This is a genomic window from Nonomuraea sp. NPDC050680 (genome assembly GCF_040654555.1).
In the GTDB taxonomy this organism is placed as follows: domain Bacteria; phylum Actinomycetota; class Actinomycetes; order Streptosporangiales; family Streptosporangiaceae; genus Nonomuraea.
The window spans coordinates 685,984-743,055 of record NZ_JBFAIF010000001.1 but is presented as its reverse complement, the minus strand read 5'-3'; the positions used below and the strand labels follow the sequence as shown (position 1 = coordinate 743,055).

Genomic DNA, 57,072 nt, shown 5'->3' with positions numbered 1-57,072 from the left:
GGCGGATCCGCCTTGGGCGGGCCGTTCGTCCCCTTGCCGGGTGAGGCGCCGGGCCCGTCGTCGCCGGGCGTGCCGCCGGTCTTGCCCTTGCCGGGCGAGCCGCCGCCGTCCGGGTACTGGATGTACGGCCCGCTGCCGTCCGGCCAGCCCTTCCACCAGTTGTTCTGCCACCACTTCCCGGCCAGGTACCCGGCGCCGGCGCCGATGGCGACCGCCGCGAGACAGCCGAGCCAGGCCGGACCGCAGAACCGTGAGCCGCGCCCGAGCGCGCCGACCTCCCCGCCACCGGTGAGGATGTAGTCGGCCGCGTTCCAGGCCGGCTTGGCGATGTCCCGCTCGACGACCTTGATCACCTGCTTGGCGGTGCCGCACACGAAGGCGGGGCAGCCGAAGTGACCGGTCGGGTCCACCTGGTTGAGCGGGTCGCCGTCCGCGTAGGTGAAGCGGTTGCCCTTCACCGACGGCATGGGATTCACCTCGAACGTATCCCTGCTGGGGAACGCCCCGGTTCCGGGGTCGTACCAGCGGGCGGCCATGTTGACCTTGCCGGTGGCCGGGTCGGTCCAGCCGCCCTGGTAGCCGACGTCCCGCTTGGTGCCCGAGCCGGCGACGACCTTCCCGTACGGGTCGTAGGCCGCCGAATCGGTCAGCACACCCGCGCCGGTGAAGGTGGCGGTGAGGTCGCCGTGCCGGTCGGTGTAGGCGTACAGGCCCGCGACGGAGACGATGTCGCCCGCCGGGTCCCTGCCGTAGAGCTCGGCACCCGCCGCGGCCGGGGTGTTGCCCAGGCCGGAGTAGCTGAAGGTGCGGCCCGCGGCGGACGCGAGCCGGTCCAGCCCGTCATAGGCGTAGCTCGCCGCGCCGTCGGTGATCATCCGGTCGAACGCGTCGTAGCTCGTCGCGCTCGCGCTCCCGCCGCTCGGCGTCCTGGACTTCAGGGTGCCGCGCGCCGAGTAGGCGTAGCCGGCCGATCCGTCGGAGACCAGCTGGTTGCGCGCGTCGTAGACGGAGGCGGCCGTTCCGGCCTTGGTCCGGTTGCCCGCGTCGTCGTAGTCGTAGGCGAGCGAGTTCCACGACGTCAGCCGGCCCGCCAGGTCGTAGCCGTAGGTGTTGGCGGCGGCGCCCGCCGTACCGGTCGTGGTCTTGGTGGTGAGCCGGTCGGCGTCGTCGTAGCCGTAGGCGATGGCGGCCAGTGCCGCGCCCGCGGTGGTCTTGAGCGTGTCGGAGGTGGGCCGGTGCAGCGCGTCGTAGTCGAAGGAGCGCTTGGCGCCGCCGTAGTCGACGCCCTTGAGCTGGTCCATCGTGTCGTAGGAGTAGATCGAGGTCCCGCCGGTGAGCGGGTCGCGGACCGTGGTGAGGCGGCTGCCCGCGTCGTAGTCGTAGGCGGCCGTGCCCGCCTTGTCGGTACGGGTCTTCATGCGGCCGTCGGCGTCGTAGGTGAAGGACGCGGTGCCGGACGGCCCCGCCGTGCTGACGAGATGATCACGATCGTCGTAGCCGAAGGTGTTGCCCCCGGCCGAGGTCAGCCGGCCCACGGTGTCGTAGCCGAAGCTGTGGGCGGCCGTGGCGGTCTCGGCGCCCGCGCCGGTCTCCGCGGTGAGCCGGTTCAGCGTGTCGAAGGTGCGGGCGATGGTGACCCCGCCCGGCTTGGTGACCTGGACGGGGCGAGCGGCCGCGTCGTAGTCGGTGATCGTCTGGCGCTCGGCGGGCGTGGTGTAGGTCGTGGTCGGCGGGACGAACATCGCCACCTGGAGGTTCAAGGGGTTGAAGGCGTAGGAGGTCGCGTTGCCGTTGCCGTCGGTGAAGCGGGTGCGGTTGCCGGCCGCGTCGTAACCGAAGGTCGTGGTGATGGTGTGCGTCGGCGTGGTCTTCTCGTGCTGGCCGGTCAGCCGGTTCAGCGCGTCGTAGTCGTAGGTGGTGACCCCGCCGCCCGGTCTGTTGACGGTGACCGGGTTGCTCCCGTCGTCGTAGCCGATCGTCATGGACCGCAGCTGCTTGCCGGCCGCGTCGAGATCTGCCGTCGCGGTCGCCCGGCCGGCGCCGTCGAAGGTGAGCGTGCTGCTGGTGCCGTCCGGATTGGAGACCTTGGTCGCCCGGCCGGCGTGGTCGCGGGTGTACCAGTGGCCCTGGGTCAGCGGGTCGACGTCGACCACGACCTCGCCCGCCGCGTTGTAGCCGTACTGGCTGCGCGCGCCCGACGGTGTGGTGACGTAGGTCAGGTTCCCCGCGTCGTCGTACTCGTAGGCGGTGGTGTACCCGGCCGAGGCCGGTGTGCGGTCGACGGCGGTGCTGGAGATCCGGCGGCCGAGGTCGTCGTAGGTCGCCCCGGTCACCCGGCCCGCCTGGTCCCGTGTCCACAGCCATTCCCCGGCCACGTCGAAGCCCGACCGCGACTGGTTGCCCGCCGCGTCGGTGGTGGCGACCAGATTGCCCAGCTGGTCGTAGGTGTGGGTGTCGCCGTGGCCGAGCGCGTCCTCGACGCGCGTCACGCGGCCCAGCGCGTCGTACGTCGTGGTGGAACTCGCGGTCACCGTGGCACCGGCGCCGAGCTGCCGGTAGGAGGGCAGAGTGAGGACCTGCGGCCGGCTCATGCCGTCGTAGGTGACCGAGGTCCGGTAGCCCTCGGCGTCCTCGCTCGTCACGACGTCGCCGAAGCTGTTGTACCCGGCCCGTGTCGTCGGTCTGACGTTGTACGGCGTGCCGCCCGCGTGCTCGATGGCCACCGTCGGCGCCTTGGTCGTGGTGAGCCGGCCCGCCTCGTCGTAGGTGTAGTCGGTCACCGCGCCACGGGGGTCGGTCATCGTCTTCGGCAGGCCCCGCTGGTCCCTGGCCCAGGACGTCGTGAGCCATTCGTCGCCGTCCCAGACCTTCTGGGACAGGGGCCGGCCCAGCGCGTCGAGGTCGAACGCGGTCCACGTGTAGCCGCTGTCCTGCGCCTGGACCAGGGAGACCACGCCGCCGTCGGCGTCGTAGCCGTAGGTGGTCTTGCGCTTGATGCCGGCGGGGTCCAGCAGCGCCTCGGTGACCCGGTTGGCGGCGTCCACGGTGTAGGCGGTCGTGCTCTTGCCGTTGCCGGTGATCCGCTGGACGAGGTTGCCCGCACTGTCGTAGGTGTTCTGCTGGAGCGGGATGTCCCGGGTGGTTCCGTCGGCGTTGTGGAAGCCCTCAGCCCAGACCGATTCGAGCAGGTTGTCGTCGTAGTAGCGGTAGCGGGTGGTCCGACCCATGGCGTCGGTGACCGTGGCCAGGCGACCGGCCGGGTCGTAGGCGCGGGATTCGAGGACCAGTTCCTTGGGGGCGTCGTTGTCCAGCGGGTCGCCCACCCAGTTGGCGAGGCTCGTGGTCAGCGGCAGGCCGGTCGGTCCGTAGGTGTGCCGGAAGTCGGCGCCGGTGGCGTCCACGGTGCTGGTGAGGTTGCCATAGAGGTCATAGCCGTAGGTGGTGGTGTTGCCCGCGGGGTCCTTGACGGACGAGACGCGGGCGGCGGCGTCGTAGGTGTAGTCCGTGGTGCGGGTGACGTCCTTGCCGGTGGGGTCCGTCCGCTCGGCCTTGGTGACGTTGCCGTCGACGTCGTAGGTGTAGAGGACCCACGGCAGGTGCTTGACGCCGTTGATCACGTCCGTGGTCGCGGGGCCGACGGTGGCGGTGAGATGGTTCAGGGCGTCGTAGCCCATGGAGGTGCTGACGCCGTTCGGGAAGGTGTCGGAGATCTTCGTCTCGGAGATGGGCCGACCGGCGCTGTCGTAGTCGTACTTCGTGGTGAGCCCCGCGGCGTCCACCACCTGGGCGAGGTCGCCGTTCTGGCGGTAGCCGTAGCGGGTGGTCCTGCCGCCGGGGGTGGTCGTGGCGGCGAGCAGCCCGTCCGGGACGGTGCCGCCGTCGGTGGCGGCCTCGGTGCCGTCGGTGTAGACGTACTTGGTGATGCCGCCGTTGGCGGATCCGGCCACGGGAGGTGTGGTGACGCTGAGCAGGTCGCCCGAGATGTCATAGGTGTAGCTGGTGCGGTGCGCAGCGTCGTTCCCGGCGCTGGCCCGGGCGTCGAACGCGCCGGTGAGTTTGTCGTTGCGGGGGTTCAGCGGGTCGTCGGGGTCCAGGTAGTAGGTGAAGTAGGAGGTCTGGCAGGAGCGCGGTCCGCGGCAGGTCACCTTCATGACCGAGTTGCCGCGGTCGTCGTTGTACAGCTGAGTGGTGTGCCCGTCCGGGTCGCTCACCGTGGCCAGGTTGCCGTTGAGGTCGTAGCCGTAGCGCGTGGTGCCGCCCGAGGCGTCGTACAGCGAGGTCGGCCGGCCGCCGTGCTGGGGGTCGTAGCCGTAGACCATCGCCTTGCCGCGCGGGTCGGCGGCGAGCACGGTGGTGGCGGGGATGCCGAACGTCGCGACGTCCTTGTAGTGCGCCTGGATCGCGTCGGTGTGCAGACTGTTCCAGTAGATCGCCACCTCGTCGATGGTGCCGTTGAAGTGGCCCAGGGTGTCCGAGGGCTTGGCGGGCCAGTTGCCCGCGATGAAACCGGCGCCGACGTAGACATGGTTCTGCGCGATCGTGGACACCGGGCCCTTGGACCTGGTCCCGACCACGGCACCGTCCAGCCAGAGCCACTGGGTGCCGCCGGAGGCCGTCAGGACGGCGTGGTGCCAGCTCGCGTCGGTCACGCTCGCGCTCGTGGTGATCGGCGCGACCGCGGCGCCGTCCCAGAACTGGCCGCGCAGCTTGCCGTCCGTCCCGACGTACAGCGCGGGCGTGTAGTTCGCCTGCGGCCCGGCCGGGTCGGTGAGGGCCTGGGCCTGGTAGGCGAGCAGGACGCCGGGCTTGGCGGTCTTGAACCACAGCTCCGCCGACAGGTCGCCGCCGCCCTTGATCTCGCCGTCGGGCAGCTCCAGGTAGGAGCTGGAGCCGTTGAACCCGGCGGCCGTGTCGCCGCCGGTGGCCAGGACGATGGGTGCGCTCTGGTTCAGGGTGACGTTGTGGTAGGTCGCGTCGGTGTCGCGCCCGTCGCCGTAGGCCGCGCTGGCCGCCTGGGTGCCGGAGAACTCGGCGAGGCGGTAGTACTCGCGCGGCCGGGCGCTCAGGACCGCGTTCGGGTAGTACTCCGTGCCGCCCTGTGTCTGGGCGGGGTAGACCCGCCACTGCCCGCCGCCCGCGTCGGTCATCGAGGCGACGCGGTCGCTCTGGGTGTCGTAGGCGAGTGTGGCCTGCAGCTTGCCCGACGGCAGCTTGACCGTCTCCAGCGCGCCCGTGTACTGCCCGGCCGCGTACTGGGCGGCGACGGACGTGGGGCCGAGCGGGTGGGTGTAGAAGGCGGGGTCGTCGATCTGGCCGGTGAAGTGGCCGCGCGTGTCCGCGGGCGCGGCGGGGCACCAGCCCGAGGTGTTCACGTAGCCCGCCCCGATGCTGGCGTACGGCAGATGGGTCGCCTTGACCTGGTTGAAGCGGCTGCCCACGATCGACCCGTCCAGGTACATGCCCTGCCACGTTCCGCTCGCGGTCAGCACCACATGGTGCCAGGTCCCGTCGCTCACCGACGCGGTCGACTTCATCGATCCGCAGCTGCCGTCGTCGGCCATCTGGCCGTGCAGCTTCCCGTCGGTCCCGACGTAGAGCATCGGCAGGAAGCCCCACGGGAGCGGGCCCCGGGAGTCCTCCAGCGTGTTCATCTGCGCGCCGTACAGCACGCCGGCCTTGGTGGTCTTGAACCACATCCCGACCGCCGCGTAGGTGGTGTCGTCGGTGATGTTGTACGGCATGCGCACGTAGGAGCTCGTGCCGTTGAACGTCGCCGAGCCGTCCGTGGTCCCGGCCGGGGCGCCCGCCGCGCCGTAGGTCAGGTTGACCGCCTGCGCGTCGTCCTGGCCGACGAACAGCTGGGTCTCGTTGGTCGTGCTCTGGTGGAGCCGGTAGTACATCGCGGGGGCGGCGTCCACGACGGCCGTGCGGTGGTGGGACACCATTTTGTAGGTGTACTTCGTACAGGCCGTCGTCGTGCCCGGCGGGCAGACCTGGGCGAGCAGGCCGTAGCCGTAGCCGTACGTCCACGCGGGCGCTCCCTGGGCGGGATCGGTGGCGACCGAGGTCACCAGCCCGCTGTTCCAGGTGAAGTAGAGGCCGCGGCCGCTGACCTTGTTCACGACCTTGGCGAGGGTGCCGTCGCCGTTGTAGGTGAGGAACTCGCCGTGCTGGTCGTCGTCGTAGATCCCGGTCAACCGGCCGTTCGAGTCGAACACGTACGCGCCGCCGGACTTGTCACGCAGGAACCACGCCGTATCGGCCTTCACCAGGCTCACCGACCGGCCCTCGGGCGGCGCGTACGTGCCGTCGGAGTTGCGGCCGAAGCGCGCCTGCCGCCCGTCCGGGTAGGTGACCACGACGTTGCCCGTCAGGTCGCTGTCGGTGACGATCTTCATGTCGTAGGCGGTGGTCCAGCCCACGCCGAACAGCCCCGAGCGGGAGTTCAGGCTGCTGTACGAGCGGGTGATCGCCAGCGCGGGACCGGCGGTGGTGAGGCTCGCGTCCGTGGTGGTGGCCGCGTACTGGCCGGTCAGCGGGTCGATGCCCTTGACGGCGGCCGTGCCCGCGCTGTCGGAGACGTGTGAGGAGACCAGGGGCTGCGGCACGACCGTGCGGAAGGTGCTCCATCCGGTGGCCGGGCTGGAGGTCTTGCCGTCGGTGACCAGGGCCTGCCACATGTACTGCTGGCCCCACTTGAGCTTGCCCTGCGGGACCGTCCAGTTGGCGGTCTGCTCACCGGTGTTGGAGTCGCCCGTGATCAGGCCGGTCGCCGGGCACGTGCTGGGGGCCGAGACCAGGCAGATGTTGAAGATGAAGTTCAGCTCCCCGCCGGGCCACTCGTCCTGGTCATGGCCGGTGACCGTGAACTCCGGCATCAGCGTGGACTCCACGTACCCACTGCCCGGCCACATCGAGTCGATCTGGGGCGGCAGGTTGACCACGGTCAGGCTCACACACCAGACGGGTACGCCCCAGTCGGAGAAGAACTGCCCGTTCGTCACCATGTCCCAGCAGACCTGGTACGAGCCCGGGTTGAGCGGGTCGATCGTGGCGCTCACCTTCGCCGAGCCGTTGTTGCCGATCGTGGCGGGCAGCGTGGCGGCCGCGGTGGAGCTGCCCACGAAGCTGCCGCCGAGGGTGTACACCTTGTAGCCCAGCTTGACCGTGCCGGGGGACCAGGAGTTCATCCCGTTGTTGATCACCGTCACGGGGAGCCTGCCGAAGCCGTTGGCCGTCACCGGCGGGTCGATCGTGGCACCGGAGTCGATCGCGTACAGCGCCCGCCAAGGGCTGTAGTCCACCTGCAAGTACGGCGGGTTGGCCGAGTTGGCGCTGGCGAACTCCTTGAAGCTGTCGGCGGTCAGCGCCAGGCCGTTGTTGCCCGCGCCGTTGGACCAGTCCGACAGGGCCGACAGGCCCGCGCTGTTGATCCCGATCCACGCCCAGCCGGCGCCGCCGCAGGTGACGCCGCCGCTGAAGCTGGCCGACCCCCAGGTGCCGCCGAGGCTCACGCCGGGATAGGAGGAGATCGTGCCGACGTTCCAGCTGCTGGTGATCTCCTTCACCGTGACGGGGTTGGCCGCGCAGGAGTTCGACAGGGTGTTGTAGAGGAAGAGCGCGGCGCCGGTCACGTAGGCGTGGGGGATCTGCGAGGCGAGGTTGAAGTTGATGTAGGCGTTGTTGCGCTTGGTGCCGTCTTGGGAGCCGACCAGGAGCTGGTCGCTGCCGGAGTGATTGGCGCCGGAGTGGTTGTCGACGTAGGTGTCGGAGGAGGCGCCGCTGGTGGTGCGTACGTAGGAGGAGGGGTCGATGACCACCGGGAACGCGCGGTCCTTGGCGCGCAGCCACTTCTGGTCGGCGCTGACTCGCAGGACGTCGCCGACGAGGGTGTAGCGGACCGCGTCGGATCGGGCGCCCTCGGCGTCGCTCATGAATCCGGCGGGAACGGTGACGCGGACGGCGCCCTGCTCGTCGACGAACTCCACACCCTGCGGCGCGCTCCGCGGCGTCAGGCCCTTGGCCTGGAAGGGGAAGTCCCAGGGGCCCGTCGCGGCCTGGCGCGAGGTCAGGACGAGCGACTCCTTGATGCCGTTCCAGGCGGCCTCGACCTCGAGGTCCGTCCCCGGCAGCACCTCACCGTACTTCGCGATATTTCCAGAAATATTGGCTTTGGTGCTTTTTGCCCCTTGGAGGGCGAAGGACAGGCTGTGCTCGTTGTCCAGGGTGAGCGACTGGAGCCTGGGGTCGGCGGCGTCGTCGGCCACCTCGGCTCCGACGTCACCCGCCGCCGGTCGCCAGCGCCCGTTCGCGCCGGTCAGGTTGAGGTCGATGTCGGCCCATTGCCCGGTGGCCGTCCGGTACCTCACTGGCCTGGAGTACGTACGCACGGTGTAGGTCTGATCGGGGTTCTGGAAGACCTTCGACGTCGCGTCGCCCAGCTTGGGGACCACCCGGCTCTGCTTGGCGTCGAACCCGTGCACTTCCCCGTTGCCCGGCTTGCCGGTCGCCTCACCCACCAGCTGCGGCTTGTTCGACAGGCGGGAGACCAGCTTGGGCGGCTTCTGGGCCTCCCGGGGCACGACCCCCTTGGGCAGCTTGGCGGCCTTCTTCTCGGGCAGCTCGGTCCGCGCCCGGGTCGCCTCCGCCGCCACCTGGTGCGCGCGGTTCGCCGCCGAGCCCAGGCGCTGCTCGGGGAGCGTCGGCTCCTTGGCAGCCGCGTGGGCTCCCTGACCTGCCATGCTGATGACAAGGGTGGTCACTGTCAGTGCCGAGCAAAGACGAGTGGCCCAACGATTCCTCATGCCGACCTCCGGCGGTGACCGTAGTCGCCGCCTATCCGTCCCACATCTGTACGGATGACCTGGATCGAGGGTGTCGGAATGTTCCCGGTTAGGTATGAGATCAACTCCGAGTCCGGTACTCTCGCCTGGTGCTGCACGGGCGCATCGCGGAGCAGAGCGGAATCACGCGACTTCTCGCTGGTGAGAGCGGCGCCCTGATGGTGCGCGGGGAAGCCGGGGCGGGCAAGAGCGCGTTGCTCGCCTTCGCGGCCGAGCTCGCGAGTGATCAAATCGTGCTGCGGGCCTCCGGCACACCGGAGGAGTCCCGCCTCCCGTACGGCGGCCTGCACATGCTGCTGGCGACCACCCGCCCGCGCTGGAAACACCTGCCCGCCCAGCAGCGCGACGTCCTCGACCGCCTGGGCGACATCAGCGCGGGCGGCGAATCCGCTTCGCCGTACCTGCCTGTCTGGGACCTCCTGCGCCACCTGGCGGGCAGGCGGCCCGTGCTCTGCCTGATCGACGACGCGCACTGGCTGGACCGGGAGAGTCTGGCGGTCCTGTCCTTCTGTGTCCGCCGCCTCGCGGCCGCGCGGGTGGTCATCCTGGTGGCCGCCGAGGGCGAGGTGCCCGCGCTCCAGGGGATCGACGAGCTGGACCTGCCCGGTGTCGACCGGCAGGCGGCGCTGGACATCGTCGCCGAATGCCGGCCGGGCATCGTCCCGCAGGTGCGTGAGCGGATCGTCGAGGACGCTCGCGGCAATCCGCTGGCCCTGCGCGAGCTGGCCGCGGGGATCAGCCCCGCGCAGGTCGAGGGCAGGCTGTCGCCGCTGGGCCTGCACACCGGCTGGCCCGGGCGTTCGCGGCGGGCCGATCAGCTGTACGGCGCGTGCCTACGGGCCCTGCCTGAGCGGACTCGCTTCCTCCTCCTGCTGGCCGCCGCCGACCCCGCGGCCTCGCTGCCCGAGTTGCTCGCCGCTGCCGCGGCTTCCCCGCTTTTCACCGCTACCGTGGCCGCTCCGCCCGGCCTTCTTGCCGCAGCCGGGGCGACACCGGCTGATCTGGAGCCCGCCGAGACCGCCGGGCTGGTGGAGGTGCGGCCGGACAAGCTCACCCCTCGCCACCTGCTGATCCTGGTCGCCGCCTACCAGTCCGCGCCGGTCGCGGCCCGGATCGCCGCGCACCGGGCCCTGGCCGAGGCGGCCGAGGCGTCGCCCGAGCACCGAGCTCTGGCGGAGGCGTCGCCCGAGCGGTGGGTCTGGCATCTCGCCGCCGCCGCGCTGGGGCCGGACGAGGAGATCGCGCGCGAGCTGGCAGCCATCGGCACGTCGTCGGCGCTGGAGCGGGCGGCCGAGCTGACCAGCGCCCTCGAGCCACGCGCCCGGCGCTACGCCGCCGCCGCGCTCGCCGCGTGCGACGCCGGCCAGCTGCGCCGCGCGGCGGACCTGGCGACGTGCGCGACCACGCTGAGTGCCGAACCCTCAACGCTGGCCTCGGCCGCCCGCGTGCTGGCCACCGTGGAGTCCGAGATCGGCTCGCCGACCAAGGCCGCGCGGATGCTGCTGGATTCGGCGGCCAGGATCGGCGACGACGACCACGCCATGGCCATCGTCATGATCGCCGACGCGATCCGCCTGTTCGGCTACAGCGGCGACGAGGGGCTCGCGGCCGAGATAGCCGCCGCCGTCTGGTCGGCGCCGGCGGCTTCACGCGCTCCTTCGCCGGCTTTCTCGCCAGTCTCTTCACAGGCTTCCTCGCCGGCTTCTTCGCAGGTCGTGCGATCAGGAGCCCAGCCCACCTGGTCCACTCCGCTGGCCCGTTCGCTGCCCACGCTGGCGAAGATCATGGCCGGTGACCCGTTCAGCGGCTTCGCCGCCATCGGCGAGCTGATCGAGCACACGCCCGCGCTGGCTACCCAGCAAGCCATGACCGCCACCTCTTTGAGCCTGATGGCCGCCGACGCCGGCTCGGCGCTGCGCCTGACCTCAACGCTGGTGACCGACTGCCGCCACCAGGACCTGATGGGACTCCTGCCGTACGCCCTGCAACTCCAGGCCCAGGCCCTCCTGCTGAGCGGCCGCAGCGCCGAAGCGCTCAGGCTGGCCACCGAGGGGCTGAAGCTCGCCGGTGACCTGGGCCAGACCCACCGAGTCGGGCACCTGAGCGGCCTGGTCGCGCTGATCGCCGCGTTGAACGGCGATGAGAAGCGCTGCCGGGCCTACGCCGAATCGAGCCTGGACTACTGCGCCGACCACGACGCGCCGGCCAGCGCGGCGCTGGCCACCTGGGCGCTCGGCCTGCTGGAGCTGGGGCTGGGCCGGGCGCGCGCCTCCACGGCGCACCTCGAACGCGTGGTCGCGGGCCCCGCGCACCACCCGGTGATCGCGGTCTACTGCGCGGCCGACCTGGTGGACGCGGCCGTCCAGGCCGACCTGCCCGGAGCCACCGTCGAGCCGCTCGCCCTGCTGGAGCGGTGGGCGGGGGACACGCGCCAGCGCTGGGTGGGCGCGGTGGCGCTGCGGTGCCGGGCGCTGGCCGCGCCGGACGGCGAGGCGGAGCCGCTCTTCCTCGGCGCGCTCGACCTGCACGGCCCGTCTCTGACCACCTTCCAGCGGGCCAGGACGGAGCTCGCCTACGGGCAGTGGCTCCGCCGTATCCGGCGCAGGTCCGAAGCCCGCTCTCACCTGCGGGCCGCGCGTGCCGCGTTCGAGCAGCTGGGCGCGACCCCCTGGGCGGAGCGCGCCGCGGCTGAGCTGAGCGCGTCGGGGGAGTCGAGCCCCGCGGAGCCGCTGCCGGAAGCACTGCGCGGGCTGACGCCGCAGGAGCGGCACGTGGTGTTCCTCGCCGCGCAGGGGTCCTCCAACCGGGAGATCGCCGCCCAGCTCTTCCTCAGCCCGCGGACCGTCGGCTTCCACCTCTACCGCGCCTTTCCCAAGCTGGGCATCACCTCCCGAACCGAACTGGCGGATCTGGTACGGCAAGCCGTCGCCGGCATCGGGACGATCACCCCGGCCGCCGAGTGACACTCCAGAGCGGACAGGCTCGTACCGAACCCTTGACTGCGCTGGTCAGATCGATTAGACCTCAGGAAGCCCGGCGATCATCACACAGCGGAGGTCAGGATGTCCGGCAGAGCGTTGGTACGACTCGCGGCCCGCGCCGCGTTATCCGCGGTCACGACAGGCTCGCTGATCGCGATCGGCACGCTGCCGGCCTCGGCGGCGGCCTTGGACAAGCCGCCGCGAACGACCAAGGGGCCGTGCCAGTACACCGAGACTCCCGATGACCCGGCCGTACGGGACGTACCGCTTCCGCCGGACCCGCGCCGCACGCCCACGCGACCGGTCTCCGCGGTGCTCCGGACCAACCACGGCGACATCGGGCTCGCCCTCGATCCGGCCAAGGCGCCCTGCACGGTGCAGAGCTTCGTGCACCTGATCCAGCACCGGTTCTACGACGCCACGTCGTGCCACCGGCTCACCGCGTACGACCGGCTGAAGGTGTTGCAGTGCGGCGACCCCAGTTTCACCGGCGAGGGCGGGCCGGGTTACCGGTACAAGGACGAGCTGCCCACGGATCTGCCGCCGTGGCCCGGCGATTCGACCGGGGTGCGCAAGACGTACGCGCGCGGGGTGCTGGCCATGGCCAACGCCGGTCCGAACACCAACGGCAGCCAGTTCTTCCTGGTCTACGGTGATTCCGGACTGGCGCCCAACTACACGATCTTCGGCACGGTGGACGCCGCCGGGCTCGCCGTCCTCGACCGCATCGCCGCCGGCGGCATCCAGCCGGAGCCGGACGGTCCCACGCCTCCGGTGGACGGCAAGCCCGTACTCCCGGCCGACATCCGAGACGCCCGGGTGTGCCGCCGGTAGACCGTCGTGAAGACCGGCCACTTGGCCCGTCTTGATCACATATCTGCAGATTCCCCGTAAGATGCCGTCATAGATGATGAAGGGTGTAGCGTGACCGAGCCTGAACGGCCTACGGGGAAGCTGGATCCGACTGTCCCGACCGTCGCCCGAATGTATGACTATTACCTCGGCGGGAAGGACAACTTCCCGGCTGACCGTGAGGCGGCCGAGCGGGTCCTCGAACTGAGCCGCCAGGGCGGCGCGGATGTACGGGAGATGGCCAGGGCGAACCGTGACTTCCTGATCCGCGCCGTGGAGACGGTCGCCAGGGCCGGTGTCCGGCAGTTCCTCGACATCGGCACCGGCCTGCCCACTCAGGACAACGTGCATCAGGTCGCGCACCGGATCATCCCCGACGCCAAGGTCGTCTACTCGGACAACGACCCGATCGTGCTGGTCCACGCCCGCGCGCTGCTGGCCGACAACTCCGACACGGTGATCATCGACGGCGACGCGCACGACCCCAAGGGGCTCCTGGCCGCCGCCGCCCAGCACCTCGACTTCAGCCGGCCCGTGGCGGTGCTGGCCGTCGCGCTGTTCCACTTCTTCAGTGGCGACGACGAGGTGGCCGGCATCGTCCAGGCGCTGCGCGAGCCACTGGTGCCGGGGAGCCACCTGATCATCTCCCACGCGTACGTGGAGCGGGGCCAGAGCACCCCCGGCCGGAGGGTCGAAACCGAGAACGTCTACCGGCGGACGACCTCCGGCGGGCTGCACTGGCGGGACCGCGACATGGTGCGCACCTACTTCGACGGGCTGGAGCTGCTCGAACCCGGCGTCGTGCCGGTGCAGGACTGGCGCAACGACGACCCGTTCATCGTCCCCGGGCTGGAGAAGGGCGGCATCCTGGGCGGCGTCGGCCGGGTCCCCTAACCGTAACCGGTACCTAGCGGCGGGCCTTCAGCACCGCGGCGACGTGCTTGGCCGCCTGGTCGGCGGTCCGGTAGCCGGGCCGGGGGCCCAGGTAGTTGACGTACGCCAGCACGTTGGCCAGGCAGAACGACACCTGCGTGTTGTGGAAGCCCGCGGCCACATCGGGGTCGCGGCGGGTGTAGGCGGACGTCCTGTCGCCGACGACCCGCGCCGAGCGCAGCTTGGTGTCGGGATGGCGCGCGCGCTCGTCCTTCCCCAGGGTGACCATGCCATCGAGGTTTTCTACAATCTTGCCTCTTGTGCCACAGGCGACCACCCGCGACCCGCCGGTCGCGCGGGTCCCGGCCCGTCCGTACGACCCGGTCAGCCGAGAGCCTTTTCCAGCTGTGCCTTGCTCATCTTCGAGCGGCCCTTGATGTTGCGGCTCTTGGCTTCGGCGTACAGCTGATCCCGGGTACGGCCGCCCGCGCCGGAATGGGAGCGCAGTCCGCCCCGCCGGCTCGACGAGATGTCCTTGGTGGATGTACGGCTCGCGGTCCGGGACTCACCGGCCCTGGCCCGCTCCTTGTTCACCGTACGGGCGGCGATTTCGGTCGCGCGCTTGTCGCTTTCTCCCCGCTGCTTGGCGCTGTCCTTGATGTGCTCGTATTGGCGTTCCCGCTTCGGGCTCGATCCGCGAGGCATTTCTCCTCCTCATTAAGAACCGTCAGACCTTACGCCCCCTACCCAGCCGGGAACGTCCGAAGACCAGGTGGAATTGCCCATGCGCAGGGTCGTGTGCGAACGGCACTCCATGACCACGGGCGAGAGCGCCGCCCCGGGCGGGCGGACATGACGGCTGGTTTCGCGTTCGATTCCCGCGAAGTCGAATGTTCCTGCGCCACTACGGCGTGAGGACCACCTTGCCGCGTACGTGTCCTGACTCGACCCCGGGACGGGCGGTTCGGTGTCCACGAGTTCCAGGACGTCGGTGCCGCCGTAGGTGTTGAAGGCGATGGCGACGACCGCCGAGATGGGGCGTCGTGTCATGGGGCAAGGGATCACTCATTTAGATGAATTTTGTCAACTGAATGACTGAATCGCTAGGATGGCGGCCATGACAACGCGGCGACGTGCGGTGACCGAGGACGAGCGAGGGACCGCCGCGGAGCGGACTCGGGAGCGGATCCTGCGGGCGGCGCTGGAGGAGTTCGGGGCCAAGGGCTACTCCGGAGCCCGTACGGCGGCCATCGCCGCCAGGGCCGGGGTCAACCAGCAGCTCATCAGCTACCACTTCGGCGGCAAGCAGGGCCTGCTGGCGGAGTTGCGCAGGCGGTGGAACGAGACCCAGGCCGCGCTGCCGCCGCCGGAGTCCTCCTTCGCCGACTCCTTCGCCGCCGTCCTCGACGCCACGCTCGAACGGCCCCAATGGGCGCGCATGGTGCTCTGGCAGGCGCTCGGCGACGATCCCGGCGACGGCGGCGGCATGTCCAGCGCCCAGCGCGAGCAGTTGCGCGGCGGCATCGAGCGGCTGCGCCGGCGCCAGCGCGACGGGGAGATCAGCGACGTGCCGTCACCGGAGTTCGTGATGCTGCTCGCGTACGCGCTGACCTTCGCGCCTCTCGCGCTGCCCGATCACGTCGCGGCGATCCTCGGCGTGGATCCGCTGTCCGAGGACTACCGCCGCATCGCGCACGAGCAGCTCATGGCCCTGCTCCGCGGCCCCGCGCCCGCGTCGGACGGCGCCTGCCGGCCTCAGGGGGCGTAGCCGCGTCAGTTGTCACGCGGAGGCTCTGTGCCGGAGGTGCGGACGGGCCTCGGCCCAGATCGTGGCGGGCTCGAAGCCGGCGGCGTTCCAGGTGGTGGACGTCAGCCGCCCCCGCCCGCGGTAGCGCCGCACGATCGTGACGTGCTCCGGCCACCGCACAAACCCTCGAAGGGCCTGCTCGTCCCGCCAGATCGACACCGAGCCGCACCTGAGCTCCAGTGGTCGCGTCCACAGCCACATCCCGACCGCGCCCTCCAGGTGGGGCCAGGCTCGTCGCAGCGCGATCCCGGACCGGTAGATGCCGGGCAGGTCGCGCGCCTTGTCGGCCTGGTAGGCGGTCACCGCGACCAGCACGGATCCGGTGATGTCCGCGGCGGGCCCTGGGGTCCAACGGCTTCTCAGCATGACGGCGTCCACGCTCCCGAACCTCCTTTTTCAGCACGAACGTTCGTGCTTGGATGGGACGGTACCACGGTGCGGCATAATTGACCGAACGTTCGTGCGCGAAAGGAGCGGCAATGGCGGGCCGGCCACGAGATGAGCGGGCGCGGAAGGCGATCCTGCGCCGCGCGGCGGACATCGCCTCCAAGGACGGGCTGGAGGGCCTGTCGATCGGACGGCTGGCCGCCGACCTCGGCGTGAGCAAGAGCGGGCTCTTCGGCTACTTCGGCTCCAAGGAAGAGCTCCAGCTCGCCACGATCCGGGCCGCGACGGCTGTCTACCTCGGCGAAGTCGTCCAGCCCGCCCTCGCGGTGCCGCCGGGCTTGGGACGGCTGTGGCAGTTGTGCGACAGCTGGCTGAGCTACTCGGAGCGGCGGGTCTTCCCCGGCGGGTGCTTCTTCTTCACGGTCACCGCCGAGTTCGACGCCCGCCCGGGTCGCGTACGGGACACCGTCGCCGCCGCCGGCCTGGAGTGGAACCGCCTGGTCGCGAGCGCCGTCGGCGACGCGCGCCGGCTCGGCGAGCTCACCGAGGACACCGAACCCGATCAGCTCGCCTTCGAGCTGATCGCGTTCATGGAGACCGCCAACGCCGTCTCACTGTTGCACGACGATCCCGTCGCCTACCAGCGGGCCAGGAACGCGATCCAGAGATGCCTGCGCGCGTCCGCCACCGATACGGGGTCGCCGGTGCTCAGGCGTCTTCGACCGGTACGGGAATCCGGGCCTCGACCTTGAACGACGCCCGGTCCGCGCGACACACGTCGCGGGCGAACTCGATGCACCGCCCTGCCGCCCCGGGCCGGGTCTTCCGCGTACCCTTCACCCTCGTGGCGGGCGCCGACCCGGCGGGCGGCCCCGTACGACTCGTACTGGAATGACCATCACGGTGTCGCTGTCAGGGCAGTGCGAGCCGCGGTGAGGATCTCCTCGGAGAGGGGGGAGTCCTTCGTGGCGCGGGCCAGGACGAGTGCGCCGAGCATGGTGCACAGTCGGGTGATGCCGTCCTGGTCGTGGGTGGCGAGCCGGTCGGCGAAGTCGCTGACTCCCTGGGTGTAGACGCGGTGGGCTTCGTGGTTGCCCGGTTCGCGCGCCATGTCGCCGGCCAGCGCGGCGACGGGGCAGCCGTCGGAGGGGTTGTCGCGGTGCTCGACGGAGAGGTAGGCGTCGATCAGCGCCTGCTGGGCGGCGTCGGGTTGTCCGGTGCGCTGGTCGAGCGCGGTGTAGCGCTGGGTGAGTTCGGCGAACGCGTGGCTGGTGGCTTCGTCGATGAGCGCCTCTTTGGAGGCGAACTGCTTGTAGAAGCCGCCGTGGGTCAGGCCGGCCGCCTGCATGAGATCGGCGACGCTGACGTGTGTGCCCTGCTCGCGGAACAGCCGGGAGGCGGTTTCCACGATCCGCCTGCGGTTCTCCTGCGCTTGCGCCTGCGATACGCGGCCCATCGGCCACCCCCTCATTTGGATGTCGGCTGTCATCTATCCTATGCTCCAGCTTAGATTGCAAACGTAATCTAAATGGGCCCGCAACGCTGGGAGCAGACATGGAACTGAAGAACGCGGTCGCCGTGGTCACGGGCGCCAACCGAGGACTGGGCCGCCATCTGGCCGTCCAGCTTCTGGAGCGCGGCGCGAAGGTGTACGCGGCGGCGCGCCGCCCGGAGAGCGTGGACGTGGCCGGAGCCATCCCGCTGCGCCTGGACGTGACCGACGAGGAGTCCATCCAGGCCGCGGCCCGCCTCGCGTCGGACGCGACGCTGCTGGTCAACAACGCCGGGATCTCCACCGGCACCCCGCTGATCGCCGCCGACCTGGCGGCGGTGCGGCTGGAGATGGAGACGAACTTCTTCGGCCCGCTCGCCGTGACGCGGACCTTCGCCCCGGTCATCGAGGGCAACGGCGGCGGCGCCGTGGTCAACGTCCTGTCCGTGCTGTCCTGGTGGCACCCGGCCGTTACCGGGGCCTACGCGGCGGCCAAGGCCGCCGCCTGGGCGCAGACCAACGCGGTTCGCGAGGAACTGGCCCCGCGCGGCATCGCCGTCTCGGCGCTGCACGTCGGATACATGGACACCGACATGGCCGCCGACGTTCCCGCCGACCAGAAGGCCGACCCCGTCGACGTCGCGGCCCAGGTCCTGCACGGCATCGAGAACGGCCTGCCCGAAATCCTCGCCGACGAGGTCACCCGGAACATCAAGCAGAGCCTGTCCACCACGCTGAACCCCGCCTGAACCGCGTTAATGCTGCCATCCAGGACGAACACCATGCCTGGCCGCCCACGGGCGAGAAAGGGAGACGATGATGAGGGCCTTCATGGTCGAGCGCTACGGCGGCGAGGCCGGTGTGCGGGCTGGTGAGATGGCGGACCCGCAGGTCGGCGCGGGCGACGTGCTGATCCGGATCCACGCGGCGAGCATCAACCCGCTCGACCTCAAGATCCGGGACGGGGAGTTCAAGGCGATCCTGCCCTACCGGGTCCCGTTCGTCCTGGGCAACGACCTGGCCGGGGTGGTGGTCGGCGTGGGTGCGGACGTCAGCAGGTTCGCGGTGGGCGATGAGGTGTACGCGCGGCCCGGCAAGGACCGGATCGGCACGTTCGCCGAACTGATCGCCGTGCATCAGGACGACGTCGCGATCAAACCGGCCACGCTGACCATGGAGGAGGCCGCGTCCCTTCCCCTGGTCGCCCTGACTTCATGGCAGGCGCTGGTCGAGCGGGCACACGTCCGGCCGGGCCAGAAGGTCCTCATCCACGCGGGCTCCGGCGGCGTCGGCACCATCGCCATCCAGCTGGCCAAACACCTGGGCGCGACCGTGGCCACGACCACCAGCACCGCCAACGTCGACCTGGTGAAGAGCCTGGGCGCGGACGTCGTCGTCGACTACAAGAAACAGGCGTTCGAGACGGTCCTGCACGACTACGACGTCGTGCTGGACCCTCTCGGCGGTGAGAACATCACCAAGTCCCTACGGGTCCTCAAGCCCGGCGGGAAGGTCATCAGTATCGCCGGGCCGCCCGACGCCGCTTTTGCCCGGGAACTCGGGGCGAATCCGATCATCCGGCTCACGATGACCGCGCTGAGCTTCCAGACTCGCCGCCGCGCCCGACGCCACCGCGTCACGTACGCGTTCCTGTTCATGAAGGCCAACGGCGGCCAACTCCGCGAGCTCACCCCGCTCATCGACGCGGGCGCGATCCGGCCCGTCGTCGACCGCGTCTTCCCGTTCGAGGAAACCCGAGAAGCACTGGCCTACGTGGAGGCGGGACGCACGAAGGCCGGCAAGGTCGTCGTCACGATGATGTCCGCGGCCTGATCCCCACTGAGCTCGGGCGAGAATGGGCCGACCGTGCCGTCCCGCAGGTCGCGGGCCATCACTCGACGACGGAGGAGGATGCCTCCGGCCGTCAAGAGGAGAACGGCGGCGACCGCGCCCGATGACCTACGGGATGACGTCCGCCACGATCTTGGCGGCGGCCTTCTGGCACGAGGAGATCCGCCCGCTGATGCTCGCCTGAGCGGCCGAGTTGCTGGCGCAACGCCATCCACCGACGGCCGCGACCCCAGCGCTGCCCTGCTTGGGGGTATCCGGCCGGTAGTAGGTCCGGAAGACCTTCAGCGCCGTACGGCAATCGGCCCGCCCCGCGGACACCGCGACCGCGGCCATGGGCCCGCCGCCGGGCGGCTGAAGCTCACCGCACACGGTCCCGGGTCCGGCGAGCTTCCGCGAGGGCCGAGCCGTCGGCGTCCCCGTCTCCGGTGCTTTCGTCTTGGCCGGTTCCGGCGCCGATGTGGCGGGGGTCGCCAGGGTGGCGGACGGTGCCGCCTCCGGCTCGGTCTTCTCCCCGCAGGCGCTCAGGAAGAGCAACAGCACCGGAACACAGGCGATGACTCGTGACCGCACGAAACAGAACTCCGCAACTCGACGTCAAGGTCGGCGTAGTCTCTCACGCCCCAGCACATTGCTCCGCCACACCGACGTCCGTCGTCATCGCTGAAACTTTCACCGCCGCACAGCATGAGGATGAGGCCCTCTCCATGCTTTTCACCGCCCGTGACCTCGGCTGACGTGCTGTCTCCGGGTTGGGGTCGCCGGGTCCTCCGCGTACGGGAGACCTTTCCAGGCTCGGCGGTGCGTGCTTCACTTCGCTCATCCATCGGAAAGCGCTTACCAAGCTCACGGAGACGAAGGATGCGCCTGAAAGCCGTCATCGCATGCGCCGGCCTGCTGGCCGGCGTGCTCGTCGCACTGTCACCATCCATCGCGAATGCCGCGACCACCCGGTACGAGGCCGAAACCTCGCCGGCGGTCTGCACCGGGACGATCGACTCCAACTGGGCCGGCTACTCCGGCAGCGGCTTCTGCAACGGCACCAACGCCGCGGGCGCCTACGTCCAGTACACGGTGAACGCCTCGGCGGCGGGTACGGCGACGCTCGGGGTGCGGTTCGCCAACGGCACCACCAGCAGCCGTCCCACCAACCTGATGGTCAACGGTACGACCGTGCAGTCGGTGTCGTTCGAAGGCACGGGCACGTGGGACGCCTGGACCACCAAGACGTTGACCGTCAACCTGACCTCGGGCAGCAACACCATCCGGCTCGACCCCACAGGCAGCACCGGCCTGGCGAACATCGACTACCTCGACGTCACGTCGGGTAGCACACCCCCACCGACCGGCACGCTGTACGCGTCGCCGAACGGCAGCGCGAGCGCGCCCGGAACGGAGTCGGCCCCGACGACGCTCGCCTCGGCGATCACCCGCGTCACCGCGGGCGGCGTGATCTACGCGCGCGGCGGGACCTACAACCTCTCGCAGACGCTCACCATCGCGCCGGGCAACAACGGCACCTCAAGCGCCCGCAAGAAACTGTCCGCCTACCCGGGGGAAACCCCGGTACTGAACTTCTCGGCCCAGAGCGAGGACCCGGCCAACCGCGGGCTGGCCCTGAACGGGTCGTACTGGCACCTCTACGGCATCGTCGTCGAGCGGGCCGGTGACAACGGGATCTTCGTCGGCGGCAGCAACAACATCATCGAGCGTACGGTGACGCGCTTCAACCGTGACTCGGGGCTGCAGATCTCCCGGATCGCCTCTGACACCCCTCATGATCAGTGGCCGTCCAACAACCTCGTCCTGAGCGCGGAGTCGCACGACAACGCCGACTCCGACGGAGAGGACGCCGACGGATTCGCCGCGAAGCTCACCGCCGGCCCCGGCAACGTCTTCCGCTACGCGGTGTCTCACAACAACATCGACGACGGCTGGGACCTCTACACCAAGACGGACACCGGAGCCATCGGCCCGGTCACCATCGAGGACTCCCTGTCCTACAACAACGGCACCCTCAGCGACGGCAGCCAGGCCGGCAACGGTGACCGCAACGGCTACAAGCTCGGTGGCGAGGACATCGCGGTCAATCACGTGATCCGGCGCAGCATCGCCTACCACAACGGCAAGCACGGGTTCACCTACAACCGCAACCCGGGCTCGATGTCGATCTCGGACAACGTCAGCATCGACAACACCGAGCGCAACTACTCCTTCGACGCCGGTACCTCGGTGTTCCGCAACAACGTCTCATGCCGCAGCGGCAGCGGGACCAACGACAGGATCGTGGGTAACTCCGACAGCTCCAACCAGTTCTGGTCGGGCTCGAACGGGTCCCGGTGCTCCTCCTACTCGGGTGCCCTGCACTGGTCCTTCGCCGCGGACGGCCGCCTCGTGGTCACCTTCGGCGGCTAGCCGGCGACGCCATTCCCGATCGCAGCCCTCAGACGTCCAGAGCGCCGCCGCCGATCCGCCGGAGCGCGACCCCCACCACGTCCTCCACGAGAAGCAGCCCGAAGTGTCGGGAATCCAGGCTGTGCTGGGCATTGTCGCCCAGCACAGCGACCCTGCCCGCCGGTACGACCCCGCCGCCGAGTGCCGCGGGCAGTTCCTCGCCCGCGCTCGCGACCAGCCGCTTGACCAGCAGCGGCGGGTCGCCCTTGGGATTGCGGATCACCACGATGTCGCGGGTCACCGCGGCGCCGCGCCTGGCCAGCAGTCGCTCGCCCGCGCGCAGCGTGGGCTCCATGCTGAGACCTACGACCGTGACCACCATGCGCCGCCTCCGCAGCCACAGCAGCACGCCGCCGACGACCAGCGCCGCCACCCCGATACCGACCGCCGCGACTCTCATTCCGCGCTCTCCGTGACGTAGCCCGTGGACTGCAGGGTGAAAAGTCTGGCATAGGCGCTCTGCCGCCCCATCAGCTCGTCGTGCCGCCCCTGCTCGACGATCCTGCCCTCCTCCAGGACCACGATGAGGTCGGCGTCCCTGACCGTGTTGAGGCGGTGTGAGATCAGCAGGCTCGTACGGCCCGCCCTGCTCGCCCGCATCCTGGCGTGGATGTCGTACTCGGCCTCCGGGTCCAGCCCCGAGCTCGGCTCGTCGAGGATCATCAGCTCCGGCTGGTCACGCAGCATCGCCCTGGCGATCGCCACCCGCTGCCACTGCCCACCCGACAGCACCACGCCCGCGGCCTGCGCGTCGTCGTCCTCCTCGGAGACGCCGAAGAACACGCGAGTCAGCAGCGTCTCGTAACCCTGCGGTAGCGATGCCAGCAGGTCGTGGACGCCCGCCTGCCGCGCCGCCCTCTCGACGGCCGACCGGTCTTCGATGCGCCGCAGGTCGCCGAGGCCGACGTTCTCGGCCGCCGACAGGTCGTAGGACATGTGATCCTGGAACACGGCGCTCACCCTGGCGCGCAGCTCGGCGGGGTCGACATCGCGGATGTCCACTCCGTCCCAGAGGATCGCGCCCTTGGTCGGGTCGTAGAAGCGGCAGAGCAGTTTGACCAGCGTGCTCTTGCCCGCCCCGTTGAGTCCGACGAGCGCGACGGCTTCGCCGTACGGGATGAAAAGCGTGAGGCCCCGCAGGATCCAGGGATGGTCGTCGCTGTAGCGGAACCAGAGGTCGCGCAGCTCGATGCCGCGCCTCAGCGCGGGCAGCGGCGCGGCCTTGAGGGGCACGGGCAGGTCGGAGGCGGTCTCGGTGACGTCGAGGTAGTGGCCGAACAGCTGCAGGTTCTGCGCGATCTGCGCGATCGTCTGCACCAGCGTGTTCAGTCCCAGCTGCGCGCCGGCGACCGCGCCCGCGAACAGCACCACGTCACCGACGCTGAGCGCGCCGTCGCGCGCGGCCAGGCCGGCCCACACCAGGCCGCCGCCCGCGATGAGCGCGGTGAGGAGCTCCAGCGCGCCGTTCATGGTGAGCTGCCGCAGGTCCATGCGGCGCTGCGCGGTGTTGACCAGGCCGCGCTCGCGCACCATGCGCTCGCGCAGGAACGCGCCGACGCCAAAGAGCCTGATCTCCTTGGCGGCCTCCTCGCCGGTCAGCAGCTGGCTGTAGAAGAACTCGCGGCGCTGCGCGGGGCTGGTCTGCCACATCATCGCCGTTCGCTGCCTGGCCAGCCGCAGTTGTACGGCGAGCGTCGGCACGAGCGTGGCCAGCACGATCGCCGTCATCCAAGGGTTGATCACGATCAGCGCGCCCACGAAACCGGCAAGCGTCAGCGTCGACCGCGCGCTCTCGAACGCCGAGCCGAGCAGCCCGTGACAGGTGACCGTGGCCTGCTGCCCGAGGCGCAGCCGGTCGAGGAAGTCGGGGTCCTCGAAGTACCGCAGCCCGACGAACCTCTCCGTCGCCGCGAACAGCCGGTCGGTCGCGCGCAGCCCGACCGCCCTGCCCAGCGCCGAGTTGGCGTACGTGGAGATACCCGGCAGCAGCCCGGCGGCCAGCCCGCACGCGGCCAGCCCGAGCACGGCGCCGAGCACCGACCCTTGTCGCGTTGTCAGCGCGTCGAGCAGCGCCTTGGTGAGCAAGGTGGTGGCCACGGGAAGGACCGCCTGAGCGAGGGTGGCGGCCGCGTAGACCACCACCATCGCCGGCGCGCTGCGCCAGGCCAGCCCCGCGACCGCGGCGAGTGAGCGCGGCCAGGAGCGGTCAGCCACGAGCGGGGGTGAGGACACCGTCCAGCGCGTCGAGCGTGTGACCGGCGGCGAGCACCGTGCGGGTCTCATCGACCAGGAACACGCGGGGGAAGGCCTCCACCTTGAACGCCTTGGCGAGCGGCCCGCCGTCCGGATCGCCACTGACGATCTTGGCGACCGGGGAGAGCAGCTCCTGCATGTCGCCCATCTCCTCGGGGAACCCCGCGATCACGGCGATCACCCCGTCACGCCCGGCGGCCAGCTCGGCGAACTTGGGCGCGAGCTCCTTGCACGGCGCGCACGAGGGAGAGAAGAAGCCGATGAGAGTCCGCTCACCCAGAGCGGCGGCCGACAGCGTCTCGCCCTCGCTGGTCGTGGCCTCGAACTCGCCCGCCACCTCGCCGGCCTCAAGCCCGGGCCCCGGGTTGCCGGTCCGCTCGTAAAGGCTGTCGAGCCGCTGTGTGTGATCGCGCAGCCTGCGGATGACGCCGACCACCAGCACCAGATTGAGCAGGGACACCAGGCTGAAGACGAACACTGCCGCCCACAGAGCGAAAACCATCACGAGCTCCTCATCACGAACAGGGGCTGAGTTGCGTACACGAAGAGGGCGAACTGCAGTCCATCGCGCACCTTGGAGAACGCGGACGCCACGAAAACCGCCGCCAGGAGCGTGCCCGCGGCGATGGCGAGATAGATCACGAGCATCCCCCCGGGAAGTTGAGCAGACCGGGCCCACTGAGGTGAGGCCCGGACTGCGGAGTCGGCTAACGACTAGCACTTACTCCAGGCGCCGCAGTTGAGGGTGCAGGCGCCGTTGTAGCAGCAGGTACGCACGTAGCAGGTACCCGAGCCCTTCCACTGCTGGAAGCAGTCCGGCGGGCAGCCGGCGGCGGCCTTGACATTCGGGACGAGCATGGCGACCATGCGGTCACTGAGGTCCTTGAAAATACGCATGAATCCCTCACTTCTGAGAATGCAGAACGGTGAATATCGCATTTTCCTATAATGCGACCAGGGAATGCCTGAAATACGCTTGTGGCGATATGTAGGCATGGATTCAGAGCGTTATATGCGCAGGTAGTTACGCCGCACTCCGCCTTGTCCCGGGGCAGAGCCTGGCCACCAAGCCGGCCCCGAGAATAGAAGTGAGCGCACCATTACCCCCTTTCCGGACACTGCAGGGCTTGATCACAACGGAGTCAAGCAGCCGTGCAAGTGTCCGTCAAGGCCTCTAAAACGTGAATTATTGTGCCTCCGGAATATGCCCAGGTCGTTTCGTTGGCGAAGCTGGTCACTGTCCACTTTCGCCCGCCGACCAGATGCCCGCCGATGCAGAAGTGGGCTCGGCATCGGTCTCCGGGACCCCAGCGGGGACCTTGTCCGGCGTCATCCGCTCAGGGCAGAGCTTCCCAGCCCCCGAACGGACTGTCGGCTCCTGGAGCCGATTGCCTGCGGGCATGGACAACGCCGTCGGTCCCCACGGCGAACATCACGGCGGCCCCGTTCGCATCGAGCGTGACCGCCGGGTAATCGACGATGGTCCCGCCGAGGTCGGCCCACGTGCCGTAACCGCTGCCGTTCGCGATCGACTGCTTGGTCATGCTGACCCCGGTCGCGGCGTTGCGCTCGAACATCAGGATCCGCGAGTCCAGACCAGCCGGTGTGGTGACGAGTGCGGGCTCACCAACCCCCGCATGTCCCCCGATCACGGCAGGCGTGGTGCTCCAGACGAGGCCGGCCACGAGTTGGTAGCTGACGACCATCGCGGCGGTGCCGGCGCGGCGGTAGGCCACGTGGAGGCGCCCGTCCTGGGACAGAGCGAGCGAGGGCGGGCTGGCCGGGGTCATCGACGGGACGGTGGTGTCGCGGGTGAAACTGCCGTTGGGGGTGGACTGATACCAGCGCAGCAGCCGAGTCCTGGAGCTGGCGAACAACTCGATGCGGCCCAACGGCGTGGTGATGGCGCTGAGGCCGTCCTGCACGTCGGTGCCGCCCTGGTTCTGCCACGCGCCCCAGCCGCCGTTGGCCGCGGTCTGGACGCGGCTGCTGACCCCGCCATTGCCGTTCTTGACGAACATCTGCATGCGGCCGTTGGCGTTGGAGGCGACAACGGGCAGACCGATCTGTTCCTGGACTTCCCAGTCCGTGTGGGGGTTGCCCAGGTCGCTCCAGCTCCCTGTCCAGGCGCCATTGGCCGCGGTCTGGGACATGGTGACGATGTGATGATCGGTCATTCGCCTGGCGAAGATCGCCAGGCGGCCGTCGGCCTGTTTGCCCACGCTGATCGCGGCCCCCAAAGCGCCGCCCGCGCCGGCCAGCACGTGCGGGCCGTCCCACGCCCCGGCCGGGGTCTGCCCGTAGGTGGTCACCACACCGTTTCGCACCACGAAGATCTGGGGTCTGCCGTCAGCGTTCCGGCCCGCCCAATGGGTTCCCCTGGCCCAGCGGTAGTACATCCGCGTCGGCCACACGTTCGGGTCGAACGCGTGGTCGTACTGGATGTAGTGATCGATGATCGCGCTCTTACGGGCGCTGATCGCGGTTGTCAGGTTCATGGGCGCGTCGGCGATGTTGTAGTCGCGGTAGTTCACCAGCAGAACCGGCAAGCCTGACGCCTCGGCGGCCTCCCCGGCCAACCGTCCCGCGGCCACGTGGTCGCCGTGGCCCGGGTCGTAGCGGTTGTCGACGATGGGGTCTTGGGCGCGCAGCACGTTGGGCTGGTAATGGTTCATCAACCCCACCAGTACGGTGATCACGTCAGCGTGATCGTAGGTGTACGACTCGCTCACCAGGCCGTTCTCAGGGATGATCGTGTGATCGACGAAGTCGTCCACGACGTTGAACCAGCCGATTTCGTTGTCCCGCATATTCATGAACACCAGCTGGATCTGCGGATGGCTCGTGAGCGTGTATCGCTCGACCTGCCGATCCGCGATCGTCCAGGCCACCCCGATCCACTCCTCCTGGGCGGCCGGATCCACATCCGGCGCTCCCGCCATCCGGGCGTAGGCGTCGAGCATGCCGCGCTGCCGATTACGGGCCCGCTGCTCGTCGGTGTCACCGTCGCCGGTGACCTGCCCCGCGGTCATGAAGACCGTCACGTTCGCCGCCCCCGACTGGATCGAGTCGTCGATGTCGGGGTTCATGAACAGGATGTCGTCGTCCTCATGCGCCACGATCTGCATGAACGCGCCGGGTGCGATGGCGGGCGTGGCGACGGCCACTCCGCCCATCGGCACCAACACGACGAGCGTCGCGAGCACGGCTAACAGCCGCGACCAGAATGATGTAGTCCTGCCTCCGCGCATGTGCTTCCCCCCACGCAGGCCGTACTGGACCAAAAGGGTTTTAAGGGTCCAGGGTCGAATAGTGAATAGTTCTCAACCGGAGAGCAAGGGGAAGCTCGATAACAACTGTGTAACACGCTTTGCGTGGAGGTCGTTCTCTCTGGGGAAATGGCTCTGACCTGGTAAGACGCCTTGGAGTGGTCGCTCCGGCCGCCTTCGATGTGCGCGAATGGATGCGCCTGGCGTTTGGCGACCGGTCGCTTCTGGGGTTGACTGGGCGGCGAGTATAAATTGACTATAAAATTCGAGAGGAAAGGAATTTCGCGCGGGATTCGAATCCCTTTCCGCCCGGCTCCCAGGCCTTCGGTTTCGCCGACACCACGGGCGAACGCCGGATGACGCTGTCAGTCAGCGTGCAGCGCGACGATCCGGTGGTCGCGCCGCGATTACTCCAGGCCCGCGAGTTCGCTCTCGAAGCGCTCGCGCAGCGCGGTCTTCTCCGGCTCCGGCAGCCAGCACGCCTCCACCCCGGCCAGCGCCATCGCACGCAACCGCTCATCCGGTACGGCGAGCTGATCGGAGAGGATCCGATACTCCTGCGCCAGCGACGTCGGGAACATCCCAGGGTCGTCGGAAGCCGGAATGACGTTGAGCCCGGCCTCGAGCATCGCCGCGATCGAGGCCCGCCGCCACGGCCGCCACGAGCGCCGCGAGGTGGTCGAGATGACCGTGAACGGGATCTGCTCGTCCCTGACCCTGGCGACGACCTCGTCGTCCTCCAGGACGAAATAGCCGTGGTCGATCCGGTCGCACCCGAGCACGTCGAGGCAGGTGACCGTGTTGACGGCGACGGGTGCGTGCTCGGAGGAGTGAGCGGTACGGCGGAGCCCGGCCTGACCGGCGAGCCGGAAGGCGGCCTCGAACCGCTCGGGCGGCCCGGCGGTCTCCAGGTTGTCCAGCCCGATCCCGGCCACGTAGTCGTGCGGGTTGTCCACCACCGTACGAATCCAGGAGAGCGCCTCCTCGCCCGAGGTGCTCCGGTCGACGGCCGCGATGAGCCTGCCCGACATGCCGAAGTCGCGTTCCGCCATCCTGATGCCCTCGGCGTACGCCTCGACCACCGTGGCGTAGCCGAGCTTCTCCTGGTGTTCGGTCAGCGTGTCGAAGGAGACCTCGAGATGCCTGGTCGCGCTGGTCCGGTGGGCGTTCTCGAACGCCTCATAGGTGATCCTGGTGAGATCGTCGGCGTCGCGCAGGACCTGGAGAACCCACGAGGACACCTGGAACAGCGAGTAGGAGACCGCGGGCTCGTCCGCGCTCCTGCCCTGCGGAACCGGGATCCGGGTGTTCAGGTAGAGCGCCGGGTCCGGCGGGAGCGAGTTCACATCCGCGTAGATCCGCTCGGGTGTGTCGGGCAGGTCGAGCCCCTCCCGCCTGGCCAGCTCGGCGAAGGTCGAGGCGCGCACGGTGCCGATGAGGTGGCAGTGCAGATCGACCTTGGGCATCAGGTCGAGGTTCACTTGCCGGCCACCTCGCGGGTGAAGCGGTCGACCCAGGTGGTGCGGGTGTCGACGAGCTGGGCGGGGTCGAGGGTCTTGAACCCGGCGGCCACGGGGTCCTTAGCCGCCTCGCCCGTCACCTTGGCGACCTCGGCCGGGATCTCGGCCTTCGGGTTCGTGGGCAGGTCACCGGCGGCCTTGGCCATGGCGCTCTGCGCCTCGGCCGAGAGCATGTAGTCGATGAACTTCGCCGCGCCCTGCTGGTTGCGCGCGCCCTTGGGGATCATCGCCCGGTTGGTGGCCATGTAGCGGCCCTTGGCGGGAGCGGTCCAGGCGATCGGCTCGCCCGAGGTGACCAGCTTGGTGGCGAAGCCGCTCAGCGCGTCGGCGGCGACGATCTCGCCTTGGGTCAGCAGGTTCGTGACCTCGGTCGAGGAGGTGTAGAACTGCAGGACGTTCGGCGCCCACCCGGACAGGGTCTTCAACGAGGTGTCGATGTCATAGGGGCCCTTGCCGTACGACTCACCCACCCCCGAAATCATGAGTTGTCCGGCGGTCACCGAAATATCGGGAAGCGCGACCTTACCCTTGTTCGCCGGGCTCGCGAACAGTGCCCAGTCGGCGGCCTGCTTCTGGCTCAGCTTGCCGGTGTTGTAGATGATCCCGTTGAGCTGGTGCGTGTAGGCCGGCCCCTCGAAGGTGCCCTCGGTGGCGAACGGCGCCAGCTGCTTGATGTTGGGCACGTCCACCTTCTGGAAGAGGCCGTCCTTCTGCCCGAGTGCGGCGAAGTAGTCGGAGATCAGCACCACGTCCGCCTCCGGCTTACCCTTGGCGAGCCTCAGCTTCGACAGCCGGTCGGAGTTGGACCCCGTGTCCAGCTCGACCTTGATCCCCGTCTGCTTGGTGAACGGAGCGACGACCGCCTGCTCGAACTCCTTCACACCGAAGGGGAAGGTGCTGACGACGAGGGTGTTCTGATCGGCCTGCTTCTCGGCGGAGCCGGAGCCGGAACATCCGGCTGCGGCCAGCACTGTCAGAGCAGCGGCCAGTATGGCGGCACGGCGCGTGGGCATGAGGTCGTTCCTTCTTCCCATGAACTTTTTCCAGTGAACTTCCAGCTGAACTTTCAGCGGGGGAGTGAGACCAGATGGTCGTCCGGCGCGATCACCGTGACGCTCGATCCGGGTGTCAGGGGCGTGTCGCCGCGTACGTCGGCGCGCAGCCTGACGCTCGCGCCCGACGGGTCGGTCACGTCGAGCGAGACCAGCAGGTCGACGCCGCGGAAGGCCACGTCGACCACCTTCGCGTCAAGGCCCTGACCCTTCTCGGCGATGCGCAGATGCTCGGGCCGGATGGTCAGCGGGGTGCCGTCGGCCGCGGTGAGGAAGTTCTCGTAGCCGAGGAACTCGGCGACGAAGCGGTCAGCCGGACGAGGGAAGACCTGCTGCGGAGCGCCCTGCTGCACGATCCTGCCCTCGTTCATGATGACCATCTCGTCGGACATCTCCAGCGCCTCGTCCTGGTCATGGGTGACGAGGATGACGGTCAGCCTGGTCTCCGCCTGGATGCGCCTGATCTCGGCCCGCATCTGGACGCGCAGGCGGGCGTCGAGGTTGGACAGCGGCTCGTCGAGCAGCAGGAGCTTGGGCCTGATCGCGATCGCCCTGGCCAGTGCCACCCGCTGCTGCTGACCGCCGGACAACTTCTTCGGCTTGCGGTCGGCCAGGTGCGCGAGCCCGACGAGTTCGAGCGTCTCCATGACCCGCGACCGTCTTTCCGCGGACGGCACCTTGCGCAGCTTGAGCCCGTAACCGACGTTGTCGGCCACCGTCATGTGCGGGAACAGCGCGTACGACTGGAAGACCATCCCCAGATTCCGCTTCTCCGGCGGCGTGCGCGTACTGTCGACCCCGTCGATGCGGATCGTCCCCGACGTCGGTGCCGAGTAGCCCGCGATCATCCGCAGCGTGGTGGTCTTGCCGCAGCCGCTCGGCCCCAGGAGCGTCGTCAGCTGCCCTGAGGGCACGGTGAGGTCGATCTCATCGACGGCGGTGAAGGAGCCGAACCTCTGGGTGACTGCGACCAACTCGGCGGCGGCGGTCATTGGTTGATCCCTCCGAAGATCTTGGCGAATCCGACCGTGCGCTCGGCGATCACCGCGATGACCACGGTGGCGGCCAGCACGAGGGTGGACGCGGCGGCGACCATCGGGTCGTAGGACTGCTGTACGTAGTCGAGCATCGTCACCGGCAACGTACGGAAGTCGCGTCCCTGTAGCAGGAGCGACAGCGGCACGTTGTTGAAGGAGGTGACCGCGCTGAGCAACCCGGCGGAGAAGATTCCCGGCCGCAGGATGGGCAGCGTCACGTTGAAGAACGCGCGCAGCGGCGAGGCGCCGAGCCCGCGGGCGGCCTCCTCCAGCGCGGGGTCGGCCAGCGCGAGCGAGGCGCCGGTCACGCGTACCGCGTAAGGCAGCATCAGCGCCGTGTGCCCGACCAGCAGGGTGCTGAAGTTGTCCAGGTCCAGGCCGACCATCAGCTGCTGGAACAGCGCGAGGCCGACGACCAGCTCAGGGACGATGAGCGGCGACAGGAACAACCCCTCGACCAGCCCCTTACCAGGCAGCTTTCCCCGGTGGACGGCGAGCGTGACAGGCACGCCGACCAGCAGCGCGAGAGCGGTGGCGAGTACGGCGAGCTCCAGGCTGGAGATCGCGGCCCCGATGAACGGCTCGTAGCCGAGCGCCTCGTCGAACCAGCGCAGCGAGATCCCGTCGGGCGGGAACCTCAGGGTGCTGCCCGCCGTGAAGGCGGTGGCGACCACGAAGATGATCGGCACGATCATGATGACGTAGCCGATGACCGCGAGCGCCGCCGTGATCGGCCGCTTCATGAGGTGGCCCCCTTCCGCCCGATCAGCGAGGACAGCCCGGAGACCAGGAAGACCAGGACCGTCATGATGAGCGCCGTCGCCGAGGCGGAGGCCCAGTCGACCGTGGTGCTCGCGTAGTTGAACAGCTGCGTGGACAGCATCCGCTGGCTGGACCCGCCGAGCAGATAGGGCGTGGTGTAGGCGGTGACGGACCCCGCGAAGACCAGGGTTGCGGCCACCACGATGCCCGGCATGGTCAGCGGGATGACGACGCTCCACATCGTGCGGATCCTGCTCCCGCCGAGCCCGCGCGAGGCGTCGTCCAGGCCGGGATCGACCTGGGCGACGGCCGAGTAGCAGGAGATGATCGCCAGCGGCAGGAACAGCTGCGTGAGGCCGAGGATGATCGCCAGCTTGGTGTAGAGCAGTTGCGGCGCCACCTCGACGATGCCCAGCTGGACGAGCAGTTGGCCGAGCGCCCCCTTGGAGCCCAGGATCACCAGCCAGCCGAAGGTCCGCACCACGTTGCTCAGCATCAGTGGGAAGATCGCCACAGCCAGGAAGACGCCGCTCCAGCGTGACGGCGAGCGGGCGAGCCAGTAAGCGATGGGGAAGCCGAGGACGACGCAGATGATCGTGACAGCCAGCGCCAGCCCGACCGTGCGCCCGATCACCTCGAGGTCGTAGGGATCCGTGAGCATCTCGCCCAGGCGCGCGAAGATCTCGCTGGTCGCCACGTCCGGCGGCGCGAAGAGCATCGCGGCGGAGGGGATGAGGAAGCCTGCGACGAGAAGGACGAGACCAGGCACCAGTAGAAAGGCCGATGTGCGGGAGATGTCGGCGTCCTTTCTCAGTGGCGTACGCTTACCTGGAACCGGTTGCGGAACCGGTTCCAGGAGCCTGACCATAAGTTATGAGCGGCCTCGCGCACAAACCCCTGTGTGAAATCCGTGTGACGATTCAAGGAGGATGAGTGCCGACACTCGCGGACGTCGCCGCGCTGGCCGGGGTTTCGAAGGCGACGGCCTCCCGCGCGCTGGGCCGGCCGGACCTGGCCGCCCCGGAAACGGTGGCCCGCGTCCGCGCGGCCGCTGAGCAGCTCGGATTCGTCCCCAACCGGGCGGCCACCCAGCTGGCCAGCGGTAGGACCGGGGTGGTCGCCGTCGTGGTGCCCACGCTCGACAATACCTTCTTCACCCCGATCATCGGCGGGGCCCAGGCGCGCGCGGCCGACTCGGGCATGCAGCTGACCATCTCGGTGCACTCTCTGGAGCACACGGCCCAGATCGCCGCGGTCGAGCAGCTCGCGCACCAGGTCGACGGCTTCCTGCTCACCGCGCCCCGAGGTTCGGACGAGATCGTCCGCGCCGCCGCGTCCTTCAAGCCGACCGTGCTCATCGACCGCGAGATCGAGGGCATGACCTCGGCGGTCGCCGACACGGCCACCGCCTTCGGCGCGCTCGTCACGTGGTTCGTCGAGAAGGGCCACGAGCGCATCGTCTACATCGGCGGCCCGGCGGGCTCCTGGCAGGATCGCCAGCGCCAGGCGGCCATCCGCGCCGCGACCGAGTCGAGCGGCGCGACGCTGACCATGCTCGGCCCGTACCCCTCGACGTTCGCCGCCGGAGTGGCGACGGCGGAGGCCGTGGTGGCCGCCCGCGCCACCGCAGTCGTCCCCTATGCGACCTCGATCGGCCTCGGCCTCATGTTCGCCCTGCTCAGCCGCGGCATCCGCGATGTCGTGGTCAGCTCGGAGCGCATGATCGTCGAGAGCCTCGGCCTGGACGACGTCCCCTCGATCGACGTGGACGGCGAAAAACTCGGTGAGGTGGCCATGGACCAGCTCATGACCCTCCTCGGCGAGCGCAAGGAGTCACCACCCACCAGACGCCGCCTGACCGTCCCGATCAGCTAGGCGGGTGCCGGCCGGGCCTGCGCCCGCGCGATGCGCGCCTTGACATCGCGAAAGTGCAGCCGCATCGCCTCCCGTGCGGCCTCGGCGTCCCGAGCGCGAAGCGCCGCCACGATCCGGCGATGGTTGACGGCGATCTCAGCGCTCCGCTCCTCCGGCGGGCCGAGTGTCGGCTCGACCTCGTGGTAGACGTCCCAGAACAGGCCGATCAGCTGCAGCACGAGTTCGTTGCCGCACGAGTCGTACAGCAGCGCGTGGAAGGCCCGATCGGCTTCCCGGTCCCGATCCATGCCGTTGGCCAGGGCCTCCAACGCGGCGAGCCGGGGGGCGCTGGTGCTCTGAGCCACCTGGCCGATCAGCCCGGTCTCGAGCAGCTCGCGGACCTCGACCAGATCGTGCAGCGCGCGGATCCCGCCCGGCCCCGAACGCACCCGGAAGGCGAACGTGGCAGTCAGCGCGTCGAGCGATGCGTGCCCGACGAACGTCCCATGTCCGTGCCGGATCTCGATGATGCCCAGCGCCTGCAGGGCCCGCAAGGCCTCGCGGACGCTGTTGCGGCTCGTCCCGAACAGCTCCATCAATTGCAGTTCGGTCGGCACAGGTGACCCGGGGGCCAGTCCGCGCTCGTGGATCAGGGCGACGATGCGCTCCTGAAGCGAGGCGTCGTCGCTCGTACGCATGCGACCTCCAGGCTCGTCGAAGACCTTGCGTCAAACATCCCACCTCGGTCCGGGAAGGCCAGCCCGGGGCAGGAAAGTTTACGCCGACGACACAGATGACCCACCAGGCGGACACGGCCTGTTCGCATGCTCGTCCGGGACGTAGGATGTCCTATGTTTGCTGAAACGGATAGGACGTCCTTCAGCTACCGTCAAGGCGCGGCGATGACGCCCGCGGGGCCCGCGAGCGCCATCGCCAAGCGGTCGATGTCCCCTTAGCCGACCTGGTCGAACGGTAGCCGCAGCCCAAGCTGACCGCCGATCGGGAGGTTCCGCTCTCGGATCAGGTCCAGTTCGGGGTCGGTGAGGGCGCGCCGGTAGACGCGTACCTCGTCCAGCGTCCCACGGAAGCGGTCCACGCCGTCCAACCGCTGTCCGACGTGGATCCCCTCAAGACCGAACTCCTTGCCGAGGGTCACCGAACCGGCCGGCGCCGCCGCCGACGAGACCTGTACGCCGTCCACCAGGAGCCGGAGCTCGCCACGTACCCGCTGGAGCGCCACGAAGTGCCACTGCCCGTCGTTGTACGCGCTCGGCGACTGTACGGTCACGTTGAACCGGTCGACGGAGAGGACCGCCCGGATGCGGTTGCTGGCCGGTTCGGCCCGCAGCCACAGCGCCGGCGGGTTGGTGCCCCTGTTCACCCGGTGGAACCAGAGGATCGTGTGCGCGCCGGTCTGCTCCGAATACCGGATCCAGGAGGTCAGCGTGAAGTCCTTCGCGCCGAGGTCGATGGAGCCGTTGAACGGCACCTCCACCCGGTCGTCCACCCGGTCCAGGGCCAGCCCGCCGCCGAACCGCCCGTCGGTGGTCTGCGCACCACCGCGGACGTACGCCTGGTTGCGGTACGGCGACGTGTCCGGCGTCGTCGGGCCAGGCGCCGGGGGGCCGGGGATGCCAGGCGGGGTGCCGTTCGGCGTCTCCAGGTACGCCTCGTTGAACCGCGCGAACCGGATCTGCTCGTACGGCGTGATGTTGCCGGCCTCGTACATCAGGGCCGCCTCGTCGCCGTCCAGACGTACCATGTCCGAGTACGCCGACGGCCCCCAGTAGAAGACCTTGCCCTCATCCCACGTCTCGAAGCGGCGCCCCTCGTCGTAGGACGACCTGATCCCCATCGCTTCCCGGGCACCCGGGTGCATCGGTGCGGAGAAGAGGATGCGCTTGTCGCTGAACCGCAGCAGCGACGCCTGGATGTCGGTCGTGGCCAGCGCCGACATGGTGCTGAACGGCGCGTCCCACGTCTCGCCGCTGTCGCTGCTGGTCGCGTACGCCCGGTTGCCCTTGTCGGTGCCGCGCTCACGGGCCGAGGCGTAGATCCGCCCGTCCGTCAGCTCGATGACGGTGACCTCCTGGGCGATGACCGTGCCGTCGTCGCGGGAGGTCTCCGCGCCGATGTGCCACGTCACCCCGCTGTCGTCGCTGTAGAGCAGGTGCGTGCCGTAGACGTGCTTGCCGACCCGGTCCCAGCTTTCGAAACTCGCCCCGACGACCAGCCGGCCGGCGTGCGGGCCGAGCTTGAGCTGGATGCCGTGCATCGGGCCGGTGGCGTACCAGAAGTTCCACTCCGGACGCTTGCCCTCGGTCATCTCCCTGGCGGCCGACCAGGTCGCCCCGTGGTCGTCACTGAACTGCACCCAGGGGTCGCGGTCACAGCCGTTCGGGCACGGCTCCCCGCCGTTGTGGGTGCTCACCAGCACGATCCGCCCGGTGCGCTCGTCGACGATCGGCACCGGGTTGCCGTGGGTCGTGCCGTTGCCCTCCGAGATCACCTGCAGTGGTCCCCAGGTTCGCCCGCCGTCGGCTGAACGGCGCACCACGAGGTCGATGTCCTCGTCGTCGCCGCAGTCCTTCACCCGTCCTTCGGCGAACGCCAGGACCATGCCGTTCGTGGCCCGCACCACGGCGGGGATCCGGAAGCAGCCGTATCCGAAGTCGCCCTGTTTGTAGAGCACCTGCTCGTCCACGAACGGTGCGGTGTCGGCGCTCGCGCCGGCCTCGGCGGTTGTCGCCGGCGCCGCGGTCGCCGGCGCGCCGAACGCGCTGACGAGTAAGCCGGCAAGCACCGCTACGGCGCCCGCCCTGCGGCGCCAGGAGCGGCGTCCGGTACGGCTCTCTGGGGGGTGACCATTGTGCATGTCCTCGCCCTTCGTGACAGGAGAAGGTTACGAGAGGACATCCTACGTCCAACGTCCCATGTTAAATAGTGATGAACGTAGAATGTTGTCCAGAGGGCGTGATGGGAGTCCTTACAGGTTGCGAACGTCAGCCCCCGCCTCCTTCGCCCGACCGGTTGCGATGATTACTGTCGGCCAGGTGAAGGTGATGGTCACCGGCTCTGCCGGTTTCATTGGAAGTCATGTGGTCGAGTCGTTCGAGGCGGCCGGGCATGAGGTGTCGGGACTCGACCTGCGCGAGGGCGCTGATCTTCGCGAGCGGGACACCCTGGATCGGTTGCTGCCCGGGGTGGACCTGGTCGTTCATCAGGCGGCGAAGGTCGGGCTCGGCGTGGACGTGGCCGACCTGCCGGACTACGCCTCGGTCAACGTGTACGGCACCGCCATGCTGCTGGCCGCGATGGCCAGGCATCATGTCGGACGGCTGGTGCTGGCCTCCTCGATGGTGGTCTACGGCGAGGGCGCCTACGACTGCGCCGAACACGGCCGGATCAGGCCCGGCCCGCGCGCGGCGGCGGACCTGGAACGGGGGCGGTTCGACCCGTCCTGCCCTGTCTGCGGCGAAGTGGTGCGCTCGGCCGTGATCGGGGAGGACGCGCCGATGGACCCGCGCAACGCCTACGCCACGACCAAGCTGGCCCAGGAACACCTGGCCGCGAACTGGGCGAGAGAGACCGACGGGAGCGCGGTGGCGCTGAGATACCACAACGTGTACGGGCCGCGGATGCCGCGCGACACTCCCTACGCGGGTGTCGCCGCCATCTTCAGGTCGGCGCTGGAAGCCGGACGGGCGCCCCGGGTGTTCGAGGACGGCTGTCAGATGCGCGACTTCGTGCACGTGCGCGACGTGGCGCGAGCGAACCTGGCGGCCGCCGAGGCCGAGCCGGTCGCGGGTGGCCTGGTCGCGTACAACATCGCCAGCGGCGTCCCGCACTCCGTCGGGCAGATGGCCGCCGCCCTGGCGGCGGAGCGCGGTGGGCCCGAGCCCGTCGTCACCGGCGAATACCGGCTGGGCGACGTACGGCACATCGTCGCCGCGCCCGGTCGGGCCCGCGCCGAGCTCGGGTTCGAGGCCGAGATCGGCTTCGAGACCGGCATGAAGGAGTTCGCCACCGCCGCTTTGGGGACGCCATGACCCGCTCTGGGGACGCCATGACAACGACCATCGATGTAGTGCTGCCCTGCCTGAACGAGGAAGCCGCCCTCGCCTGGGTGCTCGAACGGATGCCGCCGGGCTACCGCCCGATCGTGGCCGACAACGGCTCCACCGACTCCTCGGCGAAGATCGCCGCGGAGCTGGGCGCGCTGGTGGTGAGCGAGCCGCGGCGCGGGTTCGGAGCGGCCTGCCACGCGGGGCTGCTGGCCGCCACGTCCGAGCTGGTCTGCTTCATGGACGCCGACGCTTCCCTCGATCCGCGGCAGCTGCCCGAGGTCGTCGCCCCGGTCCTGGGCGGGCAGAGCGATCTGGTGCTCGGCAGGAGGGTGCGCCGGCCTGGCGCGTCGTGGCCGTCGCACGCCAGGCTGGGCAACGCGGTGCTGGCCGCGAAGCTGCGCCGCCGTACCGGCGCGGCCCTGCACGACCTGGGGCCGATGCGGGCCTGCCGCCGGGCCGAACTCCTCGCGCTCGGGCTGCGGGACCGCAGGTTCGGCTACCCGCTGGAGATGGTGCTGCGGGCGGCGGGCGCCGGGTGGCGGATCGCCGAGGTCGACATCGACTACCTGGCCCGTCGCGGGCGGTCGAAGGTCACTGGGACCGTTCGCGGGACCGTTCGGGCGATCTCCGATATGCGAGCCGTCCTGCGAGACGGATGACGGCGGCGACGAGCCCGGTCCCGGCCAGGACGATCAGCAGGTTGAGCGCGTAGTCGTGCGGCAGGATCGACGGGTTGTCCGCCCGCCTGCCCAGCGCCAAGACCGTCGGCAGCGTCGCGAGCGTCGCCATCCCCGCCACGATCAACCATGCCCTCAGCGCCGCGCCCGCCCTGGCCACGAGTACGCCGGCGAGCAGCACCGCGGGCGCCAGCACGGCGTCGTGCGCGATCAGGACGCCGCCGAACCACAACGCCCAGCCGGGCGGGTCGCTGTCCATGAGCAGCCCGGCGAAGCCGAGCGCCACCAGGGCGCCGCCGAAAGCGTATCCGAGCCACCTCATGACACCCTCACCTTCGTGACCCATTTGGTCTGCATGACCCCGGGCCGGTTCGGTGCGATCAGCCGGACCGGGTAGCCGTGGTCGGCGTCCAGGGTCCGGCCGTTGATCTTCAGTGCGAGCAGGGTCAGCGGATCGTTCCAGTGTGGTGGCCGGATCTCGCTGCTGCGGTAGTAGCCGTTCTGTTCGAGCGACTCGACCGTCAGGAACGCCTCGGGGGAGCCACCTGCCTGGGCGATCAGGTCGCGCAGCCGGATTCCGGTCCATTCGCACTCCACGCTCCAGCCCTCCACGCACGAGATGGGCAGGCTGACCGTGTGCTGCGGCAGTCGTACCAGATCGGCGTAGGTGAGGGAGAGCGGCGTGCGGACGGCGCCCGTCACGACCAGTCTGTAGCTGCCCGGATCGCTGATCGCCCCGGTGATGCCGGCGGCAAGCGCGGACCTGTTCACGGGCACACCCTGGGAGCCGATGCGCGGGTTGCGCGGCGCCAGTACGGCCAGCCGGTCCAGCGGGGCGACGGTCTCGCCCGCGGTGACCAGGGCGGCCACGCCGCAGGCGGCGGCGATCGTGTACAGGAAGCGACGGCGGTCAGGGTCCTGAACCCTGGTCCACAAGTGTCGCCGGAGCTTGGCCCACTCGTTGACGACGTGGACGACGAGCGCGCCGTAGACGATGAAAGCCGTCCAGTAGTGCGCCTGGATGAATCCGAACGGCCAGGCGTAGTCGTAGGCGATGTTCATCAGCCCGGTGACGAGCTGGAACAGCGCCCCCGCCACGAGGAGCAGGACGAACAGCCGCTCGGCCGCGTGGCCCGCCGAGCGCAGCGGCGGCCACTGCCACAACTTCGGGTAGACGGCCCACAGTTTCGCCAGGAGCAGCGGCACCGTGGCGATGCCGCCGATGACGTGCAGGCCCTGCGTGACGCGGTACAGGTTGACCGGCCGCGACGGCCACAGCAGCCAGGGGGGCGGATGCTGGGTGAAGTGGCTGAACAGCCCCGTCGCGAAGGCGAGCGTGAAGCTGATCCCCAGCCACATGCCCAGCCTGGCCGACACCTGCTCCGACCTCAGGCGGCTGGTGAACCTGGCCGAGAGCGTCTGGATGAACATTATCGTGCTCCTGCCTCCTCGAGGGTCCGGGTCGCACGCCTCTGTCGTACGGCCCAGCCCGCGACGACCGCCACCGTGGCCAGGGCATAGGCCAGGGTGGACGGGCCGAACTGGTAGGTGACCGCGCCTGCCAGCGCCACGCCCAGCCACTCCCATCGCCCGTCCATGGCGGCCAGCGCGACGACCAGGAGCGCGTACCAGGAGTAGGCCGGGGTGAGCAGCAGCAGGAGCGAACCGCTGACCAGCAGCGCCCCCGCCCACGGGCGGTCCGGGTCGCCATGGCGTAGCACCAGCCAGATCACCAGCGCCAGGACGGCGATGGCGGCGAACGGCGTCCAAGAATCCGGCATGACCAGCCGCAACACCCCGTACCGCGCTCTCGCCGACGGCGCCTCGTAGCCCTCCTCCTGGAGGTAGCCGAACAGGTAGCCCAGCACGGAAGCGCGCGAGGCGAGCACGTACGGCAGATAGGCCAGCACGACGACGGCCCCGGCGGGCAGCACAATGGCCAGGACACGCCGCCAGGCGACGCCGTCGCGCAACACCCCGGACAGCGCGCCGGGAAGCGTGACGGCCGGCAGCAGCTTGGCCGCGATCCCGGCGCCGAGCAGCGCTCCTCTGCCCCGGACCACGCAGAAGGCGAGCACCACCAGCAGGACGCCCAGCATGTCGACGTGCGCGTTGTTGACCGCCTCCGCGGGCACGGCCGGGCACCACGCCCAGCACGCCGCCTGTCTGACGCCGATCCATCGCAGCAGTGCCAGCAGCACCGCGATCGCCATCAGCGCGCCACCCACCTGGTACGGCTTGTGCCGTGCCCCGTCCGGCGACAACCAGTGCACCAGCCGGAAGTAGCCCTCGGCCAGCGGCGGGTAGATGGTGTGCACGAGCGGCCGGTTGATGCGCGTGCAGACTCCCTCCGCCACGCGGGCGCGGTCGGGCGCCGCGCAGTCATCGGGGAAGAGCCAGTCGTCGCGCAGCGGGCCGAGCGCCGGATCGGCCGGCGCGTAGTCGTACGGCGAGTGCCCGGCTGCCTGCACCCGGCCGTCCCACGCGTACCGGAAGGAGTCGGTGCTCGTGCTCGGCGGCGCGACCAGGCCGGTGGCGGTCACCACGATGCCGCCCGCCACGACCAGCAGGGTCAGCTCCCGCTTCGGCACCTTGCGCGCCCACCAGAAGGCGGCCGCGAACAGCCCCCATGCCAGCAGGTACCAGCCGAGCAGGCCGGGCCTGCCCAACGCCATCCTGATCAGGACGAGCACCAGGGCGACAAGCGTCGCGCCGGCGAACGCCGTGTGTCTGCTCACGAACCGAGCGTGTCACCCCTGGCCCGCTGGGGACCGCCGCCACGGCCACCCGTAACAACCCCGTAAGAGACAGCGTAAGAGCCGGGCACCCGTAACAACCCCGTAAGAGTCGCCCCAGGTCACCGGCTCTACTGTCGGACCATGAAGATCACTCCAGGGGCGGCGCAGCTCGTGGTCATCGCCAAGGAACCCGTCGCGGGCCGTGTCAAGACCCGCCTGACGCCACCGTTCACCCCGGGCCAGGCGGCCCGCCTGGCCGAGGCGTCGCTGGAAGACAGCCTGACCACCGTGGCACGGGCGCCCGCCACCCAACGTGTCCTGGCCCTGGACGGACTGCCCGGCAACTGGCTGCCCGACGGCTTCGTGGTCATCCCGCAGCGCGGGAACGGCTTGGACGAGCGCCTGGCCGCCGCCTTCACCGATACCTACCGGCTTCGCCCCGAGCCGGTCGTGCTCATCGGCATGGACACCCCGCAGGTCAGCCCGGCCCTGCTGCGCGCGGCCACCAGCGCCCTGGCCGGGCACGACGCGGTCTACGGCCCGGCCTCCGACGGCGGCTTCTGGCTGCTCGGCCTGCGCCGGCCCGATCCCCGCCTGCTCCTCGGCGTGCCCATGTCCCAGCCGTACACCGGCCGCGCCCAGCTCGACCGGCTCGCGGAAGCCGGCCTGAGCGTTCGGCAGCTGCCAGAGCTGACCGACATCGACACCGCGGCCGACGCCTTCCACGTCGCCGCCGAAGCTCCCGCCTCCCGCTTCGCGGCGACACTGGCCGAGGTGGCGCCGCTGGCAGGGGTGACACCATCGGCCCAGCTGACGCCCTCGGCCCAGCTGACGCCGTCGGCCAGGGTCGCACCGCCGGCCGAGGCGGGTGCGCGCCGATGATGGGCGAGATCTACGCCGAGGCACTGTCCGGCGCCACCGTCGAGGTCGAGCACGCCGACGGGACACGCCGGCCGCTGAACGTGGCCAGTTGGTTCGAGCCGATCGACGGGGACGAGGCGATGCTGAGCCGGTGTACGGGCCCCACGCTCGACATCGGGTCGGGTCCCGGCCGGCTGACTGTCGCGTTGAGCCATCGGGGCGTACACGCTCTCGGCATCGACATCGCGCCGCGCGCCGTACACCTGACCCGGCGAGCGGGCGGATACGCGCTGCTCCGAAGCGTCTTCGACGTGATCCCCCGGACGGGAAGCTGGCAGACCGCGCTGCTCGCCGACGGCAACATCGGCATCGGCGGACATCCACGCGTCCTGCTGCGCCGGGTGCGCGAGCTGGTACGGCCGGGCGGCGAGGTCGTCGCCGAGGTCGAACCCCCGGGCGTGACCAGCCGGGTCGACCGCGTCCGCCTGCGCCGTGCCGACATCGCGGGGGACTGGTTCGCCTGGGCCGTGGTGTCGGCCGACGACATCGGCCGGCTCGCCGAATCCAGCGGCTTCGACCTCGCCGAGAGCTGGCAGGAGCAAGGCCGCTGGTTCGCGGCCCTGCATCCAGTGGGGTGACCAACGCAACCGATCGGCAGCCGCGGCGTTCGGGCGATCCACGCGGGGCTCGTGGCCGGCCACGGTCCGGGCTGTCAGGTTCGGCGGGCGTGGGACGCGAGCCGGTCGGCGAGCGCGACGACAAGGTCGCGTAGTTCGCCGGGACGCTCGATGACGAACGGCCGGTCCAGCGCGGCGAGCACCGCGGGCAACCAGTCGAGCCGTTCGGCCCGTAGCTCGACGCGCAGCCAACGCTCGGCCGCCGGATCCTGGTCCGCGGTGGGGGAGATCTCCGCCACGCTCGCGAGGCTCGCGGGAAGGCGAGCGCGGATCTGCTCGACCGTCCCGTGTATCCGCAAGGTCACCTCGTACCGGTAGGAGGCCGTGGCGAACCCCGACAGGACCCGCTGCGCCGGGTCCGGTCCGGCGGGTACCTCGAAGGAGCCGGGCAGGGTTCTGGCGTCGGTGACGCGGTCGAGGCGGAAGGTCCGGTTCTCGCTGATCGAGGGGTCCGCGCCGGTGACGTACCAGCGGCCCGAGTGGTTGACGATCCCGTACGGGTGTAGCGTGCGGTCGCTGCGCCGGCCGTCCCGATCGGTGTACCTGATCGAGACGGGACGGCGGTGGCGTACCGCGTCGGCGATGGTGAGCAGGGTCCCGGCGTCCGGGGTGACCGGCTCGCCGGCCGGCTTGGTGAAGGCGAGCGATTCCAGGACCGTGTCGAGCCCGCGGGTGAGACGTTCGGGAAGCACCCGCCGGATCTTGGCCGCCGCCGTCTCGCTCGCGGTGTCGGTCGCCGTCGCCAACCCCGTACGCCGACCGGCGATCAGGCCGAGCAGCACGGCCAGCGCCTCGTCGTCGTTGAGCATGAGCGGCGGCAGACAGTAGCCGCGGCCGAGACGGTACCCGCCGTAGCGGCCACGCACCGCCTCGATGGGTATGCCGAGGTCGATGAGCTGGTCGACGTAGCGCCGCACGGTGCGGCCGTCGACCCCGAGCCGGTCGGCGAGTTCGGCCATCGTCCGGGTGCCGCCGGACTGCAGCAGTTCCAGGAGGGTGAGCACGCGGCCGGTAGGTCGGGACATGTCTGCGAGCCTACGTCCGATAGTGGACCGATTCTGTCCAGTATTGGTCGTAGCGTGTGAAGCGCCAAGGCACCACGACTAAAGGAGGAACGTCATGGACTTCGTTTCGATCCGCATCATCACCGGTGATGTCGCCCGCCTCGTCGAGTTCTACGAGAAGGTCACCGGGGTACGGGCGGCCTGGTCCACCGAGGACTTCGCCGAGCTCAAGACCTCCAGCGCCACGCTGGCGATCGCCGGCACCCGCACGGTTCCGCTGTTCGCTGCCGGGTCCGCCCGCCCGGCCGACAACCACAGCGTGATCATCGAGTTCCTCGTCGACGACGTGGACCGCGTGCACCAGAACCTGACCGAATTCGTCACCGACGTCGTCGCCGAGCCCACCACGATGCCCTGGGGCAACCGGTCGCTGCTGTTCCGCGACCCGGACGGCAACCTCGTCAACTTCTTCACTCCGGTCACCCCCGCCGCCGTCGCCAAGTTCACTCGCTGACGCTGTCCGCCTCTGATCCGCACCGCAGTGTCTAGATCTCGTCCGCGTCGTCACATGGCGTAGGCCTTGGTGACGGAGATCTTGGTGTCGCCGAGGAACAGCCAGCCCGGTGGGGCGATGAAGCCCGGAAGTGCGGACATCTCACGGGGATTCCGGCTCACATCGGTGACCCGCAGCCGGATCTTGCCGCCGGGAGCCTTGACGGTCAGCGACGCCTCGACACCCGCCGGTCCCGGGGCGTGGAAGACGAAGCCCGCCGGATCGACCGTTATGGAGCGGCCCTCGACGGTCAGCGAACGCACCGTCGCGGTGTCCCCGTCCACCCGCAGGCCGACCGTGTCCGCTCCGCGCTCGGAGTGGATCCGGACGCGCAGGGTCCGTACGCCCTGCTGGGTCGTGTCCGCGAGCACCCGCAGCGAGGGCGCCTGTAGCGCGGCGGCCTTCGCCGGGCTGATGAGCTTGGACGCGCCCCACGGCTCCGCCGGCGGCCGGCCGGCCGCGACGGTCCCGCCATAGCGCCGGGCCCACTGGTCGGGCGCCTTCGAGGTCAGCCAGACGGCCTTGCCGGTGTCCGCGTCGAGGCCGTACGCCAGGCTGGTTCGCCGTGGGTGCTCCTTGTCGATCGGCTCGACCAGCAGCCCCGCCGCCACCAGGGCGATGGAGACGACCAGCGCGATCAGCGGGATCAGCGGGGACCGCCTGCGCGGCCAGACCACCTCGATCAGCGGCAGCAGGAGGCCGCCGAACAGGATCATCAGCGGCATGGGGGCGTAGCCCGCGTACTGCAGGCCGGTCGGCAGAGTGCTCCACGCGCTGGGCAGCAGGATCAGGGCGCCCGGTACGAGAGCGGCGGCGAGAGTCAGGACGCGCCACCGCGGCGGGCAGCGGAGTGCGGCCAGCCCGCCCAGCGCCGCCCCCAAGGCGGGCCAGGCGGCCAGGTGCGACGCTCCGGGCGACACGATGCCGAGTCCGAAGCCGATCAGGGCCGCCCAGGTCAGCATGCCCAGCGCCAGTTCGGCGGTGCCGACGCGACGGCGCAGCAGCGCGTACCAGGCGATGAGGATCGTGCTCGCGAGCATCAGTACGGCGAGCCACAACAACTCCGGCCGATACGGCGTCGTGGTGGCGGTTCCGCTGAGTTCGGGCCGGATCATCTTGAGCAGGTCCCAGAAGAAGACGCCGACGCCGACCCCGGCTCCGATCGGGATCAGGGCGAGCGCGGTGCCGAGGAGCGTGCGCCGCAACGTGACCACGCCCCGGCGGCGGGCCAGGAAGATCAGTGTCAGTGCCGCCAGCAGGGCGACGGCGCCCAGCAGGCAGGCCGCCCAGGTCGGATAGCGAACCAGCAGGCCGGGCGGGAGGTTGAAGTAGACCAGGTCGTTCCCGGTGGTCAGCCGCGCCAGGTCGGTGCCGCCGAACGCGCGCACGAGCGCCAGCGTGTTGTCGCCCATCTGCTGCAGTGCCGCGAGATCGACGTGCGCGGGGTCGTCGAGAACGCTGTGGTACAGCGTCCCCGCGTTGGCGTAGGCGGAGTCCAGCACGGCCATCCCGCCGGGTTTGAAGGCGGTGAAGTCGGTGTCGTTGTTGAGCAGTTTCATCAACTCGGCGTACACGGAGTCGGCCACGGGCATGGGCGCCGCCGATCCGAACATGGAGATCAGGCCGGCGTTCGACTCCGTGCTCCGGAACATCAGCACCGGCCCCTTGGCCCCGCGCGCCTCGTTGTTGAGCACCACGCTCCGCCCCTGTGCGAGCGGGTGTTCTTTGACGAACGCCTCCGAACCCAGCAGCCCGGCCTCTTCGGCGTCGGTGATGAGGAACACGACGTCGTTGCGCAACCGTGTGCCGTCCGCGACCAGCGCCCTGGCCGTCTCGATCGCGCTCGCCGTACCGGCCCCGTCGTCGTTGGCGCCCGGTCCCTCGGGGACCGAGTCGTAGTGGGCGGTGACGAAGACCCGGCCCGTGGGAGCGGTCCCGGGTATCACGGTGACGATGTTGAAGACGCGCCCGGCGGTGACGGGGTCGCCCTGCTCGTCGATAGGTGAGACGCCCACCGCCTCCTGCACCTCGGGCCGCAGGCCCAGCCGCCGCAACTCACCGACCAGGTAGTCGCGGACCCGGGTGTGCTCGGCCGTGCCGACGGGGTGGGGTTTGACGGCGAAGCGCTCGACCTGGGCGAAGGCCCGCTGCGCGCTGAATTCCCGGACCGGGGCGGTGGCCGGGCTCACCGCGGTGGGGGTGATGTCCCTGATCGCGCCGATGGCGATCAGCAGGAGCACGCCCAGGGCCAGAAGCCCGGCAACGAGTGAGCGCCGTCTCGATACGTGCTCGTCTGATGTCATCCTCGGTCACTCCTCGAGCTCGTGTCCTGTGTGTCCCCTTGTCGCGGCATCGGGGTCACGGCGATGGAGTATTGCAGAAGAAATGCTGCAGCGAAAATTCTGCAATATGGAAGCGAGGGGCGGTAGGCTCGCTGCGTGGCGAACAGACCGTCGATCCGGCAGCTCAGTGATCCAGGTGCGCACAAGGCGCTCGGCCATCCGCTGCGACAGCGGATCCTGCGACATCTCGGCATCCACGGCCCGGCCACGTCCACCACGCTCGGCCGGGCGCTCGGTGAGAACACCGGGACGCTCAGCTATCACCTGCGCCAGCTGGAGCGCAACGGGTTCATCGAGGAGATCCCCGAGCGGTCGAACGGAAAGGAGCGCTGGTGGCGGCAGATCAGCGCCGACCTGAGGTGGCCCCCGGCGGGTGAGATGGACGAGGAGTCACAGAAGCTCCTCGACGAGATCACCGAGTTCAAGGTCGACCAGGAGCTCGAACTCGCCCGGCGCTTCTTCAGGGACCATCGGCGGTACGGCGAGTGGGCGAAGGCCTCGCGCGGGCTCACTCACCTGACCCGGGAAGAACTCGACGAGTTCTTCGAGGCGTACATGGAACTGCTGTCCAGATTCGGCCGCGCGCAGGAGGACGCGTCACCGGGAGCGCGGCCGGTGTTCCTGAGATTCTTCACGATGCCCGCCTCCGAGGACCCACCGTCCTGACGGCCGGTCTCAGCGGAAGATCGTACGGTCAGCGCGGGGTGGCGGGCCCGACCGAGCCTCGGACCACGATGTGGGTGCCCAGGACGACGTGCTGGGATTGCCGGCGGTCGAGCGCGAGCCTGACCGCGGTCCTGCCCAGCTCTTCGGTGGGGATGCGTACGGTGGTGAGGCCGGGGGAGAGGTCGGCGGCGAACGGGATGTCGTCGTAGCCGGCCAGCGACACGTCTTCGGGCACGCGTAGCCCGGCCTCGCGCAGTGCGGCGAGCACGCCGATGGCGACCATGTCGGTGGCGGCGAAGACGGCGGTGAACTGCGCGCCGAGGGTGATCAGCCGGCGGGCGGCGGTGTGTCCGTCGGCGCGGCCGAAGCCCGCCGGGACGATCAGATCCGGGTCGTAGGGCACCCCGAACGACTCGTGGGCCCGGACGAACCCGCGCACCCGGTCGAGCTTGGTCGTGCTCGCCTGGCCGGGGTGGTCGGCGCCGATCAGGGCGATGTGCCGGTGTCCCTGGGAGAGCAGGTGGCTGGTCATGGCATAGGCGCCGCCCTCGTTGTCGTACTCGACCACGGTGGTGGGCACGTCGTCGCCCAGTGGCGGCCGCCCGCACAGCACGAGCCGGGAGCCGGCCTTGTCCAGGGCGTGGGCGAAGTGGGACATGCGTTCGCGGTAGGCGTCGTCCAGCGTGCCGCCGCCGACCAGGATGACCGCGTCGGCGCGCTGCTCACGCATGGCCTCGACCACGGCCAGCTCCCGGGCGGGGTCGCCGTTCGTGGCGCACACCATGCACAGGCGTCCCTCGGCGGTGGCCTGCTGCTCCACGCCCTTGGCGACGTAGGCGAAGGACGGGCCGGTGACGTCGTCCAGCACGAACGCCACCATCTTGGTGCTGGCCCCGGACAGGGCGCGGGCGTGCACGTTGAGCACGTAGTCCAGCTCCCGCATGGCCCGCAGCACCCGTGTCCTGGTGGACTGGGCGACCGGGTAGTCCCCCTTGATCACCCGGGACACCGTGGAGGGGGAGACCCCGGCCCGGGCGGCCACGTCGCGGACGGTGGCCCGATCGGCATTCATCAAGCCACCCGGTCCAGGTCGTCAGCGGTCACCCGGTGCGCCAGAGGCTGCCCCGCGCTCAGGCGTTCCAGCTCGTCCAGGACCAAGGTCCCCATGCGGGCCACCTCGTTGCCGTGCGAGCCGGCGATGTGTGGAGTGAGAAAGACGTTCGGCAGGTCGAACAGGGGCGAGGCGGGCGGCAGCGGCTCAGGGTCGGTGACGTCGAGGATCGCCGACAGCCGCCCGGACTTCAGCTCGGCGACCAGCGCGTCGGTGTCGACCAGCGATCCACGGGCGGTGTTGATCAGCACCGCGCCGTCCGGCATCAGCGCCAGCCGGGTGCGATCCAGCATGTGCCGGGTCTCCGGGGTGGCGGGCGCGTGCAGGCTGACGATGTCGCTGCGGCGCAGCACCTCCTCGAGCGAGGCTCGCCGCACTCCGGGAACCCGGGTGTACGGGTCGTAGAGGCACAGGTCCAGATCGTACGGCGCCAGCAGTTCGATCACCCGGCGCCCGATTTGTGAGGCGCCCACGATGCCGACCCTGCGGCCGTTGTTGCCGACCAGCGGCTCGATCTTGGCCAGAGTGAAGCCGCGTTCGCGCCGGTAGCGCTCGCCCAGAGCGAAGACCCCCTTGCCCGCCAACAAGATCGTGCCGACAGTGTACTCCGCGACCGGGACGGCGTTGGCCGCGGCCGCCGAGGAGACCAGCAGGCCGCGTTCCCAGCCGGCGGGGGCGACCAGGCCCTTGACCGAGCCGGCGGCGTGCAGCACGGCCCGCAGGCGGGGGGCGGCGGCCAGCACCGCCTCGTCCAGCGGCGGGCAGCCCCAGCCGGTGATGAGGATCTCGGTGTCGGCCAGGTCCACCCGCGGATCGTCGAAGCGCTCGGCGACCAGTGTCACGTCGATGTCGGCCAGTGTGTCCAGCCGCCGCAGCAAGGGCGCGGGGAAGAGCAGTGCGAGGTGTTCCTCGCGCATGGCGAACAGCGCCTTCGGGCGTGGGGACACGGGGTAGGCCCTCCATTCGATAGACATCGGTTTCTACGCTAGAGGTACGGTCGCTTTCGGTCAACGGATGGCGTTGCAGCAGGGCAGCGACCCATTTGTAACGTATCTGTAACGCGGCCTTGTAGGTAGACGTCACTCAGTCGTAGCGTTCGCAGCGACCGGTTTCTATCGCACTTTGAGAGTCAGCTGCTGCCCCTCAGACGGGACTTAGGTGATGAGCACGCTAAAGACGAGGCATGAGTCTCGGACGAGTCCGCCTTCCGGGCCGCCCGCACGCGGACGCCGTACACGTGGCAAGGTGACGGGCCGGACGAGCTGGTCGGTCGGGCTGCTCGCGCTGCCGGCAGTCGTCTTCTTCCTGGTCTTCAACTACCTGCCGATGGCCGGGCTGGTGGTGGCGTTCAAGGAGTTCGACGTCAACCTGGGGATCTTCGGCAGCCCGTGGAACGGGCTGGCGAACTTCGCCTACTTCCTGGAGTCCGGGGACGCGGCGCGGATCCTGTTCAACACGCTCTTCCTCAACGTGCTGTTCCTGGGCGCGACGCTCGCCGCCGGGATCGTTCTGGCGATCATGCTGAACGAGATCCGCGGCACCTTCTTCAAACGGGCCTCCCAGTCCGTGGTCTTCTTCCCCTACTTCGTCTCCCCGGTCGTGATCAGCATCATCCTGCAGGTCCTGCTCGCCGGGGCCTCCGGCGGGGGAGGAGCGGTCAACGACGCCATGACCGGCTTCGGACTGCCCACGGTGGACTGGTACACCGAGCCGGGGCCGTGGCCGTGGATCCTCACCGTGGTGAAGGTCTGGCAGCTCGGCGGCTACCTCAGCGTCATCTTCCTGGCCGCGATCACCGGCATCCCCGAGGAGGTCTACGAGGCCGGGATGATCGACGGAGCCTCGCGGGCCCAGATGGCCTGGCGCATCACCTTGCCGCTGCTCAAGCCCACCGCCGCGGTGCTGCTGGTGCTGGGGGTCGGCCGGATCTTCTACGGCGACTTCGGCACCATCTACGCGATCATCGGCGACAACGGCACGCTGTTCGAGAACACCGATGTCATCGACACCTTCGTCTTCCGCGCCCTGCGTCAGCTCGGCGACTTCGGCACCACCGCCGCGATCGGCCTGTTCCAGTCGGTCGTCGGCTTCATCCTCGTGGTGATCGCGGTGCTGATCCAGCGCAAGTACTCCAAGGAGACCAGCATCCTATGAGCGGCAGAAAGCTGGAACCGTTCACCGTCTTCAGCATCATCGGCGTCGGCCTGGCCGTGCTGTGCTGTGCCATCCCCTTCTGGCTGATCATCTCGGGATCGTTCACCAGCGAGTCCGAGCTGGCCACGACCGGATACAGCCTTTTCCCGGTCGATTTCGATCTCACCGCCTATGAAATGATCTTCACGGGTCCAGCGGTGCTGGACGCCTACCTCGCCAGTGTCTTCATCACCGTGGTGGGCTCGGCGCTGTCCCTGGCGGTGACCTCGGGCCTGAGCTGGGTGATCGCCCGCCGGGTGCCCGGCATCAGCCGGCCGCTGACCGTCTTCTCCTACCTGCCGATGCTGTTCTCCGGCGGCCTCGTCCCCCTCTACCTGCTGGTGACGCAGTATCTGCACCTGCAGAACAGCTACTTCTCGGTCATCCTGCCGCTGCTGGTCATGCCCTTCCTGGTCTTCGTCCAGGTCAGCGCCTTCCGGCAGCTGCCGGAGTCGATCTTCGAATCGGCCAAGATCGACGGCGCGGGCGAGCTGCGCATGTTCTTCACGATCGCGTTGCCGCTGTCCAAGCCGATCCTGGCCGTCGTGGGCCTGTTCTACGCCGTGCACTACTGGAACGACTGGTTCATGGCGCTGCTGTTCATCGACGACGTGCACAAGTTCCCGCTGCCGCTGGTGCTGCAGAACCTCATCTCCAACATCTCGTTCACGCAGATGCTGCCGCAGCTGGCCGAGACGGCCACTCCCGTCTACCAGCTCCGGCTGGCCCTGACCACCGTCGCCATCGGGCCGATCCTGCTCGCCTACCCCTTCGCCCAGCGCTACTTCGTCAAGGGCATCACCCTCGGCGCCACCAAGGGCTGATTCCGCTCCCCCCACCTTCTGGAGTCACCATGTCCAACCCCACCATGTCCCGGCGCGGCCTGCTGGCCGCCGGCGGCGGCCTGTCCGTAGCCGCCTTGCTCGCCGCCTGCTCCTCCCAGCCGAAGGCCGCCGGCAACCAGGCCGGCGGCGCGCTCGCCTTGAGCCTGCTGCTGCCCGGCGACCTGCCGGCCGGCTGGGACGCCGTGCTGGCCGAGGTCAACAAGAAGCTCCAGGCCGACCTGGGCTTCACCATCAAACCGCAGTTCATCCCGTGGACCAGCTACGGCCAGCAGGCGCTGCTGAAGTTCACCGCGGGGGAGAAGTTCGACACCGCGCTGCAGGCGCGCTGGCTCAACATGACCCAGCTGGCGGCGAGCGGCTCGATCGTCGAACTGAGCAGCCTGCTGGCCGGCGGCAAGTACCCCAATCTGACCGCCACGATCGACCCGAAGATCATCGAGTTGAACCGGTGGAGCGGCAAACTCTACGGCCTGCCCCAGATCAACTCGGTCGCTCGTTTCCACCACTTCAGCATCCGCCAGGACCTTGCCGACAAGTACGGCATGAGCGACATCACGGATTTCGCGGGGCTGGAGAAGTTCTGGTACGACGTCAAGCAGAAGAACAAGGACATCATCCCGATCGGGCTGACCTCCCGCATGCCCAAGCTGCTGGTGGCGTGGAACCCGGTGGGCTGGCTCAACCCCTACATGTGGGAGAACCCCACCATGAGCCTCGCCTCCTTCACCGGCGAGTCGCTCAACTTCGTGCTGGCCGCCGACGGCAAGCAGACCGGCTCGTCCCACCCGCTCCCGTTCTGGGAGGCCCCGGGCATGATGGACGCGCTGCGCCTGGTCCGCAAGTACTACCAGGACGGGCTGTTCAACAAGAACGCGCTCACCCTCGACTCCAAGGCGCTGGACTCCCAGTTCAAGGCCGGCCGCGTCGCCACCACCTGGGCCATGACCGACGGCCTGTCCTCCGCGGCCCTGCCCGAGCTGACCAAGAATGTCCCCGGCGCGATGATCGCGAACGTGATGCCGCTCAAGGGCGGCGAGAACGCCAAGCCGTACCAGACCTTCCAGAGCGACAACTTCGTCGTGCTCAACGCCAAGGGCCAGAGCAACGAGAAGGCCATGCAGCTGCAGGACTGGGCGTCGATCAAGGAGAACCACGACCTGCTCAACTACGGCATTCCCGGCAAGGACTGGAACCCCGTCGGCGACGACAAGTACGAGAAGGTGTCCACCTACACCTTCCCCGGCTTCGGCCTCGCCTGGCGGGCCAAGCTGGAGCGCCGGATCAAGGAGATGACCGAGTCCGAGGCCAAGTGGTTCGACTGGGCGCAGGACATCGACAACTTCACCATCGACCCATACGCCAGCTTCGTCCCCGACCCTGAGCCGGTGAAGCGGGAGAACGCCCAGGTCACCGCCGCCATGACGCAGTTCGCCAACCCGCTGTTCATCGGCGCGGTGGACGTCGACCAGGGCCTGGACAAGTTGAAGAAGGCGCTGGACAGGGCGGGTCTGGCCAAGCTCCAGGCGGAGATGGCCAAGCAGGCCGACGCGTATCTCAAGGGTCAGTAAGCGGCGACAGAGCACACCAGGACGGCGGCTCGGGCTGCCGGACATAGGAGAGAGGCACCCCCCATGAAGCCTGAGCTGTCCCGGCGTGCCCTGCTGCGCGCGACCGGCACCGGCGTCGCGGCCGCCGCGAGCTGGAACCTGCTGACCGGGCCCGCGGTCGCGGCCGCCCGCACCGGTCGGCCGTTGGATGTGGTGATCTTCGGCGACGCGGCGTCGGAGGCCGCCCACGCCGTCACCCCGACGGGGTCCGACGTGGTGGCGGGGGAACTGGGCCAGAGCGCCCGTGTGCTCAACCCCCAGACTCCCGCGAGTGCCTGGGGCGGCACCGTCGCCTGCACCGTCAAGTGCGTGCCGGATGGCACCACGTACGTGACCATCAAGCTCTGGGGCGGCGACCGCGCCCCGACCGAGGCCGACCAGTCGCGGCTGCAGTTATTCGCCGAGGGCAAGCAGGTCGGCCACTACCATCTGGGCGCGGTCGACCCGCTGGACATCCTCAGCCTGGACGCCCACTCGCCGGGGCGTTTCCATTACCACACCCTGCCGCTGCCCGAGGCGATGACCAAGGACAAGGAGCGGGTCACGCTGGAGATCCGGGCCATGGGCCGGGTCTGGGGTTACGGGCAGAACGCCGCGGAGTTCTACCGCGCGCTGACCAGGCCGACCCGCCCCTTCTACCGCGTCTACACGCACAAGGAGCCGTATTTCCCCGGAGACGGCATCCAGGGCCCCGCGCCCGAGGCGGCCGTCCGCCCCGAGCTGGGACCCGAGATCTTGGAGACGATCAAGGCCAGGGTGCTCAAGGAGCACGGCGGCTGGCTGGACGGCAGCGCCGCCTCCATGGACTCCTGGGCCTACCTCAGCCTGGCCGAAGGGTACTTCTATCCCGACAGTCCCGCCTACCAGAATCCCGACGCCATCGACCAGGTGCTGGGCGCCATCGACGCCCGCTACACCAAGTGGCGCACGGACCCGGCCGTGCTGACCGCCTCCGACCAGCAGTGGGAGGGCTTCGGTAAGGTGGGCCACGTGCTGGTCCTGCTCAAGGACGTGCTGGGCGACCGGCTGGAGCGGAAGATCGGAGCCAGGACCGTGGGCGCGCCCAATCCCGGCTTCGAACGCGGCGGCACGGCGCCCGCCTCCTGGACCACCACCCGCTGGGCCGGTACGGCCACCTGGCTCTGGGACGACACCGTCAAGCGCAGCGGCTCCCGCTCCGTCAAGGTCGTCGCCGAAGTGGGCGCGGCCGCCGGGTGGAGCACCTCCCAGAACCGCACGCTGATCGGCCAGGGCAAGCACCGCTACGGCGTCTGGGTCAAGACCGAGAATGTCGCCGCCCCCGGCGCCTACCTCGACGTCCTCTTCTACGACTCCGCTGGGAAGATCGTCGGCACTGACAACAAGTTCTACGCACCCTCCGGCACCGACGACTGGACGCAGATCACCGCCGAGCTCACCACCCCGGCCACCGCCACCGAGCTCCGGCTGGACGTGCGGGTCCAGGGCGGCGGCACCGCCTGGTTCGACGACGTCGAGGTCACCCCGCTGGAGGGTGCCACCGAGCCGGACCAGGGGGATCTGCCGGTCCGGCGCGACGCGTACACGAAGATGATGACCGAGTCGATCGCGTACTGGCGACAGCACATGCCGCACTACAGCAACCAGGTGCAGATCTGTGCGCTGGGCATCTACCGCTGCAACCGCGGCCTGATGCTGATAAATCCGGACAAGGCGCCGATCACCGAGGAGAAGGCCCGCGACTACATCCACCAGGCCGTCGGTCTCAAGCCCTTCCTCGGCAGGGAGGACGTCTCAGGAACCCCCGGCAAGCCGCTGGGCGAGCACTTCTATCAGGCTACGCGGAAGGGACTGACCAAAGAGCTGGGCTACGTCGGCAGTTACGGTGAGGTCACCTGCTGGCTGGTGCAGCTGTACGAGGCGGTCACCCGCTTCGACGGCGTCAAGGATCCCGAGCTCGAGGCGCAGCTGGTCAAGATGATCAACGCGCGCGCGGTCTTCCGCTACCCCGAGGTCGACAACGACGGCTACCGTACCCTGCGCCTGGAGGCGGCGGTCGGCTGGCGTGACGACCACTATCCCGGCATCGTCACCTACGCCCAGCGGGTGGACTGGGACGGCCACCCGCTCATGGCCTCCGCAGTCTTCGATGACCCCGCCATCGTCGGCCACGGCAAGCGCATGGTCGCCGACAACCAGTTCCTCAGCAGCCTTGACCTGCTGCGGGACCACTCTTGGTCGCGGGTCGGGGTGGTCGCCCTGCGCCTGCTCCAGCGGGACTGGCCCGCCTTCGACGCGCGTACGGAGGGGCCGCGGTCCTTCCCGATGGACTGGGACGCGCCCGGCTTCGTCTTCTCCGACGAGGAGAACGGCGTCGTCGCGATCAAGAACGGCAAGGAGATCCTCTACGCCTCGCTCTATTGGCGAGCCAGGCAGGCGGTGAACGACCTGGCGCGGGTGCACCACATCACCCCGGACACCCACCGCATCGCCACCCTCCGCCAGCAGTGCTCCGTCACCCCGACCGGCGAAACCTGGACCGAGCGGGACTGGCTCTGCTTCAACTTCGCCATCAACGACCCGGCCGCCTCCCACATCCCGCCCGGCGGCTTCCCGCCTCCCGGCCCCGAGCTGCACCAGGCCTTCGCCGGTGAGGTGCTCAAGGTCGGCCCGTACCCGGCCGACGTGCCCGACCCGGCCCTCGGCGTGGACTTTCCCGGTGTCGAGAAGCTGTTCGTCGGCAGGGCGCAGTTCTACCGCTGCTCGTATGGCCGCTATCTCATAGGCATGAACACCTCCGAAGATCGTTCCAGGCGGCTGTACACCACTGGCCCCGGCTACGCGCGTGACCTGGTCACCGGCCGCCGGATTCGCCTCGGCGGCCCGATCGAGGTAGAACCGCTCAGCACAGTCGTGCTTTTCTCGGAGGAATGAGCTTGATCCGCAATCCCGTCCTTCCCGGCTTCCACCCCGACCCGTCGATCGTGCGGGTAGGGGAGGATTACTACCTGGCCACCTCGACCTTCGAGTGGTATCCCGGCGTACGCGTCCACCACTCCCGCGACCTGGTGAACTGGCGGCCGCTCGGCGGCATCCTGACCGAGCGCGGGCGGCTCGACCTGTCCGGCGTGCCGGACTCCGGTGGCGTCTGGGCGCCCGACCTGACCTACCACGACGGGCTGTTCCACCTGGTCTACGGCGTGATGGACAACTACGCCCTCGGCTACAAGGACATCGCCAACTACCTGGTCACCGCGTCCTCGATCGAGGGGCCGTGGTCCGACCCGGTCCGGCTGCCCGGCCGCGGCTTCGACGCCTCCCTCTACCATGAGGACGGCCGGAGCTGGCTGCTCAACATGGTCTTCGACTCCCGCCCCGGACGCGGGTTCGCCGGGATCGAACTGCAGCCCCTCGAAGGCGGCGAACCCGAGCTGATCCTGCCCAACCGCAACATCACCGAGGGGCCGCACCTGTACAAGATCGACGGCTGGTACTACCTGATGGTGGCCGAGGGAGGCACGGGGTACGAGCACGGCGTCACGGTGCTGCGTTCCCGTTCGATGGCGGGGCCGTACGAGGAGGACCCGGCCGGGCCGATGCTCACCTCGCGCCACGACCCGAGCCTGGAGCTGCAGAAGGCGGGCCACGGCTGCCTCGTCGAGACGCAGACGGGGGAGTGGTACCTCGCCCACCTCGTCGGCCGCCCGTACCACAACCGCACCTGCGTGCTCGGCCGCGAGAGCGCGCTGCAGCGTGTGGAGTGGGTGGACGGCTGGCCGCGCGTGGCGGGCGGCGTGCCCGCCGTGGAGGTGGTTGCGCCCGCGCTGCCCGCCCATCCGTGGCCGGCGGCCGACGGCTGGAACGGGCTGGAGCAGGACTGGAGCACGCTGCGCCGGCCCCCCTCGCCGGACTGGCTGACCGCCGACCACGACGGCCTCACCGTGCACGGCGGTCAGTCGCCGTACGGATTGCGCGCCCCGAGCCTGGTCGCCCACCGAGTCACCGCCCAGAAGTGCTCGCTGGAGGCGGTCATGCGGTTCGAGCCGGGCACCGTCCATCAGTCCGCCGGCATCGCCGCGTACTACAACTCGCGTAACTGGTTCTATCTCGCGGTGACCACCCATGGGCTCGTGCTGACCAGCAGCGACCGGGGCGCCCGCACCGAGCACCTGCTCGGCCCCGTGGCAGGCGAGGTCAGGCTGCGCGTGGAGTTCGACGGGCCGGTCGTGCGCTTCAACCACGGCCCCGAGCTGGACGCGACGATCCTGTCGGACGAGCATGCCGACGAGCGCATCGACGGCCAGATGCGGGCTTTCGGCTTCACCGGCGCGTTCGCCGGGTTCTGGGTGCAGGACCTGGCGGGCGAGGGCTGCACGGCGCGCTTCGAGCAGATCCGGTATGAAGCCGCACGTTGAGATCCGGGGCCACGATGGGCCCGCGCTGCTCCTGGTGCACGGCTGGGGCAGAG

General features: G+C 69.6%; 48 protein-coding genes (2 of these 48 cut by a window edge). 21 read left to right on the top strand and 27 right to left on the bottom strand.

The annotated features are described in order from the left end of the window. On the bottom strand, positions 1–8,741 hold the 5' portion of the coding sequence (locus AB0H88_RS03530) for a LamG-like jellyroll fold domain-containing protein (RefSeq protein ID WP_357640751.1). 829 nt of this gene lie to the left of the window's left edge; only the first 8,741 of its 9,570 coding nucleotides appear in the window; the start codon lies at positions 8,739–8,741; the stop codon falls past the left edge of the window. A 191-nt stretch (positions 8,742–8,932) separates the two neighbouring features. On the opposite strand from AB0H88_RS03530, the gene AB0H88_RS03525 reads away from it, so the two are divergent. The 3 genes from AB0H88_RS03525 (at position 8,933) to AB0H88_RS03515 (ending at position 13,570) form a co-directional block, all read left to right on the top strand. Beyond that, a complete protein-coding gene (locus AB0H88_RS03525) occupies positions 8,933–11,806 on the top strand; it encodes a LuxR family transcriptional regulator (RefSeq protein ID WP_357640749.1) in 2,874 nt (957 codons plus the stop codon). 99 nt (positions 11,807–11,905) lie between these two features. Beyond that, entirely contained in the window at positions 11,906–12,658 is a 753-nt protein-coding gene (locus AB0H88_RS03520; protein WP_357640747.1) for a peptidylprolyl isomerase, read from the top strand. Between the two features lie 90 nt (positions 12,659–12,748). Next, complete coding sequence (locus tag AB0H88_RS03515) at positions 12,749–13,570, top strand: SAM-dependent methyltransferase (RefSeq protein WP_357640745.1); 822 nt, start codon at positions 12,749–12,751, stop codon at positions 13,568–13,570. Between the two features lie 13 nt (positions 13,571–13,583). Here the strand turns inward: AB0H88_RS03515 and AB0H88_RS03510 are convergent, their stop codons facing one another. From AB0H88_RS03510 to AB0H88_RS03500, 3 genes are all read right to left on the bottom strand, one after another. Then, the gene (locus AB0H88_RS03510; protein WP_357640742.1) at positions 13,584–13,838 is read right to left on the bottom strand and encodes a hypothetical protein; all 255 of its coding nucleotides are present in this window, start codon (positions 13,836–13,838) and stop codon (positions 13,584–13,586) included. 95 nt (positions 13,839–13,933) lie between these two features. Then, on the bottom strand, positions 13,934–14,254 hold the full coding sequence (locus tag AB0H88_RS03505; protein ID WP_357640740.1) for a plasmid stabilization protein: 321 nt from the start codon (positions 14,252–14,254) through the stop codon (positions 13,934–13,936). Between the two features lie 12 nt (positions 14,255–14,266). Beyond that, a complete protein-coding gene (locus AB0H88_RS03500) occupies positions 14,267–14,599 on the bottom strand; it encodes a hypothetical protein (RefSeq protein ID WP_357640737.1) in 333 nt (110 codons plus the stop codon). Between the two features lie 67 nt (positions 14,600–14,666). On the opposite strand from AB0H88_RS03500, the gene AB0H88_RS03495 reads away from it, so the two are divergent. Next, on the top strand, positions 14,667–15,317 hold the full coding sequence (locus AB0H88_RS03495; RefSeq protein ID WP_357640734.1) for a TetR family transcriptional regulator: 651 nt from the start codon (positions 14,667–14,669) through the stop codon (positions 15,315–15,317). A 12-nt stretch (positions 15,318–15,329) separates the two neighbouring features. On the opposite strand, the gene AB0H88_RS03490 is transcribed toward AB0H88_RS03495, so the two are convergent. Next, complete coding sequence (locus AB0H88_RS03490) at positions 15,330–15,722, bottom strand: hypothetical protein (protein WP_357640731.1); 393 nt, start codon at positions 15,720–15,722, stop codon at positions 15,330–15,332. A 113-nt stretch (positions 15,723–15,835) separates the two neighbouring features. Here AB0H88_RS03490 and AB0H88_RS03485 point away from each other — a divergent pair, with 113 nt between their 5' ends. After that, positions 15,836–16,495 carry a TetR/AcrR family transcriptional regulator gene (locus AB0H88_RS03485; protein WP_357640728.1) on the top strand — a complete coding sequence of 220 codons (660 nt, stop codon included), beginning with the start codon at positions 15,836–15,838 and terminating at the stop codon, positions 16,493–16,495. Between the two features lie 146 nt (positions 16,496–16,641). Here the strand turns inward: AB0H88_RS03485 and AB0H88_RS03480 are convergent, their stop codons facing one another. After that, the gene (locus AB0H88_RS03480; protein ID WP_357640726.1) at positions 16,642–17,199 is read right to left on the bottom strand and encodes a TetR/AcrR family transcriptional regulator; all 558 of its coding nucleotides are present in this window, start codon (positions 17,197–17,199) and stop codon (positions 16,642–16,644) included. 98 nt (positions 17,200–17,297) lie between these two features. On the opposite strand from AB0H88_RS03480, the gene AB0H88_RS03475 reads away from it, so the two are divergent. Both AB0H88_RS03475 and AB0H88_RS03470 read left to right on the top strand, forming a co-directional pair. After that, positions 17,298–17,984: an SDR family oxidoreductase gene (locus AB0H88_RS03475; protein ID WP_357640724.1), complete on the top strand. Its 687-nt coding sequence runs from the start codon at positions 17,298–17,300 to the stop codon at positions 17,982–17,984. Positions 17,985–18,051: 67 nt separating this feature from the next. Next, on the top strand, positions 18,052–19,068 hold the full coding sequence (locus AB0H88_RS03470; protein ID WP_357640721.1) for an NADP-dependent oxidoreductase: 1,017 nt from the start codon (positions 18,052–18,054) through the stop codon (positions 19,066–19,068). Positions 19,069–19,194: 126 nt separating this feature from the next. On the opposite strand, the gene AB0H88_RS03465 is transcribed toward AB0H88_RS03470, so the two are convergent. Further along, positions 19,195–19,656 (bottom strand): hypothetical protein, encoded by a 462-nt coding sequence (locus AB0H88_RS03465; protein ID WP_357640720.1) that lies wholly within the window; start codon positions 19,654–19,656, stop codon positions 19,195–19,197. A gap of 288 nt (positions 19,657–19,944) precedes the next feature. On the opposite strand from AB0H88_RS03465, the gene AB0H88_RS03460 reads away from it, so the two are divergent. Continuing rightward, the gene (locus tag AB0H88_RS03460) at positions 19,945–21,498 is read left to right on the top strand and encodes a carbohydrate-binding protein (protein ID WP_357640719.1); all 1,554 of its coding nucleotides are present in this window, start codon (positions 19,945–19,947) and stop codon (positions 21,496–21,498) included. A 28-nt stretch (positions 21,499–21,526) separates the two neighbouring features. On the opposite strand, the gene AB0H88_RS03455 is transcribed toward AB0H88_RS03460, so the two are convergent. The 11 genes from AB0H88_RS03455 to AB0H88_RS03405 form a co-directional block, all read right to left on the bottom strand. Then, positions 21,527–21,937 carry a S26 family signal peptidase gene (locus AB0H88_RS03455; RefSeq protein WP_357640718.1) on the bottom strand — a complete coding sequence of 137 codons (411 nt, stop codon included), beginning with the start codon at positions 21,935–21,937 and terminating at the stop codon, positions 21,527–21,529. After that, positions 21,934–23,751: an ABC transporter ATP-binding protein gene (locus tag AB0H88_RS03450; protein ID WP_357640716.1), complete on the bottom strand. Its 1,818-nt coding sequence runs from the start codon at positions 23,749–23,751 to the stop codon at positions 21,934–21,936. The genes AB0H88_RS03455 and AB0H88_RS03450 overlap by 4 nt, the downstream gene beginning before the upstream one ends. Beyond that, positions 23,744–24,292 (bottom strand): hypothetical protein, encoded by a 549-nt coding sequence (locus tag AB0H88_RS03445; protein ID WP_357640714.1) that lies wholly within the window; start codon positions 24,290–24,292, stop codon positions 23,744–23,746. The genes AB0H88_RS03450 and AB0H88_RS03445 overlap by 8 nt, the downstream gene beginning before the upstream one ends. Next, positions 24,292–24,438, bottom strand: coding sequence for a hypothetical protein (locus AB0H88_RS03440; RefSeq protein WP_357640712.1), 147 nt, complete (start codon positions 24,436–24,438; stop codon positions 24,292–24,294). The genes AB0H88_RS03445 and AB0H88_RS03440 overlap by 1 nt, the downstream gene beginning before the upstream one ends. Before the next feature lie 66 nt (positions 24,439–24,504). After that, entirely contained in the window at positions 24,505–24,687 is a 183-nt protein-coding gene (locus tag AB0H88_RS03435) for a hypothetical protein (RefSeq protein WP_357640709.1), read from the bottom strand. Positions 24,688–25,127: 440 nt separating this feature from the next. Next, positions 25,128–27,041, bottom strand: a complete 1,914-nt coding sequence (locus AB0H88_RS03430) for a PIG-L family deacetylase (RefSeq protein ID WP_357640706.1) — start codon at positions 27,039–27,041, stop codon at positions 25,128–25,130. 425 nt (positions 27,042–27,466) lie between these two features. Further along, positions 27,467–28,540, bottom strand: coding sequence for a hypothetical protein (locus AB0H88_RS03425; RefSeq protein WP_357640704.1), 1,074 nt, complete (start codon positions 28,538–28,540; stop codon positions 27,467–27,469). Further along, the gene (locus AB0H88_RS03420; RefSeq protein WP_357640702.1) at positions 28,537–29,592 is read right to left on the bottom strand and encodes a polyamine ABC transporter substrate-binding protein; all 1,056 of its coding nucleotides are present in this window, start codon (positions 29,590–29,592) and stop codon (positions 28,537–28,539) included. Before AB0H88_RS03420 ends, AB0H88_RS03425 begins: the two co-directional genes overlap by 4 nt. 53 nt (positions 29,593–29,645) lie before the next feature. Continuing rightward, positions 29,646–30,623: an ABC transporter ATP-binding protein gene (locus AB0H88_RS03415; RefSeq protein ID WP_357640699.1), complete on the bottom strand. Its 978-nt coding sequence runs from the start codon at positions 30,621–30,623 to the stop codon at positions 29,646–29,648. Continuing rightward, on the bottom strand, positions 30,620–31,411 hold the full coding sequence (locus AB0H88_RS03410) for an ABC transporter permease (RefSeq protein WP_357640697.1): 792 nt from the start codon (positions 31,409–31,411) through the stop codon (positions 30,620–30,622). Before AB0H88_RS03410 ends, AB0H88_RS03415 begins: the two co-directional genes overlap by 4 nt. Continuing rightward, complete coding sequence (locus tag AB0H88_RS03405) at positions 31,408–32,199, bottom strand: ABC transporter permease (RefSeq protein ID WP_357640695.1); 792 nt, start codon at positions 32,197–32,199, stop codon at positions 31,408–31,410. The genes AB0H88_RS03410 and AB0H88_RS03405 overlap by 4 nt, the downstream gene beginning before the upstream one ends. Positions 32,200–32,363: 164 nt before the next feature. Between AB0H88_RS03405 and AB0H88_RS03400 the strand changes: the two genes are divergently transcribed. Further along, positions 32,364–33,305: a LacI family DNA-binding transcriptional regulator gene (locus AB0H88_RS03400; RefSeq protein WP_357640692.1), complete on the top strand. Its 942-nt coding sequence runs from the start codon at positions 32,364–32,366 to the stop codon at positions 33,303–33,305. Here AB0H88_RS03400 and AB0H88_RS03395 read toward each other — a convergent pair. After that, entirely contained in the window at positions 33,302–33,982 is a 681-nt protein-coding gene (locus tag AB0H88_RS03395; protein ID WP_357640691.1) for an FCD domain-containing protein, read from the bottom strand. The genes AB0H88_RS03400 and AB0H88_RS03395 overlap by 4 nt on opposite strands. Positions 33,983–34,236: 254 nt before the next feature. Next, positions 34,237–36,159, bottom strand: a complete 1,923-nt coding sequence (locus AB0H88_RS03390; protein ID WP_357640689.1) for a sialidase family protein — start codon at positions 36,157–36,159, stop codon at positions 34,237–34,239. Between the two features lie 187 nt (positions 36,160–36,346). On the opposite strand from AB0H88_RS03390, the gene AB0H88_RS03385 reads away from it, so the two are divergent. Both AB0H88_RS03385 and AB0H88_RS03380 read left to right on the top strand, forming a co-directional pair. Further along, positions 36,347–37,333, top strand: coding sequence for an NAD-dependent epimerase/dehydratase family protein (locus tag AB0H88_RS03385; RefSeq protein WP_357641990.1), 987 nt, complete (start codon positions 36,347–36,349; stop codon positions 37,331–37,333). 17 nt (positions 37,334–37,350) lie between these two features. Beyond that, on the top strand, positions 37,351–38,010 hold the full coding sequence (locus AB0H88_RS03380; protein ID WP_357640686.1) for a glycosyltransferase family 2 protein: 660 nt from the start codon (positions 37,351–37,353) through the stop codon (positions 38,008–38,010). Here AB0H88_RS03380 and AB0H88_RS03375 read toward each other — a convergent pair. The 3 genes from AB0H88_RS03375 to AB0H88_RS03365 are packed head-to-tail and all read right to left on the bottom strand — an operon-like array spanning position 37,943 to position 40,766. Beyond that, positions 37,943–38,350 carry a hypothetical protein gene (locus AB0H88_RS03375; RefSeq protein ID WP_357640684.1) on the bottom strand — a complete coding sequence of 136 codons (408 nt, stop codon included), beginning with the start codon at positions 38,348–38,350 and terminating at the stop codon, positions 37,943–37,945. The two genes, AB0H88_RS03380 and AB0H88_RS03375, sit on opposite strands and share 68 nt — an antisense overlap. Further along, on the bottom strand, positions 38,347–39,459 hold the full coding sequence (locus AB0H88_RS03370) for a molybdopterin-dependent oxidoreductase (protein WP_357640682.1): 1,113 nt from the start codon (positions 39,457–39,459) through the stop codon (positions 38,347–38,349). Before AB0H88_RS03370 ends, AB0H88_RS03375 begins: the two co-directional genes overlap by 4 nt. Further along, positions 39,459–40,766, bottom strand: coding sequence for a hypothetical protein (locus tag AB0H88_RS03365; RefSeq protein WP_357640679.1), 1,308 nt, complete (start codon positions 40,764–40,766; stop codon positions 39,459–39,461). Before AB0H88_RS03365 ends, AB0H88_RS03370 begins: the two co-directional genes overlap by 1 nt. 141 nt (positions 40,767–40,907) lie before the next feature. On the opposite strand from AB0H88_RS03365, the gene AB0H88_RS03360 reads away from it, so the two are divergent. Both AB0H88_RS03360 and AB0H88_RS03355 read left to right on the top strand, forming a co-directional pair. Continuing rightward, complete coding sequence (locus tag AB0H88_RS03360; protein WP_357640678.1) at positions 40,908–41,648, top strand: TIGR04282 family arsenosugar biosynthesis glycosyltransferase; 741 nt, start codon at positions 40,908–40,910, stop codon at positions 41,646–41,648. Then, positions 41,645–42,265 (top strand): methyltransferase domain-containing protein, encoded by a 621-nt coding sequence (locus AB0H88_RS03355; RefSeq protein ID WP_357640675.1) that lies wholly within the window; start codon positions 41,645–41,647, stop codon positions 42,263–42,265. Before AB0H88_RS03360 ends, AB0H88_RS03355 begins: the two co-directional genes overlap by 4 nt. A gap of 74 nt (positions 42,266–42,339) precedes the next feature. On the opposite strand, the gene AB0H88_RS03350 is transcribed toward AB0H88_RS03355, so the two are convergent. Next, positions 42,340–43,329, bottom strand: a complete 990-nt coding sequence (locus AB0H88_RS03350) for a YafY family protein (RefSeq protein ID WP_357640672.1) — start codon at positions 43,327–43,329, stop codon at positions 42,340–42,342. Positions 43,330–43,423: 94 nt separating this feature from the next. On the opposite strand from AB0H88_RS03350, the gene AB0H88_RS03345 reads away from it, so the two are divergent. After that, positions 43,424–43,822: a VOC family protein gene (locus AB0H88_RS03345; RefSeq protein ID WP_357640669.1), complete on the top strand. Its 399-nt coding sequence runs from the start codon at positions 43,424–43,426 to the stop codon at positions 43,820–43,822. Between the two features lie 50 nt (positions 43,823–43,872). Here AB0H88_RS03345 and AB0H88_RS03340 read toward each other — a convergent pair whose 3' ends face one another. Next, positions 43,873–46,164: a M20/M25/M40 family metallo-hydrolase gene (locus AB0H88_RS03340; protein WP_357640667.1), complete on the bottom strand. Its 2,292-nt coding sequence runs from the start codon at positions 46,162–46,164 to the stop codon at positions 43,873–43,875. Between the two features lie 135 nt (positions 46,165–46,299). Between AB0H88_RS03340 and AB0H88_RS03335 the strand changes: the two genes are divergently transcribed. Further along, positions 46,300–46,869, top strand: a complete 570-nt coding sequence (locus AB0H88_RS03335; protein WP_357640666.1) for a helix-turn-helix domain-containing protein — start codon at positions 46,300–46,302, stop codon at positions 46,867–46,869. Positions 46,870–46,897: 28 nt separating this feature from the next. Here AB0H88_RS03335 and AB0H88_RS03330 read toward each other — a convergent pair whose 3' ends face one another. Together AB0H88_RS03330 and AB0H88_RS03325 are read right to left on the bottom strand one after the other, a co-directional pair. Continuing rightward, positions 46,898–47,941 (bottom strand): LacI family DNA-binding transcriptional regulator, encoded by a 1,044-nt coding sequence (locus tag AB0H88_RS03330; RefSeq protein ID WP_357640663.1) that lies wholly within the window; start codon positions 47,939–47,941, stop codon positions 46,898–46,900. Continuing rightward, on the bottom strand, positions 47,941–48,954 hold the full coding sequence (locus tag AB0H88_RS03325; RefSeq protein WP_357640660.1) for a hydroxyacid dehydrogenase: 1,014 nt from the start codon (positions 48,952–48,954) through the stop codon (positions 47,941–47,943). Before AB0H88_RS03325 ends, AB0H88_RS03330 begins: the two co-directional genes overlap by 1 nt. A 271-nt stretch (positions 48,955–49,225) precedes the next feature. Between AB0H88_RS03325 and AB0H88_RS03320 the strand changes: the two genes are divergently transcribed. From AB0H88_RS03320 to AB0H88_RS03295, 6 genes are all read left to right on the top strand, one after another. After that, positions 49,226–50,134 (top strand): ABC transporter permease subunit, encoded by a 909-nt coding sequence (locus AB0H88_RS03320; protein WP_357640658.1) that lies wholly within the window; start codon positions 49,226–49,228, stop codon positions 50,132–50,134. Then, positions 50,131–50,997 carry a carbohydrate ABC transporter permease gene (locus AB0H88_RS03315; protein ID WP_357640656.1) on the top strand — a complete coding sequence of 289 codons (867 nt, stop codon included), beginning with the start codon at positions 50,131–50,133 and terminating at the stop codon, positions 50,995–50,997. Before AB0H88_RS03320 ends, AB0H88_RS03315 begins: the two co-directional genes overlap by 4 nt. A 29-nt stretch (positions 50,998–51,026) precedes the next feature. Then, complete coding sequence (locus AB0H88_RS03310; RefSeq protein ID WP_357640654.1) at positions 51,027–52,586, top strand: extracellular solute-binding protein; 1,560 nt, start codon at positions 51,027–51,029, stop codon at positions 52,584–52,586. 63 nt (positions 52,587–52,649) lie between these two features. Next, positions 52,650–55,538, top strand: a complete 2,889-nt coding sequence (locus AB0H88_RS03305) for a hypothetical protein (protein WP_357640652.1) — start codon at positions 52,650–52,652, stop codon at positions 55,536–55,538. Positions 55,539–55,540: 2 nt separating this feature from the next. Further along, complete coding sequence (locus tag AB0H88_RS03300) at positions 55,541–57,019, top strand: glycoside hydrolase family 43 protein (protein ID WP_357640649.1); 1,479 nt, start codon at positions 55,541–55,543, stop codon at positions 57,017–57,019. Next, on the top strand, positions 57,003–57,072 hold the start of the coding sequence (locus AB0H88_RS03295) for a hypothetical protein (protein ID WP_357640647.1). It continues 176 nt past the right edge of the window; the window shows 70 of its 246 coding nt (coding positions 1–70); the start codon lies at positions 57,003–57,005; its stop codon lies beyond the right edge, outside the window. Before AB0H88_RS03300 ends, AB0H88_RS03295 begins: the two co-directional genes overlap by 17 nt.

What these genes read in the sequence shown, in the direction of transcription:
- AB0H88_RS03520 (WP_357640747.1), top strand. Translation starts at nt 11,906, where the DNA reads ATGTCCGGCAGAGCGTTGGTACGACTCGCGGCCCGCGCCGCGTTATCC.
- AB0H88_RS03510 (WP_357640742.1), bottom strand. Translation starts at nt 13,838, where the DNA reads ATGGTCACCCTGGGGAAGGACGAGCGCGCGCGCCATCCCGACACCAAG.
- AB0H88_RS03505 (WP_357640740.1), bottom strand. Translation starts at nt 14,254, where the DNA reads ATGCCTCGCGGATCGAGCCCGAAGCGGGAACGCCAATACGAGCACATC.
- AB0H88_RS03500 (WP_357640737.1), bottom strand. Translation starts at nt 14,599, where the DNA reads ATGACACGACGCCCCATCTCGGCGGTCGTCGCCATCGCCTTCAACACC.
- AB0H88_RS03495 (WP_357640734.1), top strand. Translation starts at nt 14,667, where the DNA reads ATGACAACGCGGCGACGTGCGGTGACCGAGGACGAGCGAGGGACCGCC.
- AB0H88_RS03490 (WP_357640731.1), bottom strand. Translation starts at nt 15,722, where the DNA reads ATGCTGAGAAGCCGTTGGACCCCAGGGCCCGCCGCGGACATCACCGGA.
- AB0H88_RS03485 (WP_357640728.1), top strand. Translation starts at nt 15,836, where the DNA reads ATGGCGGGCCGGCCACGAGATGAGCGGGCGCGGAAGGCGATCCTGCGC.
- AB0H88_RS03480 (WP_357640726.1), bottom strand. Translation starts at nt 17,199, where the DNA reads ATGGGCCGCGTATCGCAGGCGCAAGCGCAGGAGAACCGCAGGCGGATC.
- AB0H88_RS03475 (WP_357640724.1), top strand. Translation starts at nt 17,298, where the DNA reads ATGGAACTGAAGAACGCGGTCGCCGTGGTCACGGGCGCCAACCGAGGA.
- AB0H88_RS03470 (WP_357640721.1), top strand. Translation starts at nt 18,052, where the DNA reads ATGATGAGGGCCTTCATGGTCGAGCGCTACGGCGGCGAGGCCGGTGTG.
- AB0H88_RS03460 (WP_357640719.1), top strand. Translation starts at nt 19,945, where the DNA reads ATGCGCCTGAAAGCCGTCATCGCATGCGCCGGCCTGCTGGCCGGCGTG.
- AB0H88_RS03455 (WP_357640718.1), bottom strand. Translation starts at nt 21,937, where the DNA reads ATGAGAGTCGCGGCGGTCGGTATCGGGGTGGCGGCGCTGGTCGTCGGC.
- AB0H88_RS03445 (WP_357640714.1), bottom strand. Translation starts at nt 24,292, where the DNA reads ATGGTTTTCGCTCTGTGGGCGGCAGTGTTCGTCTTCAGCCTGGTGTCC.
- AB0H88_RS03440 (WP_357640712.1), bottom strand. Translation starts at nt 24,438, where the DNA reads ATGCTCGTGATCTATCTCGCCATCGCCGCGGGCACGCTCCTGGCGGCG.
- AB0H88_RS03435 (WP_357640709.1), bottom strand. Translation starts at nt 24,687, where the DNA reads ATGCGTATTTTCAAGGACCTCAGTGACCGCATGGTCGCCATGCTCGTC.
- AB0H88_RS03430 (WP_357640706.1), bottom strand. Translation starts at nt 27,041, where the DNA reads ATGCGCGGAGGCAGGACTACATCATTCTGGTCGCGGCTGTTAGCCGTG.
- AB0H88_RS03420 (WP_357640702.1), bottom strand. Translation starts at nt 29,592, where the DNA reads ATGCCCACGCGCCGTGCCGCCATACTGGCCGCTGCTCTGACAGTGCTG.
- AB0H88_RS03415 (WP_357640699.1), bottom strand. Translation starts at nt 30,623, where the DNA reads ATGACCGCCGCCGCCGAGTTGGTCGCAGTCACCCAGAGGTTCGGCTCC.
- AB0H88_RS03410 (WP_357640697.1), bottom strand. Translation starts at nt 31,411, where the DNA reads ATGAAGCGGCCGATCACGGCGGCGCTCGCGGTCATCGGCTACGTCATC.
- AB0H88_RS03395 (WP_357640691.1), bottom strand. Translation starts at nt 33,982, where the DNA reads ATGCGTACGAGCGACGACGCCTCGCTTCAGGAGCGCATCGTCGCCCTG.
- AB0H88_RS03390 (WP_357640689.1), bottom strand. Translation starts at nt 36,159, where the DNA reads ATGCACAATGGTCACCCCCCAGAGAGCCGTACCGGACGCCGCTCCTGG.
- AB0H88_RS03385 (WP_357641990.1), top strand. Translation starts at nt 36,347, where the DNA reads ATGGTCACCGGCTCTGCCGGTTTCATTGGAAGTCATGTGGTCGAGTCG.
- AB0H88_RS03380 (WP_357640686.1), top strand. Translation starts at nt 37,351, where the DNA reads ATGACAACGACCATCGATGTAGTGCTGCCCTGCCTGAACGAGGAAGCC.
- AB0H88_RS03375 (WP_357640684.1), bottom strand. Translation starts at nt 38,350, where the DNA reads ATGAGGTGGCTCGGATACGCTTTCGGCGGCGCCCTGGTGGCGCTCGGC.
- AB0H88_RS03370 (WP_357640682.1), bottom strand. Translation starts at nt 39,459, where the DNA reads ATGTTCATCCAGACGCTCTCGGCCAGGTTCACCAGCCGCCTGAGGTCG.
- AB0H88_RS03360 (WP_357640678.1), top strand. Translation starts at nt 40,908, where the DNA reads ATGAAGATCACTCCAGGGGCGGCGCAGCTCGTGGTCATCGCCAAGGAA.
- AB0H88_RS03355 (WP_357640675.1), top strand. Translation starts at nt 41,645, where the DNA reads ATGATGGGCGAGATCTACGCCGAGGCACTGTCCGGCGCCACCGTCGAG.
- AB0H88_RS03350 (WP_357640672.1), bottom strand. Translation starts at nt 43,329, where the DNA reads ATGTCCCGACCTACCGGCCGCGTGCTCACCCTCCTGGAACTGCTGCAG.
- AB0H88_RS03345 (WP_357640669.1), top strand. Translation starts at nt 43,424, where the DNA reads ATGGACTTCGTTTCGATCCGCATCATCACCGGTGATGTCGCCCGCCTC.
- AB0H88_RS03340 (WP_357640667.1), bottom strand. Translation starts at nt 46,164, where the DNA reads ATGACATCAGACGAGCACGTATCGAGACGGCGCTCACTCGTTGCCGGG.
- AB0H88_RS03330 (WP_357640663.1), bottom strand. Translation starts at nt 47,941, where the DNA reads ATGAATGCCGATCGGGCCACCGTCCGCGACGTGGCCGCCCGGGCCGGG.
- AB0H88_RS03325 (WP_357640660.1), bottom strand. Translation starts at nt 48,954, where the DNA reads ATGTCTATCGAATGGAGGGCCTACCCCGTGTCCCCACGCCCGAAGGCG.
- AB0H88_RS03315 (WP_357640656.1), top strand. Translation starts at nt 50,131, where the DNA reads ATGAGCGGCAGAAAGCTGGAACCGTTCACCGTCTTCAGCATCATCGGC.
- AB0H88_RS03310 (WP_357640654.1), top strand. Translation starts at nt 51,027, where the DNA reads ATGTCCAACCCCACCATGTCCCGGCGCGGCCTGCTGGCCGCCGGCGGC.
- AB0H88_RS03305 (WP_357640652.1), top strand. Translation starts at nt 52,650, where the DNA reads ATGAAGCCTGAGCTGTCCCGGCGTGCCCTGCTGCGCGCGACCGGCACC.